Raw genomic sequence first — 57671 nt, forward strand, 5'->3', positions numbered from 1 at the left:
GAACTCGAAACCATCTGAATGAACCAGACCACTGGCGGTGCTGTAACCCGTGTTTCCGACAGCAACCAGAACGTTGGTTTGTTCGATGTGAAAACCGGTTGCAGTCAGCAGGATGCTGGTTCCCGGAACCTGATATTTTACACCGCCTTCAAGCTGCTTGCCGAGAGACGGGGCAGCCTGATGCATGGTCTTTCCGCCATCGCTGGACACGGCGCCAGATTGTGGTTGGAAAGATGTGGAATAGCTGATGTACGGCGCGAGGCCGAAATCAAAATGATAGAGGCCGGAGGCGCGCCAAGTAATTTGGCTGGGGCTCTGGCGGCTGTCTGAATTGTAGTTGGACTCAACCTGATGGGAGCGATACCAGTCGTTGCGGATGCTGCCCGTCAGGATCAGGCGGTCCCAGCGGATCTCATCCTGCCCATAAGCGCCCACCTGATGGGAGTCCGTCCGATAGTTGACCCATGGAGACATTGGATCAATGGCCATTTTGTAGTTCGGATGAAAGACGTTCAGGTCAGGTGCTGCGCCGTAAAACCCGACTTCTGTGGCGCTCTGCTGCATGTAATCAAAGCCGAACATCAGCGTGTGCTGCAGCGGGCCTGTCCGGACTTTGCCTTTGAACTGGCTGTCGAATGCCAGGTTATGGGTGCGTTCGTATGTCTCGATTGCTGAGCGGGCCAGCGTATCGTCGCTGACATAATACCCCATGTCATAGACGCTGCGGTATTGGGTCTTCACATCGTCATAACGGCCGCGAGATGTGAAGCTCCAGTCATTATTGAATGTATGATTGAAGATGTAGGTGATGGCCCCTTGGCGACGATTGTATTTTTCGAAGGATGAATCACCGTCATAGAAGTTTCTGGGCAGATAGCCGTATGGCGCCCGCTTGAGCGAGCCTACCAACGGGACGCCACCATAAGTCCCGTTCTCAGGGTCGTACTGGTAATTTCCAAGCAACGTGAGAGTTGTTGGCCCATTCCCGCCGAAGGTCACCGCAGGGCTGATGGAAAAGCGGCGGCTTCCTGTGCGGGTTAGCTGTGTGTGTTGCCCGTTAACGGTGCCGTAGAGCCGATACCGAACAAACCCATTGTCTGTTGCATACCCGCCGACATCTGCATCGACGCGATAAAGGTCGAACATGCCTCCCGTTGTATTGATCCCGCCGTAGAAGCGCTGGTCGGTTGGTAGTTTGCTGGAGAGGGCCGTCAGGCCGCCGGGGCTGGATTGGCCATACAGTGCAGAGGCGGGGCCTTTGAGAATTTCAACCCGATCCAGACGTGATGTATCGGTCTGCGCCACCGCGTACCCTGTGGGGCTGTCCTGAAGTTTCAGTCCATCCAGAAACGTTGGGACGGAGAAGCCGCGGAGAGCAAACAGATCGTAACGCGTGCCAACCGCACCGCCGCGCTGGTCCGCAGTGACGCCTGCTGTGTAGCGGACTGCCTGATTGAGGTTCAGAACGCCCCGGACGTCCATCTCATTACGTGTAATGACCGTGACAGACTGAGCCGTCTCGATCAGTGGCGTATCCGATTTCGTTGCAGACGTCGCCACGGTCGCCATTCTGCGTGCCCGTACGGAGATATGCTCCATCTTGGCAGGAGTGGACGTCGATTTCCGGTTCGTATGGTTGTCTGATGGGGTTGTCGTTGTCTGGTCAGCAGCGTGAGCGTGGCTGAAAACAAGGCACAAACCGGCAATAGCGGGGGTAATTCGGGAATTGCTGGGCACGGGACTCACGCGGTGGCTTGATGAAGGAAGCGGGACTATCATTCAAATGATAATTATTCGCAATAAGAATTTTTTGAAACTGCTGCATGGCTGAGAATTCTTTTGGTAAAGTGAGGCTGGTTTAATTTCCTAAGCGTTAAATTCACACAAGAATTAATATTTTGAATAAATTTTAAAATTAATAGTTATTTTTTTAATAAAAAGATCAGATTTTGGAAGTATATTTGAACTTTTCTAGTATGAGATTGTGAAGTTCTGCAGGTATTATGTTGCTAACAGAAGGAAAAGCGTCTGTTTCATGAGTATTATAGGAAAGAGAAATAAAAGGCGTTGACCGCATTTTCGAAGGCGTAACGTATCCCGGAATTGAAGGGCGGTGGTCGCCGAAAAATATGAGATGTGCGGGGCGCCCACAGTCACGCAATGTACGGTCCAGACTCCCCAATAAAGCGTCACCATTCCGAGCGTGGCGTTCCCAGGCCGTTAGAGCATCTGGGGCATCCAGGCGGCCTGCGTCCCAAGGGCCGTGATTTTCCATGGTTACAACATAAATCAGTTCTGGCTTTTCAGCCGACACGATGCGGTCGTGAAGATAGTCACCGATTGCCTTGTCACTGATGTAGGGACCGGCTGTTTCAGCGTCTGTAAAATCATCTGGGCCGACAAGTTTGGTGAAGCCTAACGCAGGCATCAGGCAATCTCGACCGTAGAACCTGAGATCGTGAGGATGGACGAAAAGCCGTTTTTCATAAAGGGCTGCAAGCCGATTTGGTAACCCAAACGTATGCTCATCCTGAGCTGTAAGAAAGGGGTCAAAGGCTCTAAAACCAAGCTCCTCCTCACTGCGCCCACAGAGCACAGCATATTCCGTGCGCATTGTGTATGCGCCGAAACCGCTGACGGATAGTGCCCCGTAGTAGTCGGAATTTTTCTTCAGTCGCTCAAAGTTATGGAGGGGAGCAAGTGGATGGTTGGGAACTAGATCTTTGGGATCTGCAAAGGACTCACACTGTACGATGATCAGAAAGGGTGCCGGGTCTGTATCTGGTTCCCGTGCGGGCAGTGGCTGGGCAGGGGCTGGTGACGGTGTTGCTCGCCATCTGAGCGTGTAAATGAACAATACCGGAAGTAATCCGCATCGCACGATGTCTGCTTTAAGATCAGGCCGCAACATGACATTAGAGCGCCAGTAAAATTTCCAGCCAGCACTGAGGCCCAAGAGAGAGATCAGCAGTATCAGCAACCCGGCGAAATGAGCTGCAGGTGCAGTAGAAGAAAACGCGATGACGCATCCGAAGACAAGCAATGCAGCAGGTATTAAGATAATCTTCAGAAAAGTCGGGATCGCAGCAAGATAAAAGCGTGGATAACGCAGAAATGAGGCAGCGACCGCCAGGTCAGAGAAAACTAAGGGTTCGCCCAACACTCGAAACTTGATGTTGGAAGCAATGACAAGGGCTAGAAACAATGCGTCCGTGAGAACGCAGGCAACCCAAAAGCCTCCTGTCAACGCAAGTGTTGCGCCGTAAAAAGTCAGGATAGATAGGGTATGAAGTGTGTATCCGCGCCAGCCGTTGCGATCTGGCCGAATGAATCTGTCAAATAAGATCGAAAATACGACCGTGCAGCAAAGGGAGAACAGAAAGTTCTTCACAGAAACGACGCAGAAAAAAGATAAATCATGAATTCGAAATCGGCTTTCGGATGCAGCAGGCTTTCAGTTAGAAAGCATGTCTATGAGATTTCATCCATCAAGCACAGGCTCTACGATTGACTCGGTCTTGCTCAGGCGACCGCCAAGGGCCGAGAGCAAGGATGTTGAACTGGGATGTATCTCCTCATTCTCTGGCGAAAATCTACGTCATTCTGCTGCATCGATCCTGCATGACATCCGGCGTGCAAAGATTGGGGGAGCTTTCTGGTTACCGTCAGTAGTGCTTTCCGCTGAGCGCAATACTCTCCTGTCGCTGCCAGCAGACGCGGCTCTTGCCTGGAGTTTGTGGAAGCATGTTACGGCTCAGGTAGATGCACGAAAAATCGTCGTTATTTCCCAGCACTTGCATCATGTCGATGCGATCAGAGCCGCAGGCGGCCATGTTGTGTCTCAGGTGGACCCGCACAGCGTGCTTGAACAGGTTGATGAAGTCTGGACAACGGGTCGGGACGACGTAGCGCTTCTTGGTGCAGCTTATGGTCGGTTAGTGAGAATATGGTCGCCCGAAGGAGGCGAGGGCGTATTTTCCGAAACAATGGCTCTCGAATGGCTGACACGGGCCATTTCCTGGCGTAGCCCGTTCGATGGCAGGTCAATCGATCTAACCGAAGCGGTAAGGATCGTTTCTGACGACCGTCGTGCCTGGGAACGGACGCGGGATGTGGCGGTCTGTGTTGGCATGGCATGGTGGAAACGCGAGCGTATTCGCGAGTTTTTCAATGTGAGCCGGAAGAGGATCTTTTTTCGGCATTCCATGTATGGCGCTTTAAGCGAAGCACAACGTCGCAAAGGAATAATTGCTGCCTGGTCCAGCCGTATCCCGTCTGGACTAAGGAATAAGGCAAAGGCTCAGGGTGTGGGCATTTGCCAGGTTGAAGATGGCTTTCTGCGTTCCGTCGGGCTCGGAAGTGATCTTCTTCCCCCCTGTTCTATCGTGCTCGATAGGGCGGGCATCTATTTTGATCCTTCTCGCCCCAGTGATCTTGAAAAGATCCTGATGGAGACTTCTTTCGATGACAGCCTGCGGGCTCGTGCTCGCCATTTGATTGACACACTCGTAGTGCGGAATGTCTCCAAATACGGGAGTACGGCTGACGTTGGTTCCTTGCTTTCACGTCCTGCCGGGAAGACGGTTATTCTGGTGCCGGGGCAGGTCAGTAACGATCTATCCATTCGGTTGGGCTGTGGGGACGTCAGCGACAACCTCTCCTTGCTTCGTAATGTTCGTGATCGGATGCCCGATGCGCACATTGTTTTTCGTCCTCACCCGGATGTGGATGCAGGTCATCGCCCCGGTGCAGTCAGAGATGATATCGCCCTGCAGTATGCAGACGAGATCGCACGAGGTGGCCCAATGGTCTCTTTGATTGCTCAGGTAGACGAAGTTCACACCATGACATCGCTTGCAGGCTTCGAAGCATTGTTACGGGGGCGTGCGGTGACGACTTATGGAAATCCATTCTACGCAGGATGGGGGCTGACGTGCGATCTGGCTCCGAGCACTGGCCGTAGGGGACGAAATCTGCAGCTGGAAGAGCTTGTAGCAGGGGCGCTCATTCTCTATCCGCTTTATTTGGATCCGGTCACCCGAACACCCTGTGGGGCTGAAGTTCTTGTTGAGAGACTTTCAGACCCAACAATATGGACAACATCTTTCACTGTGCGTTTACGAAGATTGCAAGGTCGTTTACGTAGGAAAATGCAATATACACGCATGAGGATCTGGCCGAAATGAAGGCACCGGGCGATAGCCACTTCGGCAAGAAACATCTCAAGCCTCTGAAAAGGCGGAATTTCCTGTTTCTACAGGGGCTAATGGGGCCGTTTTTTGAGCGCGTCGGAGAAGCCCTGCTGGCGGATGGCTACAAGGTTTCCAAAATTAATTTTAATGGCGGAGACAAGCTTTTCTGGCGCCTCCCAGGTGGTGTGGACTATCGGGGAAGCCTTGAAGACTGGCCTGATTTTCTGCGCAACTTCATTGTGCAACGCGAAATTACCGATGTCGTTATTTTCGGAGACTGTCGCCTGCATCACATGGCCGCAGCGAAGGTCTGTGAAGAGCTCCAGGTTCCGATGCATGTCTTTGAAGAAGGGTATCTCAGGCCGGACTGGGTGACGCTTGAACTTGGGGGCGTGAACGGCCACTCGCGTTTGCCGCGCGATCCCGACTATTACCGCGTGGAAGCACAATTGCTTCCTCCCCAGCTGCCTCATAGCTCTGTGCCATCCTCTTTTCAAAGGCGTGCAGCGGAAGGTATTGCCTATAATACTGCTGACCTTCTTTTGAGATGGTATTTCCCGCATTGGACAAATCATCGTCCTTGGCATCCCCTTGTTGAGGGAATGGGCTGGCTGAAGCGGTTTTCGCGTCGTAAGGCTGTTGCCGAACGTACGAAGAAAGTTCTGAGCAGGCTTGAGGCCTGTAAAGCGCCTTATATGCTCTTTCCTCTCCAGTTGGATGCGGATGCTCAGGTCCGTCTCCATTCGGGCTTTAGTGGCATGCAGGAGGCGATTGAATACGTCATTTCTTCCTTTGCGGCTCATGCACCGGCAAATATGCGGCTGATCATCAAGCAGCATCCCCTGGATAATGGTCTGCGCGATTGGCGGCATATTATTGCGTGCTCCGGGCGCCAACATGGAGTGCTCGGGCGGATAGGCTTTATCGAAGGCGGTGATATTGCCTTGCTGGTCAAGCAGGCTGAAGGCGTCATCACAATCAATAGTACAACTGGTACATTGGCGCTGGCAGAAGGTATTCCGGTTATTACGCTGGGGCAGGCCATCTACAATATTCCCGGCATTACATATGAGGGAACACTCGACGCGTTCTGGAAGACCCCGGAAAAGCCGGATATGGAGCTTTTCGCTGCATTCAGGCGCGTTCTGGTCGAATACTGTCTTGTCGCCGGTGGCTTTTTCTCAGACGAAGCGATGTCCAAGCTGGTGCGGGGTGTCGTGGCAAAACTTGAAAGACATTCGCCTCAACTGTTTCAGACACGGGCGACTGAAGAAGGGCATGAATTCTGGCATGGAATGAGCCGTCCGCTTTTGCGCCTTTCAGAAAAGGTTGCGGACGCCGTAGGGGCTCCTGAGTGAAGGAAAGTCAGGCAATACCTCCGTTTCTTCTGGATATTTCGCGCCTTCTCTCCCGTTCGGGAGCAAGTGTGCCAACCGGCATTGATCGGGTCGAACTGGCCTATGCGCGATACCTATTGGCTCATGCATCAGAGCAAACGCGCTTTTGTGCCATGCACCCAATTGGTGTGATGGGAATGATTGACCAGGCCACGGCGCGGCGGTTCATACAGGCCCTGGAACTTCAGTGGGGACAATCTGGTTCTGGCCGGCCGGCAGCGCGTCTATGCGGTAGGATTAATCGTGGCCTATTCTGGCATCGGCCTGCTGCAATGGCCCCCAACACAATATACCTTAATGTGTCACATCATCATCTGACACGCCCTAAAGTGGTAGGTGCCTTTCTTAGGCAGACAGGTGCTCGGTGCGTGGTGATGATTCATGACCTTATTCCGATAGACTACCCGGAATATTCTCGCCCGAGAGAGCCCGCGCGGCATGAAATCCGTCTCAAGACAGTCGCACGTTATGCTGATTCCATTATTGTACCGTCGCACTACGTGAAGGAAACGGTCTGTCGACATCTGACGGAACTCTCAGTCGATATTCCAGTCCATGCAGTTCTTCACGGGGTCGATGCTCCTCACCTTCATACACGCACGATGGAACTGGATGTATCACTTCGAGATCAGCTCAAAGGACGACCCTATTTTGTATGTCTGGGGACCATTGAGCCACGTAAGAACCATCTGCTCTTGCTTAATGTTTGGCGTCGTCTTGTTGAACAGGCACCATCCTCGGCGCCTGTACTGGTAATCGTAGGAAAGCGTGGATGGGAGAACGAGAATATTCTTGACCTTCTAGATCGCGCACCGGCCCTCAAGGGGCACGTCATTGAGTGCCAGTCATTGCCTGACACGATGGTTCAGACCCTTCTAAGGGGTAGCTCCGGGCTTCTTTTCCCATCCTTTGTCGAAGGTTTCGGGCTTCCGCTTGCGGAAGCTTTGTCGCTGGGCGTGCCTGCGCTTTGTTCCGATATTCCAGTTTTACGAGAGGTTGGAGGGTGTGCAGCGAGCTATCTCGATCCTCTAGACGGGCCGGCGTGGTTGGACGCGATTATGCGTTACGCTACTTCGGGGTGTGACAGGACAGACCATACGTTACAGACAGGAAACTTCTGCACTCTCTCTTGGGATGAGAGCGTAGCGCAAGCACTTTCACTGATACAGTAATCTGAAAGTATTTATCGAAATTCCATTCAAAAATAACTGCTGGATGATTGGTTTTCTATCGCGGACGATCAACCATCCAGCAGGGTTTGGTAGAATTTCTTCATGCGTCGTGCATAGGGTTCAATAGCAAAGCCCTGTGCGCGTTTCCGGCCTGAAGATGAAAGCGCCGCCCATAAAGCATCGTCTTGATCGAGCGTTTTAATGCCTTCAGCCAATGCTTCTACGTTTGTGCTGTCTACAAGAAGCGCTGAAGTTCCTGAAATTTCCTCTGTTGCATGCCCCAGGCTGGTCAAAACGGGGGTGCCTAGAAGCATGGCTTCCAGAATAGGCAGACCAAAGCCTTCAGCCAGAGACGGAAAAGCGACGCATCGTGCTTCTCTGATTGCGCGAACTAAGGCCGGGCGGCTGCACCAGGGCAGGATCCGCACGCGCTCAGGAACTGGATGATGCTTGAGGGCATGAAGCTCTTCTGCTCCCCCAAATCTTAAAGCGCCGATCAGGGTCAAAGGGCGAGTTGTTCCAGAACGACCATGGGCTTCGATCAGTCGTCCAACATTTTTGCGACGTTCAATCGTGCCGAAGTAGAGAAAACCGTCTTTTGGACAAGGAGCCTCGACAGTCAGCGCTTCAGCCATGAGGTCTGTTGGAAACGAAACAGATTGAGACAGCATGCTGATTTTCTCCGGAGGTAGCCCGAAGAAACGGATCAGGTCCTGCCGGACCGCCTCTGAAACCGTGACAATGGCATCGGCATTGTCACACCAGAATTTCAGACGTCTATGAAGGCGCTTGACCGGAGTGTCGCTGAACTCAGGGTGGAGCAGTGGAATAATGTCGTGGATCGTCACGACATTGGGAATGCCTGGCCACTGCAGGGGAACCGGATAGGTCCAATGCATCAGATCCGGTGGCACGTCAGCTTTTATGGAAATCGGCCTATGAAGCGTCCGGTCCCTTATTTCGGCTGTTCGATAAAGGTCGTGACCAATATAGCCGTCACCTGTCTGCTGGACGCGACTATTGGGCCAAGTGCTACGAACGAGGCGTTTGATTTTCTGGGGAAAGTTATGAACGTTTGCGTGCGTGGCCATGTCATCATGTAGCCACGCCGGGCGAATGCCTGCCTCGTTGTAGGCTTCTCCCAAAGTCGCCGCGTATGTTGCAACACCCGTGCCACCAGCACGGCCCGTATTGCGGGTATCAAGTCCAATCCGCATTGGTATCAGGGAGAGCGCCCGGTCTTGGTGTGGAAAATCCGATCCCAGACATCGTTGCTTACCGCGAAATTTTTCTCTGGCGCAGCGTAATGATGAATGAGGTGGTGACGACGCAGTTTGCGAAGAATGCCCCGCTTTGGTCGATACTGATGACAGGCGTAGTGAACAAGATCGTAGACAATATAGCCCGCGAGAAAGCCGAGGAAAAATGTGGTGCCGCTATGGCCCCCTAAAAAATGCGCCAAAGCCCAGAGCAAGCCTGCAAGGGGAAGGCTGACGGACAGGGGCATCATGTTGCGGAGCTTCTCTCCCGGCTCATCATGATGATTGCCGTGGATCAGGAAGATAAATCGTTTGCCAATCTCGTGTGAGAGATCGAGGTGGAAAAGGAAACGATGACCCAGGTATTCAAAAAAAGACCAGAAGATGAGGCCCATAAGGAACAGGGCTACAAATGGAGCCACCGCCATCGGCACACAGTCCAGACAGACAAGGGAAAATATGACGACCCAAACCGGGATGAAAACTGACAACGGCATATATGTAAGCCGTTCCAGCCAGTCATTTCTGAAAAGCCTCAATGACACTCGGCAGAATTCCCCTGAAACCTTTGTTGTCTGTGCTGAATTCCCTTTTTTTTCGGAAAACAGAACGCGTTAATCCATGCGATCATATCGATGTTCTCAAGACACGCATAGTAATGTTTGAGCTTCAAACTGAAGGATGTGTCCTTCCTGCACCAGCTCAGCAGGTTAACGAAGGCTTTCAAACTAGTCAGACCACTCAACTTGGTTCCAAACATTTCTGAAGAAGTGGTTTGTTTGAACGAACACATCTTCAGATTTCGTAAAACGTCAGAAATTTACGAAGGTTTTTTTCAAATTTCAGGTCGCAAGACGTAGTTTCTCGATACATCCCGCATGTGATCATTGCTCTGACGCTGCCATTGGAGCGAGTTCACCTGGAGCGTCAAATCTGTTCATCATTCTGAGGTTACGATGAGCATGGGGCTGCTTGTCGTATGGAAATATGGCTTTTTTAGCGATCTATAATCTTGGCCAGATGAAGTTCCTGCGGCCGAAGCGCGCAGGACATCCATCAACGGCAAACATTGTCGCTGAAGTAATCGGTTACCCTTTTGAAGATTACAAGATCGTCGGGACAATGCCGCCTTCGCACCTGATCGCAGCCCCATTGGTCACGGCGCCGAATGGGCTGGAAAGCAACGCGACCTGAGCTGCAATTTCCTCCGGATGGATGAGGCGCTGGAGAAGGGAAAGGGGGCGCATTGTTTTGAAGAATTCTGCTTCCCGCTCTTCTTCTGACGCGTCCTTGTTCTTAACGGCTGCCTTGATGAAGGCCGTACTGCCTTCGGATTTTGTTGGGCCCGGAAGGACGCAATTGACGGTAACGCCGGTTCCCTTGGTTTCTTCAGCCAGACCACGTGACACAGCAAGCTGCGCTGTCTTGGTCATGGCATAGTGGATAGTGTCTCCCGGTGTGACGACGCCGCATTCGCTGGAGACAAAGATGATGCGTCCCCAGTTCTGCGCAATCATGTTTGGGAAATAGTGCCGGGAAAGGCGGACGCCACTCATGATATTGACTTCGAAGATATGGTTCCATTCTTCGTCCGCGATATCGGCAAAAGCTTTAGGTTCAAAAATCCCAAGGTTGTTGATCAGGATATCAACGGAGGGGACGGCTTTAACCAAAGCTGCAACTCCGGCCTGTGTCCCGGCATCAGCCTGCACGGCACGGACCTGCGTTGGTGCATTCAATTCTGTCGTGGCTGCATCAAGCTTTGACTCGCTTCGACCGCAAATGACGACATTGACGCCCTCCGCCACGAAACGCTTGGCAATGGCCAGTCCGATCCCGGACGTTGAGCCAGTAATCAGAGCGGTTTTACCTTTAAGGTTCAGATCCATGGTGACCTCGCATCTATTGTTTTGTTTAATTTGAGAGAGTGCCGAAAAATCCGCTGGCTTAATCTGTGGAACCGCGGACCTCCCTAAGACCGCTGCATTTCAAAGCTGCAAGCGCGATGAAATACACTGCCAGACCGCCTGCCGAGAGCAGTGCGCTTCCGATGCCCAGTGAGCCATAACCAAGCTGCCGCCCCAGAAGCACACTTCCGAGAGAGGCACCCAGAGCGTTGGCAATATTGAAAGCCGAATGGTTAAGGGATGCTGCAAGTGTTTGCGCGTCTTCCGCAAAGTCCATAAGGCGCGTTTGCAGGGCTGGACCAAGAGCATTCACAAAGGCTGGGATAAAGAAAACATCTGCCATCAGGCCAAGTGGATTGTGCATGACGTAAGGGAACAGAAGCATCACGAAAATGCTGCCTGACAGGGCCAGGATAACGGCAAGATTGATGTTTCGATCAACAATCCATGCGCCAACGTTGGTTCCGGCCAGCATGCCGCATCCCCAGATGACCATGTAAAGCATGACCTCCCATTCGGGCACATGCGTGACGTTTTGCACGACGCTCGTCAGATACGTGTAGATTGCAAACATTCCCCCAAAGCCGATCGCCGCGGTCAGAAGCGTTAGCAGAACCTGCGTATTTCCGAGGGCTTTTACTTCTCGCAGAGGGGAGTTTTTCCGGTTCGGTACGTCGGCTGGAATATAGCGCAAAACACCTAGGAATGTGACGAAGCCCAGACTTCCAATAATGAGGTAGGCAATACGCCAGCCGAAATGATTGGCGGCAAATGTGGAAAATGGTGCGCCAATCAGGGTTGATATCGCAATGCCGGACAGCACACGTCCAACAGCCCAGCCTCGATGTGAGCGCTCGACCATAGAGGCCGCGACGAGCGCGGATATGCCGAATAATGCGCCATGGGGGAGCCCAGTGATGAAGCGCGCCACTTCAATCAGGCCGGGGGTGGGCATGGTGATGCTCAGGGCGTTTCCAAAACAGAACAGCAATAGCAGGACGAGCATCAGCTCCCGGCGAGAGAGGCGTGCTCCAAGGATAGTGATGAGCGGGGCGCCAACGACGACACCGAGCGCATAGGCCGTAATTGCATGGCCAGCATCTGCGGGTGTGAGGCCGAGAGATGCTGCGAACTCGGGCAGCATGCCCATAATGGCGAATTCGCCTGTCCCGACTACGAACGTCCCGAAAGTCAGGAGGAGGAGTGCGGCAGTTCTACCATGAGGAGGCGCAACCAGAGGCGCGCTTCCTTCAGGATGCAGTGTCTCTGAGGGCATGGGGTGATCCAGTATTGATGGTCTTTAGGATGTCAGGGCGTTTGCCGCAACACGAGCAATAGCAATATCGTCTTCAGAGCTGGCACCAGATACGCCGATGCCTCCAATCACCGTACCGTCAGCAGACTTCAGGACGATCCCGCCGCCAAAGCTTGTCAGGCCGCCATTCGTATTTTCAAGCGAATATGCCTGTCCGTCTGGATGTGCGATTTTGGCGAAGTCGGCGCTGTCCATCTGGAACAGGACGGCAGTTTTTGCCTTTTTCTGACTGACATCAATCGAGCCAAGTGGCGTCCCGTCCATGCGTAAGAAAGCCATGGGCCACGCTGCCATATCCACGATGGAGATGCAGACTTTTAGGTTGAGCCTTTCGGCTTCCTGGACTGCAGCCTGAAGCATGGTCTGTGCAAAGGACATTTTCATGGGGAGAGAACCTGTCTTTCTGAAGAAAAAGTTACTGCGTCAGTCCCCGATGAATAAGGGAACGCTGTCTTTCTTCAAACGGCACGAGTTCAGCATTATTGGATATTTGCGCGTTCCACATGCTTCATCATGATCCATGCCAAGCGGATTAAGCGATGGCGTGGGAAGTTCTGCGCCGGGCCGGCAACAGCTATACTGGCTCGGACTTCGCCGCTTTCTCTCAAGGGAATGGCAACTGCGTTTATGCCTGGATGATAGGCTTCCAGATCAAGCGCATACCCTTTGATCCGGACATTCTCGATCTCTGCCAGTGTCGCATCATTGAGAGCATTGGATCGCGTGGTCAGGACGCGTTGCCCTAGACCTGGAACAAATGCGAGGAACACGAGACCCACAGCTGATCCTTCGAGTTTTTCCCTGCTCATCAGGCGAGAGGCAGCGATATTTGGCTCTTCCAAGTCCAGAATGTCGAGATAAGCCGTTTCATCGCCACTTGGGACACCGAGGTAAACAGTTGCATCGCTTTCCTGCGCAATGATCTCAAGCACGGGACGTACTCTATCTCGCAGAAGGTGATCATCTCCCACAATCCGGGCCAAATTCAGAATTCGGCCACCTAAATGATAACGCATGTCTCCCGGACGGCGGTGGACATAGCCCAGATATTCAAGGGTTTGCAGAATATTGTGGGCGGTCGTTTTCCCAAGCCCAGAAATTGTCGCGAGGTCCTTTAGCCTTGCGCCTCCGCCCTGTTGCGCAATGATTTCGAGCAGGGCGGCAGACCGCTCGATGGACTGAATAAGCTTTGGTGACTTTCCCATCAAACGGTTTCACCATTTCTGAAAGGTGAATGTAAAGGAGCATGAGAAAAAGACATTCTTCATTAATGAACGATTAGTATTACGGATTCAGGGTCGGTTGATTTGGAAAAGAATGGAGTTAAGAGATTTATACTGGATAACAGACAACAGCGGGAATTTTTTATAAATTTCAGAAATATTCTGGAAGAAAAAAAAGATTATCCCTGTGCTATAGGGTACGTTGACAAAAAACGTATTGGTTTGGGGCAAGATCTGATTCATTTTCTGGCTGTGGGATAATGGGCAAAGAGAACAGGCATGGCACGAGGCGATCTGACGGATCAGGAATGGTCGATGATTGGACCTCTTCTCCCTTCAGAACGCGGACGTTGGGTTCGATCAGCCAGAGATAGCCTGTTTCTCAACGGCATGTTGTATGTTCTGCGTGTTGGTTGTCCGTGGCGGGGCGCAGAAGCGCTATGGCAAATGGAACTTGGTTTATCTCCAGTTTCGCCGTTGGGCTGAACAGGGCGTATGGGATGCCCTGCTGCAACCCTGGTAGACCTTGGACCGACCAATAACTGGCCGCATATGGTCGATAGCACCGTGGTTCGTGCCCATTCACAGGCCGCTGGAGCAGAAATAAAGCTCATTCGGAGGCTTTTGGTCGATCACGTGGTGACTTTACGAGCAAAATCCATGCTCGATATGGCACTCAGGGATGCCCTCTGGGCTTTGTCCCTACTGGAGGACAGGTCTCGGACTACGAAGCCACAGATACCCTAATGAAGCCACTTTTTCCCGAGCCCCAAAACCATGCTGGCCGACGGGGCTATGACAGTGACTGTTTCCGTCAGGATCTGCTGATCCATGGAATCCTGCCGGTCATTCCGCCACGCAAGAGCCGTAGTGCTCCACAGAAAATAGACTGGCAGCGTCACAGGGACCGCAACCGCATTGAATTGATGTTCAACCGGCTCAAGCAGGTGCGCCATATCACGACCCGCTACGACAAGACTGCCCTGTCCTTCATCAGTTTCCTCGACCTCGCCCCTGCAAGGTTCTGAGACAGGCCTTTTGTCAACATGCTAAAGCATATCGGGCAAGAAGCACGCTATTCGACATCGAATACCCAGTTCTTTTATTTCTGACGATTACGATTTAAAAATTGGAATCAAAAAGACGCTTTCAAGACAAGGAGATTTTTACAAACTCGAATTTATTGGAATTCACCATTGACGAGTTTATTATTATTATATAAAGTGAATTACATTTATTAATAATTTGGCAAGATATTTATAATGGATCAAAAATTGAATGTAATAGAATTAAAGACACATTTTGGAGACTTTATTAGGGTCGATATAAAAAGCAGAAAACTCGTTCGTTCGAGTCCAGGTGACTCAGAAAGTATTAAATTATTTGGGGTGTATAAGGAAATTCACCCTAACTACATATTTTTGTTTTCAGAAGACGGTAAAGTTATATATGTAGATGATGATCCAGAATGTGGGCTGATTTTATCTTATAGAATTTTAAGTACCGGAAATAAAATTATATCACTTCGTCACCCTATGGCAGATTTATATTTGTCATCTGAAAGTGTATATAAATCTAATATTAGATGTAATAGAAGATTTTATAGTAATTGGGAAAAATTTTCGGAAGTAAATTCCTCATGCCTTCCAGATAGATTAATGATTTTTCAATTTATATTTAAATATTTAGATGATTTACCAACGTTTTATTCTTTTGAACAATTTATTAATAATATAAATAAAGAATATTTTCTTGATTCATTTCTTCCTATAGCTAGGCTTATGCCTAAAGAAGAAATAAAGGACTTGTCGAGAGTATTATTATCTAGAAGTGATATTTTATTGCAAGTTCGGGAGGGTATGGAAGGTGATCTATGGATTAACTCTGCCCTGCCTGATTTAGTAGAGTGGGCTGAAAATAGGGAAGGTCTATCTCGGCGTAAACTTAATGAAGCAACTGATTTTTTGGGAAAAATTGACTTTGGGGAGGAGGCGGCCCCACCGTTTGGCTTTGTTTTAAATGGTTTTGCGAGGAGTTTTATCAAACCTCGCTATGGATCTGCAGTCTTAACCTGTATCCGTGACGAAGGGTGTTACATACTGGAGTGGGTAGCATGGTATCGTATGCTTGGATTTGATCATATTTTTATATGCTCAAATAACAATTCTGATGGATCAGATGACTTATTAGGTGCTTTGGCTGATGCGGGTATAATTACATGGATAGACATAAATCCGCAAGCTATGATGAATCAACAGCGCAAAGCTTATGCCTATGCCTTATCAATGTTGCCGCAAACGCTTGACTATAGGTGGTTAGCAGTCGTCGACTTTGACGAATTTATTACAATAGATAAAAATAAATTCTCAAATATAAACTCATATTTGTATCTGCAAGAATCTCGTGGTGCTGATGCTATAGCTCTGTCATGGATAATGGTTACTTCAGACTCGCAGATTTCTTACAGTGAAACGCCCTTAACTGAGCGCTGCGCACGACGAGAGCCCAAAAAAAATAACGCAGTCAAAACTATTTTTAGAACAAACATGTGTTCGTTTGCGCATGCCCATGACCCTCATTGGAATTATGAACATATCGGCATAACACTTAACGCATCGGGAAAAATTTTTAAACCAACAGGTCATGAAACTGGTAGAGGCTTTATAAGATCTTACTCGGGTCCAATACTGGAAAACGACGCATGGGTCTCTCACTATTTTTATAAATCTTTTGAGGAATTTGTATGGAAAAGCTCTCGTCCGCGGGGCGGAATAGGGGATCCGCGCAGAGAAAAATATTTTGAGCCTCGCTTTCTGGCGGATTTTCTCAAATTTTTTGATGACCAGGAAACCGAAAAATATGAAGGCAGCCACCAATGGAGTATAAACTTAAAAGAAGAGATTCTAAATTTGGAAAAAATCCAAAATGTAAAAAAAATTAATGACAGCATACATAAAAATTTTTCCGAAAAAGTAGCTATTTTAGTAAGAAGTTCTTTAGATGTAATTTTATTGTCTGACGTATCTCAAGATAAAAAAAATAAGTGGAGGAAATTATATAACATTTGGAGCGAGGGGTTAGATCGGGGAAATTAAATTTTGTATTTGTGGTCCTGATTCTTGCGGAGCTGTTAGGTCTTACTTTAGCTTTGGGTGTGTCACGATTTAGTTCTGGGCCATGGGCTGCCTGCTAAGCGGCGTTACGCTCATGATTCAGCGGGCTTTTTCATTGAGGCGCGGAATGCTGCGGCCTCTGCAGTTGAAGGGATCGACGAAACGTTGATTGGCGCCTCTTTCTTTTGATTCCGCGATTTTAACGTGTTGATTGCTGGTTTCTAAAATTGATTTTCGAACTGCGTCTATTGCATAGCGGAATGCATTGGCTCTGCCCTGCTACGCTGCGGAGCTTACTCTCTTGAGGAATAGAAAGTGGGGCATGTTGTAGCCGGATATTGGCCAGCCCGATCCTCATGGTGGTTTGAGCGATGCCTGCCGCTTGGACAAAGAGCGATGTCTGTGATTTCTGACCAGCAAAGACATGCTCAACATGAGACCAGATAACGGATTTCCCGAAGTTGGATCTTGGGATATGTCGTGGCATGGCTTTGGGGTCGGGCTTTTTCCTGTGGACTCTCAACACAACGCCCTACGTTCCTATAAGGGCTTCATTGGCTTTTAAGCGGTAGGCTGTTTCGGCCCACATCGTTGTTTTTATTCAGTAAGTCCTCTCTTAATCGTGCGCCATCACCGGCGGCGAAATTGGTTGTTTTTCATTTCCGGACCAGCGGAAGCTTTCGGTCGATGGCGAAATGGGATTTGTAGCCAAAGAATGGAATGGCGCGATCAGTGGATGGCATGGTCCCATCTTTATGTCGCTTTGCTTTCGTGAACTTCAGCGCCCATCGCGAATGCCTGTTCTTGTGGAATCGCTTTGACGGCTTGTCTTGCCAGTTTTGTGGAGCCCGCCACTAATGTAGCGTCTAGGAGCAAACCTTACATTGGTAGATGACCGGCGCTGCGCAGAGTGGCATCAAACCGGTCAAACAGCCTTTTAGTCGCACCCACCTGAGGTAGATGTTTGCGCAAATAGCGCTCGACCACTTCACGGACAGTCTGGTGGATGTAGTATCCAGTCAGCGGCGATTTGCTTGCGAGCTCAATACTGGCTCTCACCGCGATACTTGACGCCTGCTAGAAGCGGACGTTCTGTGGCATTGTTAATTTTGGCAATTGCGACTTTGTCTTTGATGGTGAGCCTCAGTTGGGCCCAAAAACGATCAATCATTTCGCTATATGACTGCTAAGTCATTGGAAAAATTGGTGTCCCATAGGGGATTCGAACCCCTGTTGCCGCCGTGAGAGGGCAGTGTCCTAGGCCTCTAGACGAATGGGACCAGAGCGAGGGCGTTAATAGAAGAGGCCCTCTGGGTTTGCAAGTACTATTTTACAGTTTTTGCGAAAGCAAAGGGCCTAGTGCCGCGCCGCCAAAAAGGTGGACGTGGAAGTGAGGAACTTCTTGGCCTGAATTGGCGCCGGAGTTGCTGATAAGGCGAAAACCGTCTTTCGTCAGACCCTCCGCTTCAGCCACTTTTGCGACCGCTCTCCAGAAGCCAGTAATTTCATCGGCGGACGCTGTCGCACTGAAGTCCGCAATGGAGACATATGGCCCTTTGGGGATGACCAGCACATGGATAGGTGCCTGCGGGGCGATGTCGTGAAAGGCCAGCGCGTAGTCGTCTTCGTAAACCGTGCGGGACGGGATCTCCTTACGGAGGATGCGGGCAAAGATATTACTGTGGTCGTACGTCATGGCTTTGTCCCTTAACCAAGCTTTTCCTTGGGGCGCGACGCTTTTTCGGCAATCCCACTTGTGCCTTCGCGACGCTTCAGCTCTGTCCAGACATCGTCGGGAGAGACGCCTGCGTCCACCCACATGACGATGAGATGATAAAGAACGTCAGCGCTCTCCCCGACGAGTTCCTTGCGATTGCCATTAACGGCTTCGATCAGACACTCAACAGCTTCTTCGCCAAATTTCTGGGCGATCTTGTTGCGACCACGGGCCATCAGACGCGCTGAATGGCTCAGCGTCGGGTCTGTGCCGCGACGGGACTGAACGGTCTCGAACAGGCGCTCCAGCACGTGCTCTCTGGCCGGTGTCGTTTTGCGCTCTTCCGGCTTTGCTGCTTTTGCCATTGCCTTATTCTCCAAGTCTGACCGGAAGGCCGGCCTCATTCAGTGCCTGTTTGACGTCCCCAACGCGGAACTGTCCGAAATGGAAGACGCTGGCGGCTAACAGGCCGCTTGCGCCAACCTGCGCGCCTTCAACAAAATGATGCAATTCGCCAACGCCGCCGGATGCAACCACAGGGATGGTCACTGTACCACAGACCGCTCTGAGCAGATCCAGATCGAAACCAGACTTCGTGCCATCACGGTCCATGCTGGTGAGCAGGATTTCTCCTGCGCCCAGATCCTGCATCTTTTTGGCCCATTCCACAGCATCCAGCCCAGTGGGTTCGCGGCCGCCCTTGGCATAGACTTCCCACCCACCGCGACCATTCGATCGCGCATCAATCGCCACGACCACGCACTGGCTGCCAAAGCGCTGCGAGGCTTCGCGGATCAGTTCCGGACGCGTGATCGCCGCTGAATTCACGGCGCATTTGTCGGCGCCAGCCAGAAGCAGGCGTCGCATGTCCTCACAGGTCCTAACGCCACCACCTACCGTCAGGGGGAGGCAGATGGCTTCTGCCGTGCGGCGGACGACATCCAGAATGGTATCGCGATTTTCGACGCTGGCCGTGATGTCCAAAAATGTCAGCTCATCAGCACCGGCAGCATCGTAAAGCTTGGCCTGCTCCACCGGATCACCTGCATCACGCAGGGAGACGAAATTCACACCTTTGACGACGCGACCGTCCTTGACGTCAAGGCAGGGAATGACGCGGAGTTTTAGCATGAACCGAGTACGTCCAGGGCGTCCTTGAGGGAAATACGCCCATCATACAGCGCCCGGCCGACGATGGCGCCGGAAATGCCCGGTACGTCGCGGGCAATAGCGCGCAGGTCCCGAAGATGATCAAGGGTGCCGACGCCACCGCTTGCAATGACGGGAATGGAGAGGCGGCGCGCCATGTCTGCTGTCTGTTCGAGATCAAGCCCGGCCAGCATCCCGTCGCGGGTGATTTCGGTGAAGATGATAGCGGCAACGCCTGCATCTTCCATACGGAGTGCCAGATCGTTGGCTTCAAGTTCCGAAACTTCTGCCCAGCCTTCTGTTGCAACGCGGCCCTGGCGGGCGTCGATCCCAGCAACAATCTGGCCCGGGAAGGCGCGTGCGGCCTGTCGAACCAGTTCCGGGTCTTTTACCGCCACGGAACCGAGGATGATGCGAGAAACGCCTGCTTCCAGCCAGCGCTCAATGGCGGCCATATCGCGGATGCCGCCACCAAGCTGCACCGGCAGGCCAGTAGCTTTCACGATGGATTCAATGGCTGGCACATTCGTTGATTTTCCAGCGAAAGCACCATTGAGGTCAACGACGTGCAGATGGCGGCAGCCTGCTTCTTCAAACAGCTTGGCCTGTGCCGCAGGGTCGTCGGAATAGTGAGTGGCATCTTCCATCTCGCCGCGGCGAAGCCGGACGCAGGCGCCGTCTTTCAGGTCGATGGCGGGGTAGAGCATCAGGCCCTGCTGGCTTTTGGTGGTCTCGGAGGAAACAGGCGCGCCGCCGGCATCCGGTGCAGCAATGCTGGACTGCCAGCGGACCGCTTCATGTTCACCGGCGAGTAGTTTGGAGAAGAAAAGTCCGCGCACCGTCTGGCCTCCGATCCGTGCATAATAGGGATGGGTGCCCCAGTGCTCAAAACCGAGCGACCGGAACAGCCCGATGGCAGCAGCATGCGTTTCACGCACGTCGCAGTTGATAACTTTGCTACCCATGGCTTTTGCGCCCTGGATCATGGCCTGAATCAAAGCGCGCCCCAGTCCTCGCCCTCGGGCGTAGGGTGCAACAAAGAAGCCTGTCAGATTGACTGTGGCGGCATGGGCTTCATAGCTGGAAGGCGGACGCACAAGCTGTCCTGCACCGCAAATGATGCCGTCTTCGCGCAACACATACAGGCTGCGCTCCTGCACCAGAAGCAGGCCTTCGAAATAACGCTCCAGAGCCTGATTTCCGGGCGGCTGAAGCCAGCCGAAACCGCCGCCATCCAGAATGCCCGCCGTTACCGCTTCGCAGAGCGCTTCCATGTCATCGGGCGAGAGGGATGAAACGACCCGTTCGCAAACAACGGTCATGACGTCCACCTCAGAAAGTTGCCCATGATGGTCAGGCCAACAGTCTGGCTTTTTTCAACGTGAAACTGTGTTCCGCACCGGTTACCGCGCGCAACGATGGCGGGGACCGAATTTCCGTACTGTGCGGTCGCCACCAGTTCGTCCTCATGCCCGTCATGCAAGGCATAGGAATGAACAAAATAGCCGTGCATTCCGGGCTCCAGGCCCTGCGTCAGCAAATGTGCGCCCGGTTTGAAATCAAGCGTGTTCCAGCCCATGTGGGGCAGGCGCAGACCTGCATTGGCGGCTTCATCCATGCGACGGATATTGCCTGAAATCCAGCCCAGTCCCTCGGTACGGCCATGCTCCAGGCCATATTCGCTCATGAGCTGCATGCCCACACAGATGCCAAGGAAAGGCGTGCCTTTAGCCGTTGCAGTCTCAAGAGTATTGCGAAGATCCGGCCCGAGGCCTGCGGCACAATCGGCAAATGCGCCCTGACCCGGCAGGATCAGGCGATCGGCATTCAGGATGGCTTCCGCATCGCGCGTAATGGTGACGTCTGCGTCAAGGCCACGCAATGCCGCAGCCTTTTTGGCGGCCTGAGCGGCCGATGCAAGATTGCCACCATTATAGTCAATTACGACGACGCGCATGGGAACTCCGGGGGGCTAACAGGTGATGTGTGCCGGTCCGCCCAGCGGATCAGCGCAATGTCCTTGCTTGGGGCAGGAATTGGCAGGCCCATCTGGCGGCCATTGAGGCGCATTTCCCACAGACGGATTTCTGCCGTGAACGTGGCAAGGACAGCGTGAATACCTACGATAATCGCAATGTCCCACCGTGAAGCAATAAAGATATGCAGCAGGATGGATACGGCTGCGGCAATAAGTCCGGAGATCCAGGCGCCATAAGTGAGAAGGCCCAGCCATCCAAAAAACATGACACGCCAGGAAAAACCGTTCTGCACCATGACAGGCAAACCCAGCGGCCGCGATGAGGCGGGGTCCGTACAGGGCGTGAAAAGCTTCACAGGACGCCTTTGGTGGAGGGAATGGCGCCCGCCGCACGGGGATCCATCGAGACGGCAACGCGTAGGGCCCGGGCCACCGCTTTGAAGCCGCTTTCTGCAATATGGTGGGCGTTTGTTCCTGCCTTGCAGGTCAGGTGCAGCGCGATGTGCGCCGACATTGCAAAAGCACGGAAGAATTCTTCAAAAAGTTCGGTATCCATCGTGCCGATCTTCTCGCGTGGGAAAACCACGTTCCATGCCAGATAGGGGCGGCCGGAAATATCCACCACGGCTTCGCACAGGGCTTCGTCCAGCGGCACCAGTGCATGACCGAAGCGCTCGATGCCGCGCTTGTCCCCGATCGCCTGACGAAAGGCCTGCCCAAACACGATGCCGACGTCTTCGACCGTGTGGTGCCCGTCAATGTGCAGATCACCCTTGGCGAGCAATTCCAGATCGAAGCCGCCATGTTTGGCGAGTGCCGTCAGCATATGGTCGAAAAAGCCGATGCCGCTGTCCACGGTTGACCGTCCCTGCCCATCAAGAGACAGGGCAAGGGTGATATCGGTTTCGCTTGTCGCGCGGTGCAGACGGGCGTGACGGGGTTCGGTCATGGTGGTTCTGCTACACCAGCGGGAGGGTTATTTCCACGCTGTCCCTGAGATAAAGGATGAAAAAGAAGGGTCCTAGAGTGCCGCAGAACGGGAAGACTGTCACCTGTCTTCAAGAGTTTGGGCGAGACTCTGTCGCCCCCTTGGCGGATGAGGCTGATCGCGCCATATCTGAACCATGGCACATCATCACTCCTCCCTCGACTTCCTTCTCTCCCGCGCCTCGACCGATAACCTCGTTGAGCCGACCCCCAAGGGCGAGCAGCTTCGCAATATCCTGTCTGCAGGTTTGCGAGCGCCGGATCATGGCCGGATGCGACCGTGGCGCTACACGGTCATCAAAGGAAAGCATCGGGAGGCCTTTGCCCAGGTGGTGCTAGAAGCCATGGAACGGCAGGAGCCTGATGCTCCATCTGCCAAGAAGGAAAAGCGACGGGATCGTTTCTCCAACATGCCCATGATTATCGCTCTGGGGATGCATATTGTTCCTGATGGCAAGATCCCGGTCATCGAGCAGGAAATGTCCGTGGCTGCCGGTGCGATGAATGTTCTTAACGCGTTGCACGCCGAAGGCTTTGGTGGGGTTTGGGTCACGGGACCTTTCTGCGAAGACCGGGCGCTTCTCGAATCGCTGGGATTAAAAGATCCGCATCGTCTTGCAGGTTTCCTGTTCGTCGGAACGCCGGAAAAGCCGGTCGAGGGTCGTAAGCGCCCGGACATCGAAAATTATATGGCAGTCTGGAAAGGCGAGCCCATTACATTCGATGCAGACGCAGGCTGAACAGAATGCGGTATGATGTGATTGTTGCGGGTGGCGGCCCGGTTGGTCTGGCTTGTGGCATTTCTCTTGCCCGGGATGGCCGCAGGGTCTGTGTCATTGAGCGCTCGCCAGTATCTGTGCTGGCTGATCCGCCTTTTGACGGGCGAGAAATTGCTCTGACGCATCACGCCGCGAACTGGCTGAAAGATGCAGGAGCCTGGGCTGAGATTCCAGCAACGTCCATCTGCCCCATGCACACGGCCCGCATTGAAACCGGCACGGCTGGCAGTCCGCCGCTTTTGTTCGATGCGCCAGCTGATGGCCCTGATGCACTGGGATATCTTGTTGCCAATCATCTGATTCGCCGGGCTCTGTATCGTGTGGCAGAGCGGACACCGGGCCTCGAAATCCGCGCCGGGGAAGGGATTGAGACGGCACGACATAACGCGCAGTCCGCCGCTGTAACACTGACAGATGGTACGGAACTGATTGCTGATCTTCTGGTCGGAGCAGATGGACGCTTCTCGCGATTGCGCGACAATGCGGGCATCGGTGCAATCGTTCATGATTTTGGCCGGAGCATTCTGGTCTGTCGGATGCATCATCCAGAAAGTCACGCTCATACTGCGCTTCAGTGGTTTGACGAGGGACAGACAATTGCCCTTTTGCCAATCGCTCCTGACGGGCGTGAAGGGGCTTCGTCCTCGCTCGTTCTAACCTTGGAAAACGATGAAATTGCGCGTCTGAAGACGCTCGACGCCGACGCATTCAACGCCGAGATCACGGAGCGAACGCAGGGACGTATGGGTCCCATGGAGCTGGAGAGTCCGCGGTGCTCCTATCCCTTGAAAGCGGTCTATGCTCATCGCTTTCATGCGCCGCGTTTTGCCTTGATTGGGGATGCTGCCGTGGGGATGCATCCTATTACAGCGCATGGCTTCAATCTGGGTCTTAAAGGACAGGAAACGCTCGCGCGTGCCATCGCTGATGGTCCTGGAGATGCGGGGGCACCCATTGTGCTCTCAAAGTTCGCCCGTACGCATCGTATGGCGACGGCGCCACTGTTTGCTGCAACCAACGCAATCGCGACAGTCTATACGCGTGACGAGACGCCATTTCTGGCTGCCAGAAAGTTGGGCCTGGCCGTTGCCAACCGTCTTCTTCCCTTCAAGTCAGCTGTGACAAGCATGCTGATGGATCGTAATTCCTGAGTACCCTGCGGAGCCCGTGATGAAAGCCTTCGGACACACCCGTGCGACCCGCATCGAAGAAACAGATGCGCTCGTGGAATTGAATATCCCGACCCCTGAGCCGGGCCCGCGGGATGTTGTTGTCGAAGTTTCGGCTGTTTCCGTGAACCCGGTTGATACAAAGCTCCGGTCTGTCGCTCCTCCAGAAGGAGAGGCGCGCGTTCTGGGTTACGATGCCGTAGGCCGGGTTGTGGCAACGGGTGGCCAGGTTCGTGGGTTTCGTGCGGGCGACCGTGTCTTCTATGCTGGCAGTAATCTTCGTCAGGGCAGTAATGCCCACTTTCAGGCAGTGGATGAGCGACTTGTTGCATGTGCTCCGCAAAGCCTGACGGATGTTGAAGCTGCGGCTCTGCCTCTGACTGCTTTAACGGCCTGGGAGCTGCTATTTGACCGTCTGGGTCTCACGGCCGGGCAAATGGAAAGCCCGGATGCGCTTTTGATTGTCGGCGGGGCGGGAGGCGTCGGGTCCATTCTCACGCAGATCGCGCGTCGCCTGACTGGCCTGAAGGTCATTGCAACTGCATCCCGGCCTGAGACCGTGGAATGGTGCAAATCCATGGGCGCACATCATGTCATCGATCACCGTCGACCGCTCGATCAGGAGCTCGTCCGTATTGGTCTTCCGCATGTGCAATATGTGGCCGGTTTGACGGCAACCGGGCAGCACAAAGACGCGATTGTGCGTGCGCTGGCCCCGCAGGGTGCGCTGGCGATGATCGATGATCCGGGCGAATTTGATATTATGCCCTTCAAGCGGAAATCACTGTCCGTCCATTGGGAATACATGTTTGCGCGCCCAGCTTTCAATACGCCGGACATGGCTGTGCAAGGGCGTATTCTTGGGCAGATTGCATCGCTGGTGGATGCTGGTCTGCTCCGGACAACTCTGCATCAGACCCTGGGCCCTATCACGCTGGAAAATCTACGCCTTGCGCATGAAATTCTGGAGAGTGGCACAGGAATTGGGAAAGTCGTGCTGTCAGGCTTCCCGGACTAAAATTTGCTGTCACGCTGGAAGTTTGGCTTCCAGCATCTCGCGCTCTGCATCCTCTAGAAAGTCCATCAGGAGGGGGAGAACGGAAACGGTCAGGCGCAAATCTTTCTTGGCCAGTGCGCTGATGGTTGCGAGAGAGACAGGCTGAGACAATGCGGCGCGTGCGAAGCTCAGCGTCGGTCCGTTCAAAATGTCGTCTGATACAGCTGTATTTTCAAACGGCCGCAACTGAAAGATCTCGGCGTCTTTGAAAGTCTGACTGTCTGACGGAACGCTCCCGTCTAGACTTTCAGAAGTTACGCTCAGGAAAAAATTGTTGCCTGTCTGGCGTAACGCCACAGACCGATGCTCGTTTGTGGAAACCGTATCGTAAGATAAAAAGTCGAGCAAATGTGGATTACCATCAGGGTTGATTGATATCGGGTTGCCATCTGCTCCGATAGTAGTGAGAAAAACTCTGGAAGTAGCTTCGCCGATCCTGATTGCAAGAAGCGAACGGACTATTGGCGATTTGTCCGCCACTTCCAGTTTCGTGTCTCTGACGCAGATACAATTTCCTTCATGGGACCAGACTGAAAATACATGCAGTGTCGGTACCGATGGCGGAAGAGGTGTCAGTTGGTCTGAACTGGGCAGAGCATCAAGAACACGCGCATATCCTTGTCGTATGACGCGGCGTACCCAATCTTGCATCGCGTTAGTTTTATCTCGGGTGCTCGGACCGTATATGTCACCGCGATTGGCTTCTGCGATGCCATGTGAATCAGGCCGAACGTTATTGTCGCTCTGTAAACGATTTTTCGTAATGTCTGGCGTATCGGAGGACACTGTATCCTGAGTTAAGGCATCAACGTAACGATATGGTGCAACATCAAAATAATCCACATTGGACCATTGTCCGCTCCAGCACCTGGGGCGGACAAAAGACTTAGCGGGACCGTTTATGTTGCTTTCAGCTTTATGGTATGGGCCAGTGTGGAAGGCGGCCACGTGGGGCTTCGTAACATGGCCTGAGTAACCGTAATCGCGCCAATTGACTCCGATTGCGCCAACATCGCCACCTATTTCATTCAAGAATTGATGGAGCGTGTTGTGGGTTGGGAGCAACGCGTATTCGCCAACATCCAGAAAGCCAATCCAGTCGAATTCGTCTCTAAGATGTTCAAGAGCTTCTGCATGGATTTTCCGGTGTCTTTCCGTATGAGATCCGCCAGCACTCTCGATGCGATAAAGCCGGATATCGTGCACACACGCCGCATCGGTAACAATACGATCCGTGCCGTCCTTTGAGCCATCATCAAAGACGATGATGGTATCTACGCCAAGACTGACATACCAGCCGAGCCACCAGAGGATATCAGAGACCTCATCGCGGACGATGGCAACAACGGCAACTTTCATACGGGGCTAATTTCGACTCAGTTGAAGTGGGTACGCAGGAGCGGTGTGGGTGAAATACACAGAAGGATAAAGCCAAAAATGGCCATGACCTTCAGGATGAAGAACACCATATGCTGGCATACTTCCCCATTCGTGGCCATCATCATGAAGGGGTCCGGTGGGGGAAGAGTAGCTTTTGGATCTGTCTGCAAGCGCTCAAGGCTGGAATTACGCTGATTGGCGTATTCTGCTCTGCGGCGAGCCATCTCAGTGCTGGAAATATCAGCTTTGCCGTAGAGGTGAACGAGATAGTTCTCGAGGTCTTCCCGTCGGTACGCGGGCTTCCCATTCGGCATATGACCGCGCTCTGGGCCTGTTCCGAGCATGGAAAGTAGTCTCAAACGGCGCAGTGACAATCCCAGATAAGTAGCAGCTTCGTTGACGGCGAGCATACGTGCCCGAATGGGCAGATGGAAAAGCTGCCCAGAGCTGTTCTGTTCGGAAATATGTGATGGCGGCATGGTCTGTGTCCCTGCGGTTCAGACACTCATCACCTTAAAAGACGCTCCGTGGAAAAGCGAGGTTTTCCACGGGGCGTTCAGAAATATCAGGCAGTTGTGAGTGTGACATTTTCCGCATTGAAGCGGCGGAAAACATCGAAAAGGATTGCATCCTGTATGGCGGATGCATCTCGGGCAGACAGGATCCGAACGGTCAGGCTCATGGTAAGGCTAAAGCTTGCAAGCGCACTGATCCGCACCACAGGAGCGGGATTGGACAGAATTTCAGAGCGCTGGGCCGCCACCTCAATGAGCAGGGATTTGGCTTTTTCCAGATCGGTCGTGGTTGGCACCTTGAAGTTCAGTGTCAGAGCGCTTGTTGAGCCGGACAGGGTACAGTTCTTGACGCTGGACGTGATAAACTGCGAGTTCGGAACAATCAGCGTTGAGCCATCGCCAAGGCCAATGTCCGTAGCCCGGATGCTGATGCGCTTAACGTCACCCTTGGCGCCCGCAATTTCCACCATATCCCCGACCCGAACTGGTCGTTCTGCCATCAGGATCATGCCGGAGACGAAGTTCTGTACAATGGACTGAAGGCCGAAACCGATACCTACCGACAGCGCACTCACCACCCAGGTGAGGTTCTGAACAGACAGGCCAGCAATGGACAGAATGCCAAGGCCAACCAGGATCCACGAGCAGTATGTGAAAATGCTCAGGATGGATGTCCGTGCACCGATATCAAGTTGCGTGGTGGGCAGGAAACGATCTCTGATCCAGTGTTTTGTCTGGCGAATGATGTAGTAAGCGACGCTTACCAGAACGACGCAGAGAACGACCGTATCAAGCGAGATCTTTACGCCATGGATGGTATTGCCGACGAACAGCAGGCGCAGGCGGCTGCCAATATCGCCCATGCTGAAGCTTCCGTCGGTCTGGGCGATCGAGAAGAGCAGCAGCAGCAGCAGGATGTTCCCGATGCCGGAAAGCAGAACACCGATCTGCGTGAGGCGGCGCGAGGACAGACCGAGCGGGTGCAGACGTGCACTAAAGCGGCCCTCTGGATCAAAAAGATGATCCAGAATGCTACGCCAGCACAGACCCAGAAGCACAACGACGGCCAGACCCGTTCCCAATGACAGGAGCCAGCCGTTCAGGGAGAATGCAAAGGAGACATATCCCAGCAGCACAGCGATGAGCGAGATGCCAAAAATCAGGGAAGACAGTCCCAGCGCGGTGGGTGCGAACTGGCGTGTATCGTCCTGCTTGCCCAACCGGCGGAAGGTGTCGATTGCACAGATGCCAATCGCCAGAGAGAACGCCATTTCCAGGACGGTCTGAAGCGTGGGGCCGAAGACATCCTGAGCGCGGAAAGAGCGAAGAAGGTTCAGGACAAGAATGCTGAGTGCCAGCATCCAGTCTACACCACGGAGGGCACGGCGTTCGTTAGGGTTGCCCTCCAGAACACCTTTTCGTCCAAAAACCGGAAGCCCGGCCCCGATGATAAAGCCACAGATTGGAAGGCTCTCGCCCAGAACGGCGGCGATGGGGCCGCCATCTGCGTCGAGTACGGCAGCGCTCCAGATCAGCCAGGTAATTCCTCCCAGAAGGGCACACAGAATACCATTAAGCGTGATGGCGATGATGCTGCTTGCGAGTGCATCCTTCACGCCGGTTTCTGCAGATGAGCGGAATTTCGCCCCCGCACGCTTTAACAGGCGCAGAATAACAGGAGACGCAATCCCGATCAGGAACAATGTTCCCGCCGTGCCGATCAGGAGCATCATCCATGCTGACAGTACGCCGTCTTCATGGAGCGACGACTTGTTTTCCGGGCGTTCTGTCAGGAGGGCATGCCAGAATTTGGGCGCCAGCGGAGATACTGTCCGTTCAGACAGAGCAGCATTTTGCAGACGTGTCCGACGCGTGGCGATGGCGGAATTGAGCTGCTTGGCCTGAAGATTGTAAAGCTTGGATCGCATCAGGGCGGACTTCACACCCTGAGAGTTCTGCTGCAGTCGCGCACGCTGTTCCGTGACAGACGGGTCTTCGTTCTCTGCGGCCTTGGGCCCAAGAATTTGAAGATAGGAGTCCGTGATGTCGTCGTAGTTCTGGATCTGTGTCAGTGCATCCTGCGTATTCTGCTGAACACGCTGAGCACGCGCAGACAGATTGTCCAACTCGGTACTGCCAAGATTGGCGTCTGTCCGGTTAAGAACATTGAGGATCTGTTTCAGCGTTGCTGAACTGTCTTCAAGCTGTCGGTTAATCGTATCCGATACGGCCGTCCAGCCCAGACCGCCGTTCTTGTCCACAACGGCTTTCTGAGTTGTTGTCGGTGCTGCTGCCTGTGGGGCCGCAGCTGGGGCGGCATGGCCTGTGATCGGTACGCCACACAAGAGCGTCAGGGCAAGGAAAGCGCTTCTGCACGTAAAGCGGGTTCGCCGGCGGGTTTCCGGCCCTGTGAGGTGGGGCTCTTGCATGTGGGGCTTTCACTCCTGGTTTTGATGTTGGGTTTTAACGATCTGAAGAGCCACAAGGTTCAGGAAAGCCTTGCAGAGGCGACGATCGGTGTCTTTTTCGGCTGGCGAGCAAAAAGAAAGCGCCTCTGCCAGACTGGGCAAAGGCGCTGGTATTGATAACGTTTTTTGAAACGAGACGCAGGCTTCAGACGGAAAGAGCGGCCCCGTGTGCGTCTGCAATGGTTTCGAACCCGTCCCGACGCATGGCATCCAGAAGTTCTGTCTTAAGGCGGCTGAGAAGAGCGGGCCCCTGGAGCACGAAAGACGTGTAGATCTGGACCATGTCCGCCCCCATGCGGATACGGTCGAGCACGTCTTCTCCTGTTTCGATACCACCGCAGGAAATGAGCGCGATGCGGCCCTGGTTCACGTTTGAGACAACCTTGAGAACTTCACGCGACCGGGACGCCAGAGGTCTGCCCGACAGGCCACCGGTTTCGGCTGCCAAGGTGCTCGTTAAACTTGCTGGGCGGGCAATTGTCGTGTTGGTCAGGATTAGTCCCTGTGCTCCGCCCGCAATGGCAGCCTCAAGAATGGGCTCGTAGGAGCTGTCGTCCATGTCCGGGGCCAGCTTGACCAGCAGAGGCAGGCGATCCGGGTTGCGCGTGTTGATGGCACTCAGCAGGTCCGTCAGCATCTGGGCGGACTGAAGGTCTCGCAGGCCGGGCGTGTTGGGTGAGGACAGGTTCATCGTCACGTAGTCCACATAGGGACTGACACGGGAGACGAGTTCCGGATAATCCCGCAGAGGCTCTGCGCCGATCTTGTTAATGCCGATGTTCGCGCCCAGAGGCACTGTCGCACCGCGTGTGCGGCCATTAGGCATCGGGCGATGCAGGCGTGCGAGATTGCGGCAGAACCGGTCAATTCCGCAGCCATTGAACCCCATGCGATTGATGATCGCGCCGTCTTCCGGCAGGCGGAACAGGCGCGGTTGGGGATTCCCGGATTGCGGTCGTGGTGTCACGGTGCCCGCTTCCACATGGCCGAATCCGAGTTTGGCCAAGGGGCGAACGGCGCGCGCATTTTTGTCGAAACCAGCAGCCAGACCAATTGGGTTCGGAAAGCGGAGTCCGAAAGCGCGGGTGGCAAGTGCTGGTACGTCTTTCGGAGCAGACCCTCCCAGCCCAAGGGCCATGGAGTTTATGGCAAGCTCGTGCGCCGTCTCCGGATCGAAGCGATGCAGGAGGGGCGTGGCCAGTTTTCCAAGATCAATCATGAGTCTTTCCCTTATCGCAAACCTGAGCAGCGTGCACGTGGTGGGGCAGAACGTGAGGGGAGAGGGGTTGGCGGGAGCATGGGGACGCGATAGACGCGAAACAATGTGGGAAGAACCCTATCTAGAAACATGTTGCCGCTCGACCCTGCACCGACTTCTGCTTTGCGGCGATGCAGGGCGGCCGACAGGTCTACGCGATCAGCCCTGCCTCGAGCGCCTTGAGCGCATGGGGTTCGTTCGCCTGCGCGAAGACGGTCGTTTTGTGATCACGGATGCTGGCATGACCCGGCATCGGCTGGAAATTGGTCCGACTGGCTGATGTCAGGCCTTGTTCCAGGCATTTTCCAGTCCCTTGCGTGACTGACTGATAAGAGCCTCGAGATCTCCGTCATAAAGACTGTCCGGAACATCTGACGAGAAAATTTCGACGGTGCAGGCTCCACGAAAGCCCGCCTCCCAGGTGGCGTGAAGCATGTCGTGCAGGGGGATGATGCCATCGCCGGGAATGAGCCGATCCGTGGCAGAATATGGCGTCCGCCAGTCGCTCACCTGAAGAACGTTAATTTTCTTGCCAGCTTTCCGAATGGCGCCACAGACGTCGTCTTGCTGCCAGATGTTCCAGTAATCCAGACAAAGGCCCATCGCTGGGTGACCAACACCATCAATGATCTCCAGGGCCTGCTCTATCGTCCATATTGCGCTCTCAACATTGACCGATGTGGGATTTAGCGGTTCCAGCGACAGGGAAACGCCCAGATCAGCCGCCAGCGGGCACAAATCTCGCAGATAACGTGCAGTCTCATCCATGACGCGATGCATGTTCCCATTGGGTGGAGCACCTGTGTTGGTGACGAAAACGGTGCCCGGCGCATAGGGCGCAAGAGTCTCAAGGCTTTTCCTGAGGCGTGCTGCGCGCCGGGCCGGATCGGCTGGTTCGGGGGCCATCTTGCTGTCGAAGAAGGTACGGACAGAAGGCTGAATGGCGCTGATGGTCATGCCGCTGTTTGCAGCAAGAGTCATCTGTTCATGGATGCGTGCGGGGTCCAGCTTCGCTTCGCAGATCTCGATGGCCTGTACGCCTGCTTCTTTGTAGTGTGCGACGTCTTCTTCGAAGGACCAGGGCTGAGTGGTAAATTCGTTCATGCCGAACAGAAAGGGCAGGGACATCGGAATCAGCCTTTCAGGAACTCGATAACGGTCCGATTGAATTTTTCGGTTTCGTCAATGAAGACCATATGCGCGCTATCCTTGAAGAAAACGGCTTCACAGTTCGGCATATGATCGGCCACCCAGGCTGGCCCCCCTGCGGGCAGGATTTTGTCCTTCTCCGCGACCATCATAAGGGATCGCAGGTTGAGGTGCGGCAAAACGTCCCGCCAGTCCTGTGTGGTGTGATCGGCCATCATGGCGGCGCGGGCATAGTCCGGGCTGGCGGCCATTTCCCGAAGCAGGAAAGTTTTCTCGTCTTCTGGAATGTCCTGGCTCAGGCAGTCTGCCAGATTGCCACGGTCAAAGTTTTCAGCATCCAGAAAAACCTGCTGCTGAAGGTAAGCCAGACCGGCCTGATCGTAACAGGTTGCGTGACCCAGCTTCCAGTCCGGAGAGTAATACTGTTTCGGCGTCTGTTGAACGAAAATGGCGCTTCTGAGCCGATCCTGCCCGAACAGTTCCAGATAGGACCAGATCACGGGGCACCCGATGGACCAGCCCAGAACGGTCGCATCCTTGAGGTTCAATGCACCAATCAGGTCTCGCAGGTCTGCGGCTAGTCTTGCGATGCGGTAACCGTGTTTTGGTTTGTCCGAGCGTCCGTGTCCGCGCAGATCCATGGTGATGACACGTGCATGCTCGGACAGGGCTTCGACGTTGCGGTGGAAAAACCGCCCCGAAAACGTCCATCCATGGATCAGGACGAGGGGGCGTCCATGCCCCTGCTCTTCGTAATGAATGCGTGTTCCGTCGCTCGCGGTGATGTGGGGCATGAAAACCTCCTGCGTCGCTGTGCAGAGTATGGAAGGGATGCAAGGCGATAGCGTTTCAGGGGCGTTAACGGTTTCGTGGCAAAGGAGCGTTTGCGCTTGAGAGAGTGCATCGGTAAATTAACAGTGTCATGACAGCTTCCTCCTCTTCCGCTCCCCCGAACCGCGTTCTCGCGCCCATTGATCTTGGCCAGGGCGTAGTGATCGAAGATCCGGTGATCCTTGCTCCGCTTTCAGGGGTTACGGATCTGCCGTTCCGCCAGCTTGCGCGCGACCTTGGCGCGGGGCTGGTCGTGTCTGAAATGATCGCATCCTGGGCAATGATCCGGGAGAACGAGAACACCATGCGCATGGCGCGTTCGGCCGGGAATGGCCCGAATGCGGTTCAACTCGCGGGGTGTGATCCGGATGCGATGGCGCAGGCTGCGAAAATTGCGGTTGATGGCGGTGCAAACCTCGTCGACATCAATTTCGGCTGTCCTGTGAAGAAGGTCGCGATCGGCCAAATGGCGGGTTCCGCCCTGATGCGGGACGAAGTGCAGGCTGGAAAGATTCTTGAGGCTACGGCACGGGCCGTCAATGTTCCCGTGACGCTCAAGATGCGGATGGGCTGGGATCACGACTCCCTCAATGCACCACGGCTTGCGAAAATTGCGGAAGAGAGCGGAATCCGGCTCGTAACGGTTCATGGTCGCACCCGTCAGATGTTCTATAACGGAACCGCAGACTGGCGTTTCGTCAGGACCGTAAAAGACGCCGTGGGTCTGCCGGTGATCGTGAATGGCGATATCAATACGATCCGTGATGCCCGCGAGGCGCTCCATCAGTCTGGCGCGGATGGCGTGATGATCGGCCGAGGCTGTTATGGCCGTCCATGGTTCACGGCACAGGTGGCTCAGTCCCTGAAAACCGGGCAGGACGTTCCGGACCCGGATCTGGCAACGGAAAAGTCCATTGCCCTGCGTCACTACAGGATGATGCTGGATCATTTCGGGGAGCGCCCCGGTCTGCGTCTGGCGCGCAAGCATGTGTCCTGGTACTCCGGCGGTCTGCCCGGCTCTGCAACATTCCGTTCCGCCATTAATCGTGTGGATAACGCGCCGGAAGCAATCTCCATGCTGGAAGAGTTCTATGACCGGAACATCGAAGCAGGCGTTGTCCGGGACCGTGAGAACGGACCAGCCGGCAGCATGCCGCGTGATGGATGCAGTGAAGCAGCCTGACCGGCCAAGGTTTAGTCAGGGATGGTGATGCAGGCTGAGCCCTTGCTGGCGGATGAAGCATGCCGTCCGATGTTTCTGTATGGGGCATCCCGGCTTGATCGTCAGGACGTGGCGCGTCGCCTGCACACGCATAGTGCGCGGGCGCAGCAGCCTTTTGTGGTCGCTGCTCTAACGGCTACCCCCTGTGCACTGCGCGAAGACGCTCTGTTCGGTGGGCGTGAAAGCGGCTGGTTCGAGCAAGCACAGGGCGGGACTCTGCTTGTCGATGAGATCGACTGCCTGTGCCCTGCGTTACAGGTCCGGTTTGTCTCGGAGATTGAACGTCCCGAGACAGATCTGCGTGTGATTGCCGCCAGCAGGCACGACCTGACCCTTCTGCTGCGGCAGGGCAATTTTCAGAGCGGTCTGCATCGCTGGTTGGCAGCATTCGAGCCGTCGCAGCGCCTCGGACCTGAGCGCATCAGTGCGGTGTGCCGCCTGCCGGGGACAGGAAACGAGCGTCCACGGGGGCTGGCGCGAGCGCTTGAGCGGCCGTTAACTGAGTATTTCGAGACCGGGCTGGAAAACGACGCGGGTGATTTGCACGCCAGTGTGGTGGGCGAAGTCGAGCGGCCGCTTATCACCATGGTCCTGCGGAGAACAGGCGGTAACCAGCTTCGCGCGGCCGCCATGCTTGGCCTGAACCGCAACACGTTGCGCAAGAAAATCAGGGAACTGGATATTACGGTTCCAAAGGGAAGTGACGAGTGAGTTCTTTTTCTCCGGGGCGTGTGCTGAGACGACTGACAAGCGCCAACGGGGTGGTTCTTCTAACCGTCATGGCATTGATTCTGGCGTTCGCGACTTTTGTTGTTCTCGCGGGCGGCATGTCACTGGCGCATCGTCCGCAGGTGCAGGCCATCATCTTCCTGCTCGACTTCATTATGCTCATGCTGATTACGGCAGCAGGGGTGGTGCAGATCGGGCGCATGATGGCAGAACGGCGGCTTGGGCTAGCCGGTGCAAGGCTTCATGCGCGCCTCATTACCCTGTTTGGAATTGTCGCTGTTGCACCGACCATCGTCGTGGGAGCTGTTGCAGCGCTATTCTTCCATTACGGCGTGGAGATCTGGTTTTCCAATCGAGTCAGTAATGCCCTGACGGAGGCCCGCTCCGTAGCCGCGGGGTATCTGCGGGAGCATAACGACAATATCCGTACAGAAGCATTTGCGCTCGCAAATACGCTGATCCTTATTCAGAACGATGAGCTGTTCACGCACGGGACAGACCTGTTCCACAATCCATCCCGTCTGCAGGAACTGCTGGACGATGAGGTTTACGAGCGTGGTTTGACCGATGCGGAGGTCTTCGATCCGCTCACGGACAAAGTTCTGGGTGTTGGTGGCCTTCTTGGCAAGACGGACATGAATACCCTGCCGCCTTTACCGCCCAAGTCTGTGGTGGAGATGGCACGCGGGGGAGACGTCGCCATTCTCAACCGCCCTGATCAGCGCATGGTGCGGGCCATTGTCTCACTGGGCGGAAATTCGGGGCTCATGCTGGTCATTACTCGACCTGTCGATCCTGATGTCCTCGAGCATATGCGGCGTACCAATGAGCTCGTGCAGGATTACCAGCACATGATTGCCAATCGGGGCAAAACGCAGGTCACTGTTGTGGTGATCTTCGGCCTGATGGGGCTGCTGGTTTTGGCTGTTGGCATGTTGACGGGGCTTGCGCTGGCCAACCGTATTGCGAACCCGCTAGGCCTCCTCATTCTTGCAGCGACGCGCATTTCCCAAGGTGATCTGGGTGTGCGTGTTCCGGTGCCAGCAAAGACGAGCCGTGAAAAGGACGATGAGGTTGTGGGGCTCTCCCGCGCCTTCAACCGTATGACCGACCAGCTTGAAAGTCAGCGGTCAGAACTGATGCAGGCTTACGATCAGATCAATGAGCGCCGGCGATTTACGGAAACTGTTCTGGCGGGCGTGTCGGCTGGTGTCATAGGTCTGGACCGGGGACAGGTGATCGAACTGCCGAATAGGGCGGCTTCCGTCGTGCTCCAGCGGGATTTGCAACCTGCAATCGGTATGAGGCTCTCTGTCAGTGTGCCGGAATTTTCAGCTTTGCTGGACAAGGCAAGGCAGGCGCCTGAACGTGTCCACACTGATGAAATTCAAGTGGATACGGATGGCGCACAGCGCCCGGGAGGACCTGGTGACGGTGGCGGTGCGGGTGCCGGACGAACACTTCTAGTGCGGATCGTGGCCGAACTCCGTGGCACGGATGTTGCCGGCTATGTCGTAACCTTCGATGACATCACGGCGCTTCAGTCAGCGCAGCGTAAAGCGGCCTGGGCCGACGTGGCCCGACGCGTGGCGCATGAAATCAAGAACCCCCTGACGCCAATCCAGCTTGCAGCAGAGCGGCTGAAAAGGCGCTTCCTGAAAGAAATTCAGAGCGATCCAGACACATATACGCAGCTTGTAGATACAATTGTCCGGCAGGTTGGGGATATCGGCCGGATGGTGGATGAGTTCTCTGCTTTTGCACGGATGCCACAACCCGTGATGCAGAACGAGGACTTTTCTCGGATCTGCCGGGAAGCGCTGGTGCTGCAAAGAAACGCTCATCCCGACATTGTGTTCGAAACGCGGGATCTGCCGCCCTCAGGGCCTATCGTTCGGTGTGACCGGCGACTCATAGGACAGGCACTGACAAACCTTCTGCAGAATGCGGCAGATGCCATAACGATGACAGACCGCGGAAAATTGCGGGAAAAAGCGTCTGATGCCCTGATGCAGCCAATTGGACACATTGTGGTGGGCTTGCACATTCGGGACGGGCATGTCCTGCTAGGGATAGAAGATGACGGGATTGGTCTGCCGACTGGGGAACGCCACCGGTTGACCGAGCCTTATGTGACACACAAGGCGAAGGGCACAGGTCTTGGCCTTGCGATTGTCAAAAAGATCATGGAGGACCATGCCGGGATGCTTCAGCTCACCGATCGGGACCCCGATCCGTCATCCGGACGGCGCGGGACACTCGTCACACTGTCTCTGCCTCTGGCGGAGCTGGGTGGTGCAGGAGAGAAGGAAGACCGGATCATGAGGGTGACAGATGGAACATGAGATTCTGATCGTCGATGACGAGCCGGATATCCGGTTCCTGATCGAAGGTATCCTGAACGACGAAGGATATGCGACCCGCACGGCCGCGAACTCCGATCAGGCTTTGGAGCTTTTCAGGGCACACAGGCCGTCCCTGGCCATTTTGGACATCTGGTTGCAGGGTTCCAAGCTGGATGGGATTGAACTGCTCAAGGTCATGCAGGCTGAAGAGCCAGGTCTGCCTACGCTGATGATTTCGGGTCACGGCACCATTGAGACGGCTGTCGCCAGTCTTAAGCATGGCGCCTACGACTTCATTGAGAAGCCGTTCCAGTCAGACCGTTTGCTTCTGGTGGTTCAGCGTGCCTTGGAAGCTGCCCGCTTGCAGCGCGAAAATGCGGAGCTGCGACTGCGGGCCGGGCCTGAGACGACGCTATCGGGGGAAGGGGCTGCCGTTTCGGCTGTTCGGGCCCAGATCGAACGCGTGGCCCCGACCAATTCCCGGGTGCTGATTACCGGCCCGGCCGGTTCAGGCAAGGAAGTGGCCGCGCGGATGATTCATGCGCGCTCCCGTCGTGCGGAAGGTCCGTTCATCGCGCTGAACTGTGCCACGCTCGCGCCGAACCGTTTTGAAGAAGAGCTGTTTGGTCTGGATGGTACGGACGGCCAGCCCGCACGCCGTGGCGTTCTGGAGCGTGCCCATCGCGGAACGTTGCTGCTCGATGAGGTGGCAGATATGCCGCTGGAGACGCAGGGCAAGATCGTTCGTGCCTTGCAGGACCAGACTTTTGAGCGGATTGGAGGCAACACACGCCTCAAGGTCGATGTACGGGTTATTGCCACGACAAACCGTGATCTTCAGTCTGAAATCATGGCGCATCGCTTCCGGGAAGATTTGTATTACCGGTTGGCCGTGGTCCCTCTGCGCATCCCTTCACTCCGGGAGCGCCGTGAAGATATTCCGGGATTGGCCAAGCACTTTCTGGAGCGTTGCGCACAGTCTTCAGGGTTGCCGATCCGCGAACTCTCCGTGGATGCACTTGCGGCGTTGCAGGCTTATGAGTGGCCCGGCAATGTGCGTGAACTGCGCAACCTGATGGAGCGTCTGCTCATCATGATGCCGGGCTCAGGGAGTGACCCGATCCGGGCCGACATGCTGCCGTCCAGTATCAGCCAGGGTGCGCCGTCCATGACGCGCCTGAACTCCGGGGCGGACGTTATGAGTCTGCCACTTCGAGAGGCCAGAGACCTGTTTGAAACGCAGTATCTACAGGTTCAGCTCATGCGGTTTGGCGGCAATATCAGCCGGACGGCCAATTTCGTCTGCATGGAACGCAGTGCATTGCATCGCAAGCTGAAGCAGCTTGGTGTTACCACACAGGAAGAACGCTCGACGTCACCGGCAGTCGGGGGATAAACGGGCAGTGATCCCAATTCCTTTTTTCCTCAGGGCCGGCGAGTCAAAATTATCGTGACGTCAGAAACTTCATCCACTTCCGCCGGAAGAGACGCTGTGCAGGAAGTTTTCCTCCAGCATCTCCATCAGATCGAGGCACCGGTCACGGTGTTTCTCGTCAATGGCGTGAAGCTTCAGGGGGTCGTAGCTCAGTTTGACAGCCACACGCTGCTGCTGCGCCGGGATGGGCATGTTCAACTCATTTACAAGCATGCCATCAGTACAATCATGCCCGTGGGAGCCCTCCCGCGGTTTGCGGACAATGAACTTTGAGCGGATTTGATACCAAGAAGCCTGCTACGCGTGCTGCTGTCATTCTCCCGTGGGAGAAATCGGGACAGCAGGAAGATATCCGGGCTGCAGATGCCCGCCTGGAAGAAGCGGTGGGTCTTGCTGCCTCTATCGGACTGGTGATCGTTCGGCAGGCGGCAATTCTGCTTCGGGCGCGTCGCCCGGCAACGCTGCTGGGTAGCGGGCAGGTTGAGCAGCTTGCCGAAGCCGTGAAGCTGGATCAGGTTGATGTCGTCATTATCGATGCCCGCCTGTCTCCGGGACAACAGCGCAATCTGGAAAAGGCGCTGGGGTGCAAGGTTATGGACCGGACGGGTCTGATCCTTGATATTTTCGGCGCCCGTGCCGCCACCCGAGAGGGTGTGTTGCAGGTCGAACTGGCCCATCTCGAATATCAGCGCTCTCGTCTTGTACGTCTGTGGACCCATCTTGAACGTCAGCGCGGTGGCTTTGGCTTCCTTGGTGGACCGGGCGAAACGCAGATCGAAGCAGATAAGCGGATGCTCGCGGACCGGATCGGCCGGATCAAAAAAGAGCTGGAGCAGGTTCGGCGCACACGTGGCTTGCATCGGGATGCGCGCAAGCGGGTTCCATTCCCGATTGTTGCCCTTGTGGGATACACCAATGCGGGTAAGTCCACGCTCTTCAACGCGCTGACAGGCGCGGCAGTCCATGCTGAAAACCAGCTCTTCGCGACGCTGGATCCCACGATGCGCGCGCTGCGTTTGCCGTCAGGACGGAACGTTATCCTGTCTGATACAGTGGGGTTCATCAGCGATCTGCCGACAGAACTGATTGCTGCCTTCCGGGCGACTTTGGAAGAAGTTTCGCAGGCAGATGTCATTTTGCATGTTCGTGATGTGGCTCATCCGGATAGTGCCGCTCAGCGTGCTGATGTGCTGAATGTTCTGGATGGTATGGTGCGGGACGGCATGCTGGATGCCCAATGGCCGGAACGAACAATCGAGGTTCTCAACAAAGCAGATCTGATCGGTGGTGTTGAAGCCGTTCCGAAGCGTGACAACGCTGTGGTGATTTCGGCCATCACAGGCGATGGTATTCCTGATCTGTTCGAGACGCTGGACCAGTACCTGACGCAGTCCATGCAGGATGTGAAAGTCAGTCTGTCACTGCAGGACGGTGCAGCACTGGCCTGGCTTTACCAGCATGGCGAAGTGGTCGAGCGGTTTGATCATGAGGGCGGGATGGATGTGCAGGTCCGTCTCTTCCCCATGGACTGTGAGCGCTTTGAAATCAGCTATCCCGGACGTGCTGCTACGGCTTGAGGGGCCATGCGTGCACGGGCCGCTTTCGCCTTCTGGCGGGAGCGGTCTAGCGGGATTGCCAGTGCGAAGGTGAGAATAAGTCCCAGGACATTAATAATGATCTGAAGGCCCAGGCCTGTTCCAAAGCTTCCAAGGATCAGGCGTCCCAGCAAATCCAGCACTGTGCCGAACGAAAACACTTCCAGCGAATTTCTGCCAAGCAAGGCCAGAATCTGGCCCAGACGATCGGCTGAAAAACGACGTAGAACACGTGAAGATTGTACGAGATAAAAGATCGACATGATGTCGAACAATCGCCAGACGGCGAGAGTCGATTTCCCATTGTTGGGTGGGGCCGGAAACAGGCGCAGCCCGCTCAGGTGCCAGTATTCATACGGAAAGCAGAGGATAAAGGCGCCAATCAGGTAGCTTCCACACAGCACCTTGGCCCATGTTCGGGCTGGCAGGTCGCCATTATGCTTTGATGCCCAAACGGCCCCGAGCACACCCAGAATATATAGAAACTGCCAACCGAACGGATTCATATACCAGCCATTCGGGTCCAGCCAGTTTGGAACCGTGATGCGCGGATCGATATTGGCAATCGCCCAGATGGCCGCACTGACGCCAAGCAGCAGCCAGACGCTTTTTTTCAGGGCAGCGTAGATCAGCGGGAAAAGAGCCAGAAGAACGATATAAAGCGGTAGAATGTTCAGGTAGCTCGGGAGCGCATCGAACGTCAGGATGCGCCATAGCCAGCCGTATCCGTGAGCCAGCTGAGGCTCAAGAATATATTCAGGTACGGGCTCGTAATGGCGCCAGTGCCGGACGGTCCAGACGAATACCAGTGTCATGGCTGTCTGATAAATATACAGCTTGGCGCAACGTGACAGGATGCGGCGGATACCGCTGGTCCAGCCGTCGCGGTCGATCAACCGACCATATGCCAGATAGGACGCATATCCTGCCAGCATGACGAAGATTTCAGCTGCGTCGGCAAAGCCGAAATTGCGAATGGTAATTCTGTTGATGAGATTATCAGGCACATGGTCAGCCAGCATCATCAGCAGAGCTGCGCCTCGCAGTGCATCGACACGATGATCGCGGGTATGCTTGCGCGGTAAAGGCTGTGCATCGGACGAAGAGGCTGGCAGCTGCATAGGGCCTTAATACAGTTTTCATCAAACCGGAGTATGAAGACTCGATTACCGCAACATTAAAGATTGTATGGAAAACAGAACCGCAGGGTGAAAGCAGACTGTTTCTTCTGCTTCACAAGAACGGTGATGTAATTCTTTTAATATTGATAAAATTTCAGAGATATTAAATTTCCTGAAGGAAATCGCTCCTGAAATGAAATCCGCTAGCGAGGAGGCGTCTGAACGTAGTCGTCTGCGGAGAAAGGCGGAGCCGAAATCGCGTAAAAACTCAGAGATGAGTGGGGGGTAGCCGCGATTTTATGCTTCAGGTGTGGACTGATGCGAATGACGTCCCCGGCTTTGACGGGATTAGCCTGATCTCCGAGCCAGACCGTGCCCTCTCCCTCATGAATCAGGAAGATTTCTTCCGAGTGTCGATTGTAGCTCTCAGGGTAGGCCGTTCCGGCAGTCAGGGTGAAGAGTGCGATGCTCTGGTGATGGGAGGGAAGTGCAGCGCCGATACCGATGAATTCCTGTAGCGTGCTTCCCGGTGCGGGATAAATGGCTGGAACATGGTCGGGGTGAACAACCTGTGCGGCAGCCAAGCCAGGTGCAAACAGAAGCGACAGAATACCAAGGCTGATCTTCATTGGACCTTGTCTTTCACACGGGTGAGGGCAGAGATCTGCTTGCGGAAGGCAGGGTAACGCTCGCTAAGGGCGTTGCGTTCACCTAACTGAAAATCTTCTGGAATAAAGCCTGGCGCCATGGTCGTGCCGACAAATGACCAGCCTGATGGCCCAGCGGGGGCTGAACCCTGCCAAACACCTTCCGGCACGACATAAGCGGGATGGTCTTTATCCAGCGTAATGCTCTCGCCCTGTCCATTAGGGTGAAGCAGTAGAAGATGAACGGGGTCTCCAGCATAGAAATGCCAGATCTCGGCTGTCTTCAGGCTGTGAAGTGCGGAGAAGTCACGCCGTGTTTCTACAAAGAGGATTGCTGTGGACAAAGGGTGCGTGACGCCATCATAACGGGCAGGCAAAGCCGAGCCAGCAATAGTCTCTGTGGTGCGCTGAAGCTGGGAAAACCAGCCGCCTTCTACAGGAACTGGCTGCATCTTGTAGCGATTGATCAGAGCTTGTGCCGCGGCAGGGATCTGGGCCACAGCGTCGCTGTCCTGAGACGCGGGCTGCGCGGAAGCTGAAGCCCCAGATGCTACGATGGAGCATATGAGGCTGGCAATAATAAATCTGCGCATCCGGGCAGCTTTCCTTCTCACGATCATGAGGAGGCCTTTGTATCCTGCTTCCTGCCCGGACGCGATATTTCCTTAGAGGCGTCTCACATCGCCAGAAGCGTATTGTCTGACTGGGATGCAATTATGCCATGCTGCTCATGCTTCAGGCCTGTGACTTCAACTGTACGTCCATGACTTCGAAGCTTGTCCAGAACCTTTTCCAGTGCCTGCACGGACGTGACATCCCAGAACCGTGCATGCGTTAAATCGAGTACGACGAGGTCAGCGGTCGTCAGATAGTCAATTTCAGCCGAAAGGCCGTCTGCGGATGCAAAAAAGACCTGTCCGGAAATGGTGTAGGTCTCTGTTGATCCCTCGCGGTGGCTGGTTACGGTCAGGAGGCTGGCAGAGCGCCAGGCAAAAAACACACCTGACAGCAGCACCCCGGCCAGAACGCCGGCAGCCAGATCATGCGTCAGCACGACCACAATAACGGTCACAAGCATTGTCAGGCTTGAAAGCTTGGGCTGACGTGTGACGTCTCGCAGGCTGCCCCAGGAAAAGGTGCTGATCGAAACCATGATCATGATGGCGACCAAGGCGGCCATCGGAACCTGTCCGACCCAGCGATGAAGAAGGACCATCAGGGCGAGCAGAAAAGCGCCTGCCGTGAAGGTGGAGAGACGTCCGCGGCCGCCGTAACGCAGATTTCCGACTGTCTGGCCGATCATGCCACACCCGGCAATGCCGCCGAATGCTCCAACGAGGATGTTGGAGATGCCAAGGCCTGTGCACTCCATACGTTGATTGCCGTGCGTGTCCGTCAGGTCATCGACGACTGATGCTGTCATCATGGATTCCAGCAAACCCACGGCAGCCATGGCGACGGCATAGGGAATAACAGCTGACAGGGTCGCCCAATCCAGGTTGATGTGGGGAATAGTGAGGTGAGGGAGACCTGTTGGGAGTTCCCCCAGATCTGACACCGTGTGAACAGGCATTGGATGGACCATTGTGATGGCCGTCAGCAGGACAATGCAGATCAATGGGGATGGGATTGCGTCAGAAATCTTGGGAAGCAGGTAGATGATGACGAGACCCAGAGCGATCAGGGCGTAAGTTTCCCAGCCAACGCCCAGCAACTGTGGCACCTGTGCTGAAAAGATCATGATGGCCAGCGCATTGACGAAGCCTGTGCGAACTTCCGCAGAAACAAACCGCATAACGGCCTGAAGGCGCAGAAGGCCGAAGACGATCTGTAGAGCACCTGCGATCAGGGTTGCGAGCAGCATGGCCTGCACGCCGTGGGCATGTACGAGTGGCGCCGCAACAAGAGCAACAGATCCTGCAGCTCCTGAGATCATTCCGGGTCGGCCGCCAAAAATTGCGATTGAGACCGAAATGACAAAAGACGCGAATAGCGAGACCGCAGGTGAAACACCGGCGATGTAAGAGAAGGCAATGACTTCGGGAATGAGGGCAAACGTGCCGACCATGCCAGCCAGAACCTCACGCAGCGGGTTTTGTCCCCACTGGCGGCGGTAGAGAGCGGGTGTCATGACAATCCTTGAGAGTGAAGAGCTACAGGGTGCGACGTATTCGGGCCCGGCGCGGCAATGATGCGGTCAGTGTAACGTGCCTTGAAGCGGGATTGAAGATGTTCACGTCGAAAGATGATTGAACATTCACTGCATTAACGGCGTTGGCATGGCGACAACTTAAGGAGTTCGACATGAGCCGATATCCGAAGCCCCCGTTTGACACGCCATTGCAGACGCATATTCCTGGCCAGACATCGGAAATGACACCCAAGCCTGATCATGGTGAGCAGACCTATGTGGGGAATGGACGCCTGAGGGGGAAAACGGCAATCATTACCGGAGGGGATTCCGGGATCGGCCGTGCTGTCGCCATTGCCTTTGCGCGGGAAGGCGCAGACGTGGCGTTGTCGTTTCTGCCCGAAGAAATGGACGATGCACGCGAGACTGCTGCGTGGGTCGAGAAGACTGGCAGAAAAGCGCTGCTCTTGCCGGGAGACATTAAAGAGCGCTTCGTTTGTAAGGAAATCGTCGACAAGACGGTGGCCGAGTTCGGTAAGGTGGATGTGCTCGTCAATAATGCTGCCTTTCAGATCGAACGTGAATCTCTGGCAGATGTCAGCGAAGACGAATGGGACCTGACGTTCGATACGAATTCAGGCGCAGTGTTCCGTCTATCGCGGCTGGTTGTTCCTCATATGCCTCAAGGCGGTTCCCTGATTCACACCGTCTCTGTCAATGCGGATCGGCCAAAGCCAAAGCTGTTGGCCTATTCTGCAACCAAAAGCGCCATATTGAACTTCAGCGGTGGTCTGGCAGAGTTGCTGGCGGAACAGGGAATACGTTCAAATACGGTTGCTCCCGGACCAATCTGGACACCGCTGATTCCCGCAACCATGGGCGGGGAACACGTTCGAAATTTCGGAGCAGATGGTCCGATGAAAAGACCGGGGCAACCTGCGGAGCTTGCCGGGGCCTATGTCTTTCTGGCCAGTGATGAGGCAAGTTACGTTTCGGGTGCCAATATCGCTGTAACTGGTGGTGTCCCTGTTATCTAAGCAGAAAATTGAAGAAAACTTTGAGAAAGGGCTAGACGCCAGCTGAACCTTTCTCTAAAGAACGCATCGCTGTGTGGCGGATGTAGCTCAGTCGGTAGAGCGCCGGTTTGTGGTACCGGTTGTCGCGGGTTCGATCCCCGTCATTCGCCCCAGCAATCTCTCTTAAAAATATTGCCTGACTAAAGCCCATTATGGGTCTGGGTGTGTTCTTTCGGATGTGTGACTGCGCATCCGTATCTGATGCCGATCAGAAGCTGAAAGCCTGATCTGTGGTTATCAAAGCTGCAAAAAACTCCTGTCAGTATGAACTGACAGGAGTTTTTTGTCGTCAGACGATGCGATGCACCCAGCCATGGGCGTCATTAGTGCGGCCACCCTGAAGATCGGTCAAAATTTTCTTCAGTTTGGTTGCTATTGGACCCGGCGTTTCGCCGTCACCAAATACGGCTTCTCCGGAAGGACGAACCAGCTTGCCAACGGGTGAAAGCACCGCAGCAGTGCCGCAGGCGAAGGCTTCGGTGTATTTCCCGGATGCGGCTCCCGTGAAGATCTCGTCGATTTCAACGGGTTCTTCAATGACTTCGATGCCATTGTCGGCAGCCAGTCTGATCAGGCTGTCACGGGTGATGCCGCGTAGAATGGTGCCTCCGAGGGGAGGTGTGACGATCTTGCCGTCATTGCGCACGAACATCACGTTCATGCCGCCCATTTCTTCAACATAGCGGCGTTCACGGGCATCGAGGAACAGAACCTGATCGCAGCCTTTCTCCTTGGCTTCGGCCTGAGCGACAAGGCTGCCGGCATAGTTGCCGCCGCACTTCGCTTCGCCCGTGCCACCAATCGCCGCTCGGGTGTAAAACTCGGAAACCCAGACAGAGACGCAGCCTGCGCTGAAATAGGCGCCTACCGGGCAGGCGATGACAATGAACAGGTATTCGCTTGCAGGCTTTACGCCGAGGAACACCTCATTGGAGATCATGAAGGGGCGAAGATAGAGGCTTTGTCCTTCCCCAGCCGGAACCCAGTCCTGGTCGATCCGTACAAGTTCATCAACGGCCTGAATGAAGAGGTCTTCGGGCAGTTCAGCCATGCCCATCCGGCGGGCTGAGGCTGCGAAACGGGCTGCGTTGGCTTGCGGACGGAACGTCGCGATATGACCATCGGCTTCCCGATAAGCTTTCATGCCCTCGAAAATTTCCTGTCCGTAGTGCAGGACTGTGGACGCCGGATCGATGCTCAGGGGGCGGCGCGCTGTAACTTTGGCGTCGTGCCAGCCTTTTTCGCTCGTATAGCGAATGGTCGCCATATGATCAGTGAAAACACGACCGAAAGCCGGGCTGACAAGAAGCTGCGCGCGATGAGCCGGGTCCATCGGGGTTTCGGTTTTTTCAATAGTGAAGGTCGTCATGAAAAGAACTTCCGCAAGCTACTCTGATAAACGTGCGGGGCACTCTGCCACAGGAGTTGGGGAGAGGCGATAGGGAAATATTATTTCTAAATTCACTTTCTGATGGAAATTAAAGTTTGCGCGTCAGGCATGAAAAAACCCCGGCCACAGAGTGACCGGGGTTTCTCCAAAGCTTCGAAAAGCTGACGGATCAGCGCTTCGAGAACTGGAAGGAACGACGTGCCTTCGCACGGCCGTACTTCTTACGCTCGACAATACGGCTGTCACGCGTCAGGAAGCCAGCAGCCTTCAGGATGCCACGCAGGCTCGGCTCGTAGTGCGTCAGTGCACGGGAGATACCGTGACGAACTGCACCAGCCTGACCGGACAGACCACCACCAGCGACTGTGCAATACACGTCGAACTGGTTGTAACGGTCAGCGATCAGGAACGGCTGCGTCAGAAGCATGCGCAGAACCGGACGGGCAAAATACGTCGTGACCGGACGGCCATTGACGATGATGTCACCCTTGCCAGGCTTGATCCACACACGGGCTACGGCGTCCTTACGACGGCCGGTAGCATAGGAACGGCCCTGGGCGTCACGCTTTACTTCGTGAACCGGGGCGGCATTAGTGGCTACTGCAGGAGCAACGCTCGCAAGGTCCTGCAGCGTGCCGGTGCGCTCTTGGGTCTCGGACATGGTCAGGCCTTACGACTCGTGTGAGATTGTGTTCTTGCGGTTCAGGGCAGCCACGTCCAGCTTGACAGGCTTCTGGCCGTCATGCGGGTGCTCGGAACCAGCGTAAACATAAAGGTGTTTCATCTGAGCACGCTGCAGCGGACCGCGTGTGATCATGCGCTCAACAGCCTTCTCGACAACGTGACCCGGGTTCTTGCCCGTGAGACGCTGCGTGATGGTGCGCTCCTTGATGCCACCCGGATGACCCGTGTGGTAATGGAAGAGCTTCTGGCCGAACTTGTTACCCGTCAGAGCGATCTTTTCTGCGTTGATGACAACAATGTTGTCACCGCAGTCGACGTGCGGGGTGAACTGCGGCTTGTGCTTGCCGCGGAGACGAGTAGCGATGATGGTGGCGAGACGGCCGAGAACGAGCCCTTCGGCGTCGATCAGCACCCAGTTCTTCGTCACCTCCGCCGGCTTCAGCGAACGTGTGGTCTTCATTAGTGACATTCCAGCTTGGGGCGCGACAGGGCCGCGCCGTGGATGGCGCTCTCATAAACAGAGACACCCTCAGAAGAGGATGACGCTGTCTGGAAAGCGGATCAGGTGCGGCCTTATTGCGGGCTCGCGCCTTTCCGTCAAGTCATCTTTTGGAATCAGGATGGCTGATTCGGCCCGGTTTCCAGCCATTTTGAGCTATGAGGTATTATGATACCGCAATTTTTTGGGTCTGATTTGCCCCAAGCGCCCGGAATGGTATCCTGCCTTCAATTCAGGGACCGCATCTTCCTGTCCCCAGTGTCGATGAAAAACAGGAAAAACAACGTGAAACGCCCTTGGCTCACAACGAGCCTGCTCGCAGTCATCGCTGGAATGAGCGCGATTGGTATCCATCACGCAGCCTCTGTTGCGCTTGATCGGGGGATTTCCCGGTTCCGTGCCTCCCTTCCTGTGGGAGCAACCCTGAACTATTCCGCCGCGCGCCCGGCCATCCTCGCCCGTGGAGCGTTGCTGACGGATGTCATTCTTCAGAATGGCAACATGACGTTCCGGGCACATACTTTACGTCTGGGTCATCCAATCCCGACACCTGATGGTGGCCTGACGCTGTCTCACATGGATATGGTGGATCCGTCCCTCCAGACGCCTACTGCGGTCATCCGGGCTCATTCCGTTACTCTAAATCATCTGGTGACACCGCCGCCTCCCGCAGGGAAAAGCGGTCTGGAGTCGCTTGATCTGGGGCATCTGAATCTGGAGCGTGGATATATCGATCATCTGTCGGTGCAGAATCTTTCGCAGGTTCTTCAGCCGAACAGCATGCATTTCAACAGTCTGACGTCAGATTCGATCCAGATTGACGGTTACGGCCCGGGACGCACGACAACGATCGCGATCCAGAACGGCCTTGCCATTGCGTCCCGTACGACGCTGCAGCCTGACGGAACGCCTCGCGCGATGTCAGTGCAGATGTCTTTGAAAAACTTCCAGCTTCGCCAGCCTGAACTTGCCACCCGGATTGCCTCCGAAGAGGCCGGGAACGAAGCCGCTGCCTATGCTCTGCCACCTCTTGAAAGCATGAAGCTGAGCGGCACGCAGATCATTTCGGCAGACAGAACGTTCAGCATGGATACGCTGATTGGTACCGGAACGCGTAAAAGCGGCAAAGACACGACGGTTTTCGAGGGAGAGGGTTTTCATACACACTCTTCAAGCGGCAAGGTGCCGGTTCATATTGATGGGCATTCTTCAACCTTGAAATATACGCAAGAGCGGATTGCGCAGACGGGCGAACTGCATGTGCAGGGTGTCTTGAACATTCCAAACTTCACCGAAGCTCATTTCGGCATGAATTTGCTCGGTCCTTCGGATCAGCAGCTCAAGGTTGGAACAGCCAAAAATCCGCATGATGCCATTCAGCTGGCGCAGGTGACTCTCACGTTGCATGGCGATCGTTTGGTCCAGTCTCTTCCGTCCCTGAATGCAGGACACCCTCTGGATGGTGCCGCTCAGGACCAGGCAAGAACGGTTCTCGCGCAGGGAATGGAAATGGGGCTGTCGCCATATCCTGCCCTGGCGGCTTTGCCGGATTACTTCGCGAACCCCAATGACCGCACGTTATCGATTACTCTGACACCAAAGCCGCCTTTGACGCTCACGGCATTAGCGGCAATAGCGTCGTCGCCTACGGCAGCCATGACGTTGATGTCGCCGGACAATCTCAAGGTGACCGTCCAGTGAGCCAAAGCGCCAGCACGTCTACGATCTGCATTATTGGCGCCAGTGGTCGTTCAGGCTCGGCGCTCTCTCGTCAGCTGATTAACCAAGGGCACAATGTCATCGCTATTGTGCGGAGCCGAGGAAAACTGGCTCCTGATCTTGCAGAGATGTGCACAGCCGTAAGACAGGCCGATCTGACAGATCCGGTTGCTCTTTCAATTGCGTTGGAGCAGGCGGATGTTGTCGTGAATACAGCTCATGCCCGTCATCTTCCAGCCATTCTGCGTGCAACCAGTGCGCCTGTTGTTGCTCTTGGCAGCACTCGCAAGTTTACGCGGTGGCTGGATGATCATGGTCGTGGAGTGCTGGCAGGCGCAGCTGCCCTCAAGGCAGATGGCCGCCCTTCCATTCTTCTGCACCCGACGATGATTTATGGTGCTCAGGGAGAGGACAACGTGCAGCGGCTTGCGCGCCTTCTGGAGCGTCTGCCGATTGTTCCACTTCCTGGCGGTGGGCGCTCGCTGGTTCAGCCCATTCATCAGCAGGACGTCACACGCTGCGTTGTTGCGGCCATTGATCTTATTCTGGGTGGGAAAGTCAGCGGGCCAGAGGTTTTTGTCATCGCTGGCCCCAATGCTGTTCCCTACCGAACGTTTGTTCGGATGATTCTCTACTTTTCAGGGCTCGGTGGTCGGCCGATCATCTCGCTTCCTGCGTGGTTTCTGATCGCTGCTGCTCACATCATGCGGCACGTTCCTAAGCTGCCCACAATTGCGCCGGAAGAAATCCGACGCCTTTTGGAAGACAAGAACTTCGATATTGCTCCGATGAGAGGGCGCCTGGGCGTGAACCCGATGCCGTTGGAGATAGGGCTGCAGAATCTTTTGGCAGTGCCGCCCGCTCATCAGGATCATACAGTTTAGTTTTAATGTTTTGTCACATTGACTGCGCGGCAGATGAGGTCTCCATAGTCTCCGGGCCATTATGACGGTCCGGAATGCGTGGAGACTCATCGGGTGAATCTGAAGTTCCTCTCATCAGGCATGATGTTGTCTTTCGCGGCTTTTGCCCTTTTTTCCATTAGCGATGCCTGTTCCAAAGGCCTTGCTGGGCAGCTGGATCCGTTTGAAGTTGCTTTTTCAGGCGGTATTTTCGGTTTTCTGATTCTGCCGTTCATCCGAAAGCCACAGGAATCCTATTCCGATATTTTCGCGACGGATCGCCCGTCCATGTGGCTGTTGCGTGCGTTTGCGACATTTGTGTCCACGGCTTCCAGTGTCATGGCTTTTATGCTGCTGCCGATGCCAGAAGCATTGTCACTCATGTTCCTGATGCCATTTTTCGTGACCCTGATTTCCGTCGGAATTCTGAAAGAAAAGGTTTCTGGGTGGACCTGGCTTTCAGTCGGTGTTGGATTTCTCGGGGTCTTGATCGTTCTACGACCGGGCGTGCGGGCGTTTCATCTGGGGCACCTCTGTGCGGTGATCGCAGCCATGGCGAATGCTGCCAGTGTGATTGCCTACAGACTGGCAGGAAACCAGAGCGCTCGTCTTTCCTTGTTTGGCTCAAGCCTGTTTGGCCCGCTGATCGGTGATGGTCTTTTGATGCTGGCACACGCCACGTGGCCACATGGTGCTGTGAACTGGGCGCTTTTGTTCGGATACGGTTTTCTGGCCGCTCTTGGTCAGCTCTTCATGATGATGGCAACGGCTCTGGCGCCAGCTAACCGGGTTGCACTGCCACAATATAGCCAGATGCTCTGGGCAGTCGCATTCAGTTATCTGCTTTTTCATCAGCCGTTGGATAACTGGACGTTCGTTGGCATCGTTATTGTAACACTCTCCGGCATGCTGCACTGGGTGCGCCAGAAGCTTCATTACGAACGGCTGGCCCTGGAAGGGCACTGGCAAAAACATCATCCGTCTTCTCGACCGCCTGCCGAAGTGGCTTGAGTGGCGGGTAGCGGGAAGTGCCTTTATGAGGGGCTGGCTGAGTATTTTCTGAGACATTCAGAAGCGTTGAGTAATGAGACGTTTCTGCAGAAACGTATGTTTCTCTTATAAAAGATTAGTGATCGTCAGAATAAGATGCAGTTTCGTTTTTGCGGTAGTCTTGTGATTAGCTGCAATTGTCTCAATTTTTGACCTGAGCATCTCATTTTTGTCGCGATGTGTCCGTATGTACTTTTGGGCGTCTCCAAGGTTCTTTATGCGTGACGCGATTGGCAATGCTCGTTAGCCCCTGTAAAATCGTTCGCAACTATGGCTGCGGACGTGCGTGGCTACTTTATTAACTGGTGGAAGAATATCTGCTCCATGGTTCAGAACGTCGTCCCAGTCATCCTCTCTGGTGGGTCCGGAAGCCGCCTGTGGCCGGTTTCACGCAAAAGCTATCCAAAGCAGTTCTGGCCCCTTCTGAGTGATAAGACGCTCATCCAGGAAACTGCTCTTCGAGGGCGAGCTGCGGGCTTTGCCGATCCGGTTGTCATCTGCAATTCAGAGCATCGCTTCATCGTTGCTGAGCAACTGCGCGACGCGGGGATTCACAAGGCCAAAATCGTTCTTGAGCCGGTTGGCCGAAACTCTGCTCCTGCTATTGCTGCTGCGGCTTTCATGGTCGCAGAGCAGGATCCAGACGCCATCCTCTGGATTATGGCAGCCGATGCAGCCATTACCGATGAGACTGCTCTTCAGCACTCCCTGAAAGATGCTCTGAAGGCTGCAGAGGCTGGCCGGATCGTTACGTTTGGAATGAAGCCGACGCGACCGGAAACGGGTTACGGATACATTGAAGCCGGTTCTGAACTGGCTGGTGTACAGGGCGTCTATGAAGTGTCCCGCTTCATTGAAAAGCCGCAGGCAGCCAAAGCCGAAGAACTTTTCCAGTCCGAGAAGTGTCTCTGGAATTCGGGAATGTTCTTTGCCAAGGCTGGCGTATTCCTCAAAGAGACGGAACAGTTCGAACCCCGGATTTATGAAACCGTTGGGCAGTCGGTGCGCAATCGCCATACTGATATGGATTTCGAGCGGCTGGAAGAAGAAAGCTTTTCCGCGGCGCCAGATATCTCCGTTGATTACGCTATTGCCGAGCGCACCAAGCTTGCAGCCGTTGTGCCGGGTAATTTCGGGTGGTCGGATATTGGCAGCTGGGATGCTCTGTGGGATCTGACGCCCAAGGATGCAGAGGGGAATGCGACCTTCGGCGACGTTTTCCTCGATGATGCGCGGAACTGTTACGTCCGTTCAGACGGTATCATCGCCACAGTTGCTGGTGTGGATGATCTGATCGTGGTGGTGACACCGGATGCGGTGATGGTCTCGCATCGTGATCGTGCTCAGGATGTGAAGCACATGGTAAACCGGCTGGCGCAGGCAGGTCGTAAGGAAGCTGTCGCGCACAACCGGTGCTATCGTCCGTGGGGTTTTTACGAAAGCCTCATCCAGGCCGATCGTTTCCAGGTTAAGCGTATCGTGGTCGAGCCAGGGGCGAAGCTCTCCTTGCAGAAGCATTTCCATCGTGCGGAGCACTGGGTCGTTGTTGGTGGAACCGCCATGGTGACACGTGACGAAGACCTGGTGATGGTTCGTGAAAACGAAAGCATCTATCTGCCGTTGGGCTGTGTTCACCGGTTGGAAAATCCGGGCAAGATCCCCTTGACCCTGATTGAAGTTCAGTCCGGTCCTTATCTCGGGGAAGATGATATCGTTCGTATCGAAGACGTATACGCGCGAAGCTGATCTGAGACGTCAGGCAGGCGGATCAATCCACCCTGCCTTGACGGCTTCGGCCATTTGATCAGGAGTATCGAGGTCTTCGAGCAATTCGGGGGCCTCGATTTTTTTTGGTGGCAGGTCTGCCCACAGGTCTCGAAACCCCTTGTCCCCACTGAGTTCGGGGGCCTTGGCTAATGTGGCGGCAGAGACGCGAACCGGAATCCCCATCGCGCCTTTTTTGTACTGTGTGACGACATTTGCATTGGCAGGGAGGGTGTCTCGCAACCGGAGCAGGTGTGGGAGAGATAGCCTCGGCTGATCTGTTCCCGCGATGAGAATTGACCTGTCCCGTCCCCTCAAAGCTCGTGCTGCGCATTGAATGGAACTTGCCAGGCCGGTGTTCCAGAGCGGGTTGTAGCATATGTCCACAGGGAGCCCTTGAAGGGCTAAGGCGACGGCTTCGGCGGAGCCTCCGGTGATGATGACCAATCGGTCCGGAGATGTGCTCAGGAGAAGTTCTGCAACGTACCGAACAAGCGGTGTGCCCTGACGGGTGAGCAACTGCTTGGGACGCTTCAGTCTCGTGCTGCCGCCTGCGGCAAGAAGAACTGCGTCATGGGGCATTACGCTGGGCGGTTCGCTGTGATCTGGGATAAAATCGACAGAGCAATCTGCATCGGATTACGTGCGTTGATGTCCATCCCTGCGGGCAGGTGAAGTTTCTCCAGATCTTCTGCGGTGATGCCGGCAGCATGTAACGCAGCAAGCCGATTGGAGATTTTGCGCCGGCTGCCCAGAATTCCAACGCAGAAGGCGTCGGATTTCAGAGCTTTCGAGGCGATGGCCAGATCCGTGTGAGCATCGTGCGTCAGAGCGTAAACTGCGCTCCAGGCATCCAGGCGCAAATCATGCAGAGCCTCGTCCAGATAGCGACGATCGTAGCAATCTGGCGCCAATTCTTCTGGCGGAAGCGCAGGACCCAGTGGGCGCAGCAAAAAAGGCTCAACCCCGAACTGGGGGGCCAGCTTCAGAAGAGCCAGTGTCACCGGATCTCCCCCCGCGACAATCAGTCGAATCGGTGGCGTATGTCGTCGTACAAACAAATTACCCCGCGTTTGCACAACTGACGGCGAAACATGCATTTCGCCGGTTTCGAGATCAGTTTGGACGATGATGGCGTGACGGGCTTCTCTCGCCTGACGAAGCGCAGCGACATAAGCGGCAAGGTTTGCGATGGGCCGAACGAAAATGCCAATCCTGCCACCACAGGTTAATTGAATATCCAGAACCGGACTGCCTGCGCCATAATCCAGAGATCTGGGCTGGCGGTCTTTCAGGCATTGCAGGGCTTCTGCTGCAACTGCTGCTTCCACGCATCCGCCAGACACATAGCCCTGTATGTCTCCCGCGCTGGAAATGGCCATTTCACTGCCAAGGGGGCGGGGAGACGATCCGGTGATTGACACCAGCGTAGCAAGGGCTACCTCTTTCCCCTGTGCCAGCCAGATCTCCAGGTACGGGAGGAGATCATCTGTCAGGCCATAGTCTGGCCACTGGGGAAGAGGAAGAAGCCCGTCCGGCCCAATCATGAAATATCCTTTCCTTTATGGGGCCATGAGACTAATCCCAAATGCGTTTGTGACATAGCCTGTCATGCCGGGGAGTTGATCGGGGTGGCATCAGGTCTATATCGGCAAAGATGAACTCCGGACACGGATCATCAGTGGAGCGGAAATTGGTTGAACTCCTGAGCGTCGCGCAGGCCGTGGACCTTGTCCTCGGATATGCAGGTCATTTTGGAACGGAACATGTTCCACTGGCCGAGGCTTCTGGCCGCATCCTGCAACAGAGTGTCCATGCCGAACGTGATCAGCCTCCTTATGACCGGGTCATGATGGATGGCGTGGCTTACCGTTACGGCGCAGGCGCAGTTCTGGGCTGCCATGGTGTCCAGCGCGCAGGGATACCCGCGCGGCCTCTTCCAGATGGAGCGACCTGCCTTGATGTCATGACGGGAGCTGTTTTGCCGGAAGGGGCTGACACCGTTGTTCCCGTTGAGCGATTGATCCGTGATGGCAAGCATGTGCATTTTGAAGCCGGATATGAGCCGAAAAAAGGTCAGTTCGTTCATCTGAAGGGATCAGACTGCGAGGCGGGGCATGAACTCCTGAAGCCCGGTCTGCGTCTGAATGGGCCTGCATTGGCGGTGCTGGCTGGTAACGGATATCCCACTGTTGAAGTCTCTAAAGTCCCTTCAATCGGCATTGTGGCCACGGGTGATGAACTGGTCGATGTTGGGACGACTGTTCAGAGTTGGGAAATCCGGCGTTCAAATGAATACGCCCTGACGGGAGCTTTGGCTTCGAGAGGCTTTACCCGCCTTGAACGTTCGGTGGTCCCCGATGATCTGGCCGAGACCATGCTGGCACTGGAAAAGCAGCTTGCCCGGCATGAAGTGCTGATCCTGAGCGGCGGCGTCTCAATGGGGCAGTTCGATCACGTCCCCAAGGCGCTGACGAAACTTGGTGTGGAGCGGGTTTTTCACAAGGTTGCGCAACGTCCCGGCAAGCCGCTCTGGTTTGGGGTTGGTCCTGAAGGGCAGCGCGTTTTTGGTCTGCCGGGAAATCCCGTGTCGGCCACCTGCTGTGCCACGCGTTACGTTATTCCCATGCTTCTGGCGGGGCAGGGCGTCAATCGGCCAGAAACCTACTCTGTTAAGCTCGATGCTGATGCTGCACGTGTGTCGACATTGACCCGCTATCTGCCCGTTCGTGTCCGGCACGATGCTTCGGGGCAGGCATGGGCAAGCCCTTATCCGATGCCCACATCTGGCGATTTCAGCTTTCTGGCGGCAACGGATGGGTTCGTGGAGTTGGCGCCTGGCGATGTCGCTGCCTCTGCCGGGTCCCATGCTGTGTTTCATGGCTGGTAGCACGCCTCACGACCCTGTTCGGGACCGCTTTAATCGCTCGCTGCATGATTTGCGGATTTCGGTGATGGACCGGTGCAACTTCCGATGCCCCTACTGCATGCCGGAAGCGACGTATCATGAACATTTTCGCTTTCTGGAGCCCAAGGAACGTCTGAGCTTTGACGAAATTGTCCGGGTCGCACGGGCGGCGGTATCGCTGGGCGTCACCAAATTGCGTCTCACAGGGGGTGAACCTCTTCTGAGGCCTGATCTCGTCTCTTTGGTGCGCAGGCTGGTCGCAATTCCAGGCGTTGAAGATGTGGCACTGACGACCAATGGTGTTCTGCTAGGCCGACATGCGCAGTCTTTGAAGGATGCTGGTCTAGGGCGCATTACGGTAAGTTTGGACAGTCTCGATCCCGCTGTTTTTGCACGAATGAGCGGGGGGCGGGCGCAACTCGAACCAGTTCTGGAGGCTATCGAGCACGCGCAGGCATTGTCGTTTCCCGGTGGGGTTAAGCTGAACACCGTTGTGCAGCGCGGGGTTAATGATGACGGGGTCGAAGCTTTGGCTGACCGCTTCCGTCATACGGGTGTTATCGTCCGTTTTATTGAATACATGGACGTTGGCACGCGGAACCACTGGGAACTGGGTGAAGTTGTTCCATCCCGTGAACTGGTCGAGCGGTTGAACGTCCACTGGCCGCTTGAGCCACTGGGCGCGCAGTATCAGGGTGAGGTTGCGCGTCGGTATCGGTATCAGGATGGTGCGGGTGAGATTGGGTTTATTTCTTCCGTGACAGCGCCGTTTTGTGGAGATTGTTCACGGGCGCGATTGTCGTCGGAAGGACAGATTTATACGTGCCTTTTTGCTTCGGAAGGGACAGACCTGCGGTCACTTCTTCGCAGTGGGGCAGATGACGAGGCTTTACGCGAGCGTCTGGTTTCGGTGTGGCGGATGCGTACCGACAGGTACAGCGAAGAACGCACTGCCGGGGAGGCACCTTCGACGAAACGTCGGATAGAAATGAATTATATCGGTGGTTAGATCGGGAGATCAGGACGGATGAAAACGCTCACTCATGTTGATGAACGTGGTGAAGATCCGCGCATGGTGGATGTCAGCGGCAAGACCGTGACAGACCGCACGGCTCATGCTCAGGCCCGTGTTCTCTTTCCTCGAGACGTTGCGCAGACGCTAAGTGATGCCGGGTTCATGACCAAGAAGGGTGCGGTACTGACTGTCGCGCAGATTGCGGGTGTCATGGGTGTGAAAGCGACGTCCCAGCTGATCCCGCTGTGTCATCCTCTATCCCTGAACGGATGTCGTGTGGAAATCACCATGGAGGGTGATGAAGCCGTCATTGACTGCCGCGTGTCCTGCCAGGGCAAGACAGGCGTGGAAATGGAAGCCCTCACCGGTGCCTCAGTCGCTGCCCTGACGATCTATGACATGTGTAAGGCCCTGTCTCATGACA

Annotated in this window: 54 protein-coding genes, 2 tRNA genes and 1 pseudogene (2 of these 57 running past the window's edge); 25 read left to right on the forward strand and 32 right to left on the reverse strand. The window is 54.8% G+C overall.

Translation table 11 applies throughout. The features are described from left to right. On the reverse strand, positions 1–1737 hold the 5' portion of the coding sequence (locus M2305_RS09305) for a TonB-dependent siderophore receptor (protein WP_264649197.1). 444 nt of this gene lie to the left of the window's left edge; only the first 1737 of its 2181 coding nucleotides appear in the window; the start codon lies at positions 1735–1737; its stop codon lies beyond the left edge, outside the window. Positions 1738–1942: 205 nt separating this feature from the next. After that, on the reverse strand, positions 1943–3391 hold the full coding sequence (locus M2305_RS09310) for an LTA synthase family protein (protein WP_264649198.1): 1449 nt from the start codon (positions 3389–3391) through the stop codon (positions 1943–1945). A gap of 76 nt (positions 3392–3467) precedes the next feature. Between M2305_RS09310 and M2305_RS09315 the strand changes: the two genes are divergently transcribed. From M2305_RS09315 to M2305_RS09325, 3 genes are read left to right on the forward strand one after another with little or no spacing between them, the layout of a single operon-like run. Beyond that, entirely contained in the window at positions 3468–5186 is a 1719-nt protein-coding gene (locus M2305_RS09315) for a capsular polysaccharide export protein, LipB/KpsS family (protein WP_264649199.1), read from the forward strand. Beyond that, complete coding sequence (locus tag M2305_RS09320) at positions 5183–6550, forward strand: capsule biosynthesis protein (protein WP_264649200.1); 1368 nt, start codon at positions 5183–5185, stop codon at positions 6548–6550. Before M2305_RS09315 ends, M2305_RS09320 begins: the two co-directional genes overlap by 4 nt. Then, positions 6547–7761 carry a glycosyltransferase family 4 protein gene (locus M2305_RS09325; RefSeq protein WP_264649201.1) on the forward strand — a complete coding sequence of 405 codons (1215 nt, stop codon included), beginning with the start codon at positions 6547–6549 and terminating at the stop codon, positions 7759–7761. The genes M2305_RS09320 and M2305_RS09325 overlap by 4 nt, the downstream gene beginning before the upstream one ends. Before the next feature lie 68 nt (positions 7762–7829). Here the strand turns inward: M2305_RS09325 and M2305_RS09330 are convergent, their stop codons facing one another. The 6 genes from M2305_RS09330 to M2305_RS09355 all read right to left on the reverse strand — a co-directional run bounded on the left by M2305_RS09330 (position 7830) and on the right by M2305_RS09355 (position 13447). After that, positions 7830–8978 carry a glycosyltransferase family 4 protein gene (locus tag M2305_RS09330; protein WP_264649202.1) on the reverse strand — a complete coding sequence of 383 codons (1149 nt, stop codon included), beginning with the start codon at positions 8976–8978 and terminating at the stop codon, positions 7830–7832. A gap of 5 nt (positions 8979–8983) precedes the next feature. Then, positions 8984–9517, reverse strand: a complete 534-nt coding sequence (locus tag M2305_RS09335; RefSeq protein ID WP_264649203.1) for a sterol desaturase family protein — start codon at positions 9515–9517, stop codon at positions 8984–8986. A gap of 606 nt (positions 9518–10123) precedes the next feature. Further along, positions 10124–10909 carry an SDR family NAD(P)-dependent oxidoreductase gene (locus M2305_RS09340; protein ID WP_264649204.1) on the reverse strand — a complete coding sequence of 262 codons (786 nt, stop codon included), beginning with the start codon at positions 10907–10909 and terminating at the stop codon, positions 10124–10126. Between the two features lie 58 nt (positions 10910–10967). Continuing rightward, positions 10968–12203, reverse strand: a complete 1236-nt coding sequence (locus tag M2305_RS09345; RefSeq protein WP_264649205.1) for an MFS transporter — start codon at positions 12201–12203, stop codon at positions 10968–10970. 24 nt (positions 12204–12227) lie between these two features. Beyond that, positions 12228–12626, reverse strand: coding sequence for a GlcG/HbpS family heme-binding protein (locus M2305_RS09350; RefSeq protein ID WP_264649206.1), 399 nt, complete (start codon positions 12624–12626; stop codon positions 12228–12230). A 95-nt stretch (positions 12627–12721) separates the two neighbouring features. After that, complete coding sequence (locus tag M2305_RS09355) at positions 12722–13447, reverse strand: IclR family transcriptional regulator (RefSeq protein WP_264649207.1); 726 nt, start codon at positions 13445–13447, stop codon at positions 12722–12724. Positions 13448–13744: 297 nt separating this feature from the next. Here M2305_RS09355 and M2305_RS09360 point away from each other — a divergent pair, with 297 nt between their 5' ends. From M2305_RS09360 to M2305_RS09370, 3 genes are all read left to right on the forward strand, one after another. Beyond that, positions 13745–13951, forward strand: coding sequence for a transposase (locus tag M2305_RS09360; RefSeq protein WP_264649208.1), 207 nt, complete (start codon positions 13745–13747; stop codon positions 13949–13951). 170 nt (positions 13952–14121) lie between these two features. Continuing rightward, complete coding sequence (locus M2305_RS09365) at positions 14122–14493, forward strand: transposase (protein ID WP_264649959.1); 372 nt, start codon at positions 14122–14124, stop codon at positions 14491–14493. Positions 14494–14727: 234 nt separating this feature from the next. Further along, positions 14728–16560, forward strand: coding sequence for a glycosyltransferase family 2 protein (locus M2305_RS09370; RefSeq protein ID WP_264649209.1), 1833 nt, complete (start codon positions 14728–14730; stop codon positions 16558–16560). A gap of 297 nt (positions 16561–16857) precedes the next feature. On the opposite strand, the pseudogene M2305_RS09375 reads toward M2305_RS09370, so the two are convergent. The 9 genes and pseudogenes from M2305_RS09375 to hisB all read right to left on the reverse strand — a co-directional run. Continuing rightward, positions 16858–17547 (reverse strand): annotated as a pseudogene (locus tag M2305_RS09375) (IS5/IS1182 family transposase); the annotation flags it as partial. Positions 17548–17782: 235 nt separating this feature from the next. Beyond that, positions 17783–17858, reverse strand: a tRNA-Glu gene (locus tag M2305_RS09380). A gap of 50 nt (positions 17859–17908) precedes the next feature. Further along, a complete protein-coding gene (locus tag M2305_RS09385; protein ID WP_046901089.1) occupies positions 17909–18274 on the reverse strand; it encodes a histidine triad nucleotide-binding protein in 366 nt (121 codons plus the stop codon). Between the two features lie 11 nt (positions 18275–18285). Next, entirely contained in the window at positions 18286–18660 is a 375-nt protein-coding gene (locus tag M2305_RS09390) for a phosphoribosyl-ATP diphosphatase (protein WP_099213109.1), read from the reverse strand. A gap of 4 nt (positions 18661–18664) precedes the next feature. Beyond that, positions 18665–19426: an imidazole glycerol phosphate synthase subunit HisF gene (gene hisF / locus M2305_RS09395; protein WP_099213110.1), complete on the reverse strand. Its 762-nt coding sequence runs from the start codon at positions 19424–19426 to the stop codon at positions 18665–18667. Beyond that, positions 19420–20766, reverse strand: a complete 1347-nt coding sequence (gene hisA / locus M2305_RS09400) for a 1-(5-phosphoribosyl)-5-[(5-phosphoribosylamino)methylideneamino]imidazole-4-carboxamide isomerase (protein ID WP_264649210.1) — start codon at positions 20764–20766, stop codon at positions 19420–19422. The genes hisF and hisA overlap by 7 nt, the downstream gene beginning before the upstream one ends. Then, entirely contained in the window at positions 20763–21401 is a 639-nt protein-coding gene (hisH, locus tag M2305_RS09405) for an imidazole glycerol phosphate synthase subunit HisH (protein ID WP_211496722.1), read from the reverse strand. Before hisH ends, hisA begins: the two co-directional genes overlap by 4 nt. Then, positions 21386–21778, reverse strand: coding sequence for a hypothetical protein (locus M2305_RS09410; RefSeq protein WP_264649211.1), 393 nt, complete (start codon positions 21776–21778; stop codon positions 21386–21388). The genes hisH and M2305_RS09410 overlap by 16 nt, the downstream gene beginning before the upstream one ends. Further along, positions 21775–22371, reverse strand: a complete 597-nt coding sequence (gene hisB, locus M2305_RS09415; RefSeq protein WP_046901095.1) for an imidazoleglycerol-phosphate dehydratase HisB — start codon at positions 22369–22371, stop codon at positions 21775–21777. Before hisB ends, M2305_RS09410 begins: the two co-directional genes overlap by 4 nt. A gap of 175 nt (positions 22372–22546) precedes the next feature. On the opposite strand from hisB, the gene M2305_RS09420 reads away from it, so the two are divergent. From M2305_RS09420 to M2305_RS09430, 3 genes are read left to right on the forward strand one after another with little or no spacing between them, the layout of a single operon-like run. After that, positions 22547–23149 carry a nitroreductase family protein gene (locus M2305_RS09420; RefSeq protein WP_099213114.1) on the forward strand — a complete coding sequence of 201 codons (603 nt, stop codon included), beginning with the start codon at positions 22547–22549 and terminating at the stop codon, positions 23147–23149. Positions 23150–23154: 5 nt separating this feature from the next. Continuing rightward, on the forward strand, positions 23155–24339 hold the full coding sequence (ubiM, locus tag M2305_RS09425) for a 5-demethoxyubiquinol-8 5-hydroxylase UbiM (RefSeq protein WP_046901097.1): 1185 nt from the start codon (positions 23155–23157) through the stop codon (positions 24337–24339). Between the two features lie 19 nt (positions 24340–24358). Beyond that, positions 24359–25375 carry a zinc-binding alcohol dehydrogenase family protein gene (locus tag M2305_RS09430; RefSeq protein ID WP_264649212.1) on the forward strand — a complete coding sequence of 339 codons (1017 nt, stop codon included), beginning with the start codon at positions 24359–24361 and terminating at the stop codon, positions 25373–25375. Between the two features lie 9 nt (positions 25376–25384). On the opposite strand, the gene M2305_RS09435 is transcribed toward M2305_RS09430, so the two are convergent. From M2305_RS09435 to M2305_RS09450, 4 genes are all read right to left on the reverse strand, one after another. Continuing rightward, entirely contained in the window at positions 25385–26773 is a 1389-nt protein-coding gene (locus M2305_RS09435; RefSeq protein ID WP_264649213.1) for a glycosyltransferase family 2 protein, read from the reverse strand. Between the two features lie 17 nt (positions 26774–26790). Then, a complete protein-coding gene (locus M2305_RS09440; protein WP_211496718.1) occupies positions 26791–27273 on the reverse strand; it encodes a hypothetical protein in 483 nt (160 codons plus the stop codon). Positions 27274–27359: 86 nt separating this feature from the next. Further along, entirely contained in the window at positions 27360–29738 is a 2379-nt protein-coding gene (locus M2305_RS09445) for a DUF3772 domain-containing protein (RefSeq protein WP_086632841.1), read from the reverse strand. A gap of 184 nt (positions 29739–29922) precedes the next feature. Then, complete coding sequence (locus tag M2305_RS09450; protein ID WP_264649214.1) at positions 29923–30996, reverse strand: quinone-dependent dihydroorotate dehydrogenase; 1074 nt, start codon at positions 30994–30996, stop codon at positions 29923–29925. Positions 30997–31099: 103 nt separating this feature from the next. Between M2305_RS09450 and M2305_RS09455 the strand changes: the two genes are divergently transcribed. Next, on the forward strand, positions 31100–31315 hold the full coding sequence (locus M2305_RS09455) for a hypothetical protein (protein WP_064275151.1): 216 nt from the start codon (positions 31100–31102) through the stop codon (positions 31313–31315). A 2-nt stretch (positions 31316–31317) separates the two neighbouring features. On the opposite strand, the gene M2305_RS09460 is transcribed toward M2305_RS09455, so the two are convergent. Further along, entirely contained in the window at positions 31318–32163 is an 846-nt protein-coding gene (locus tag M2305_RS09460) for a sugar phosphate isomerase/epimerase family protein (protein ID WP_264649215.1), read from the reverse strand. Positions 32164–32168: 5 nt separating this feature from the next. After that, a complete protein-coding gene (locus tag M2305_RS09465; RefSeq protein ID WP_264649216.1) occupies positions 32169–32978 on the reverse strand; it encodes an alpha/beta fold hydrolase in 810 nt (269 codons plus the stop codon). Between the two features lie 128 nt (positions 32979–33106). Between M2305_RS09465 and dusB the strand changes: the two genes are divergently transcribed. From dusB to hflX, 6 genes are all read left to right on the forward strand, one after another. Next, positions 33107–34198, forward strand: coding sequence for a tRNA dihydrouridine synthase DusB (gene dusB / locus M2305_RS09470; protein WP_264649217.1), 1092 nt, complete (start codon positions 33107–33109; stop codon positions 34196–34198). A 21-nt stretch (positions 34199–34219) separates the two neighbouring features. Beyond that, positions 34220–34948 (forward strand): helix-turn-helix domain-containing protein, encoded by a 729-nt coding sequence (locus M2305_RS09475; protein WP_046901105.1) that lies wholly within the window; start codon positions 34220–34222, stop codon positions 34946–34948. Between the two features lie 68 nt (positions 34949–35016). Then, positions 35017–37311 carry a sensor histidine kinase NtrY-like gene (locus M2305_RS09480; RefSeq protein ID WP_264649960.1) on the forward strand — a complete coding sequence of 765 codons (2295 nt, stop codon included), beginning with the start codon at positions 35017–35019 and terminating at the stop codon, positions 37309–37311. Continuing rightward, complete coding sequence (gene ntrX, locus M2305_RS09485) at positions 37301–38707, forward strand: nitrogen assimilation response regulator NtrX (RefSeq protein WP_264649218.1); 1407 nt, start codon at positions 37301–37303, stop codon at positions 38705–38707. Before M2305_RS09480 ends, ntrX begins: the two co-directional genes overlap by 11 nt. Positions 38708–38803: 96 nt before the next feature. Next, complete coding sequence (gene hfq / locus M2305_RS09490) at positions 38804–39019, forward strand: RNA chaperone Hfq (protein WP_369826498.1); 216 nt, start codon at positions 38804–38806, stop codon at positions 39017–39019. Then, positions 39016–40323: a GTPase HflX gene (gene hflX, locus M2305_RS09495; RefSeq protein WP_046901109.1), complete on the forward strand. Its 1308-nt coding sequence runs from the start codon at positions 39016–39018 to the stop codon at positions 40321–40323. The genes hfq and hflX overlap by 4 nt, the downstream gene beginning before the upstream one ends. Here the strand turns inward: hflX and M2305_RS09500 are convergent. The 4 genes from M2305_RS09500 to M2305_RS09515 all read right to left on the reverse strand — a co-directional run bounded on the left by M2305_RS09500 (position 40296) and on the right by M2305_RS09515 (position 44240). Next, a complete protein-coding gene (locus tag M2305_RS09500) occupies positions 40296–41462 on the reverse strand; it encodes an OpgC family protein (protein ID WP_211508654.1) in 1167 nt (388 codons plus the stop codon). The genes hflX and M2305_RS09500 overlap by 28 nt on opposite strands. Positions 41463–41665: 203 nt before the next feature. Then, positions 41666–42091 (reverse strand): cupin domain-containing protein, encoded by a 426-nt coding sequence (locus M2305_RS09505; RefSeq protein ID WP_264649219.1) that lies wholly within the window; start codon positions 42089–42091, stop codon positions 41666–41668. Further along, complete coding sequence (locus M2305_RS09510) at positions 42088–42702, reverse strand: cupin domain-containing protein (protein WP_264649220.1); 615 nt, start codon at positions 42700–42702, stop codon at positions 42088–42090. The genes M2305_RS09505 and M2305_RS09510 overlap by 4 nt, the downstream gene beginning before the upstream one ends. An 83-nt stretch (positions 42703–42785) precedes the next feature. Beyond that, positions 42786–44240 (reverse strand): SulP family inorganic anion transporter, encoded by a 1455-nt coding sequence (locus M2305_RS09515; protein ID WP_264649221.1) that lies wholly within the window; start codon positions 44238–44240, stop codon positions 42786–42788. 173 nt (positions 44241–44413) lie between these two features. Here M2305_RS09515 and M2305_RS09520 point away from each other — a divergent pair, with 173 nt between their 5' ends. Beyond that, positions 44414–45277, forward strand: coding sequence for an SDR family oxidoreductase (locus M2305_RS09520; RefSeq protein WP_264649222.1), 864 nt, complete (start codon positions 44414–44416; stop codon positions 45275–45277). A 76-nt stretch (positions 45278–45353) separates the two neighbouring features. Then, positions 45354–45429 (forward strand) — tRNA-His (locus M2305_RS09525). A 176-nt stretch (positions 45430–45605) separates the two neighbouring features. Here M2305_RS09525 and M2305_RS09530 read toward each other — a convergent pair. From M2305_RS09530 to rplM, 3 genes are all read right to left on the reverse strand, one after another. Continuing rightward, positions 45606–46685, reverse strand: coding sequence for a branched-chain amino acid aminotransferase (locus tag M2305_RS09530; protein ID WP_264649223.1), 1080 nt, complete (start codon positions 46683–46685; stop codon positions 45606–45608). 190 nt (positions 46686–46875) lie between these two features. After that, on the reverse strand, positions 46876–47367 hold the full coding sequence (gene rpsI / locus M2305_RS09535) for a 30S ribosomal protein S9 (RefSeq protein WP_010502298.1): 492 nt from the start codon (positions 47365–47367) through the stop codon (positions 46876–46878). Between the two features lie 9 nt (positions 47368–47376). Then, positions 47377–47850 carry a 50S ribosomal protein L13 gene (rplM, locus tag M2305_RS09540; RefSeq protein WP_046901116.1) on the reverse strand — a complete coding sequence of 158 codons (474 nt, stop codon included), beginning with the start codon at positions 47848–47850 and terminating at the stop codon, positions 47377–47379. Positions 47851–48174: 324 nt separating this feature from the next. On the opposite strand from rplM, the gene M2305_RS09545 reads away from it, so the two are divergent. From M2305_RS09545 to M2305_RS09560, 4 genes are all read left to right on the forward strand, one after another. After that, the gene (locus tag M2305_RS09545) at positions 48175–49590 is read left to right on the forward strand and encodes a hypothetical protein (RefSeq protein WP_264649224.1); all 1416 of its coding nucleotides are present in this window, start codon (positions 48175–48177) and stop codon (positions 49588–49590) included. Next, entirely contained in the window at positions 49587–50492 is a 906-nt protein-coding gene (locus M2305_RS09550; protein WP_264649225.1) for an NAD-dependent epimerase/dehydratase family protein, read from the forward strand. The genes M2305_RS09545 and M2305_RS09550 overlap by 4 nt, the downstream gene beginning before the upstream one ends. Positions 50493–50585: 93 nt before the next feature. Next, on the forward strand, positions 50586–51521 hold the full coding sequence (locus M2305_RS09555; RefSeq protein WP_264649226.1) for a DMT family transporter: 936 nt from the start codon (positions 50586–50588) through the stop codon (positions 51519–51521). 363 nt (positions 51522–51884) lie between these two features. Next, a complete protein-coding gene (locus tag M2305_RS09560; protein WP_211503362.1) occupies positions 51885–53306 on the forward strand; it encodes a mannose-1-phosphate guanylyltransferase/mannose-6-phosphate isomerase in 1422 nt (473 codons plus the stop codon). A 9-nt stretch (positions 53307–53315) separates the two neighbouring features. On the opposite strand, the gene M2305_RS09565 is transcribed toward M2305_RS09560, so the two are convergent. Beyond that, on the reverse strand, positions 53316–53906 hold the full coding sequence (locus M2305_RS09565; protein ID WP_264649227.1) for a nucleotidyltransferase family protein: 591 nt from the start codon (positions 53904–53906) through the stop codon (positions 53316–53318). Next, positions 53906–54871 carry an XdhC family protein gene (locus tag M2305_RS09570; RefSeq protein WP_264649228.1) on the reverse strand — a complete coding sequence of 322 codons (966 nt, stop codon included), beginning with the start codon at positions 54869–54871 and terminating at the stop codon, positions 53906–53908. The genes M2305_RS09565 and M2305_RS09570 overlap by 1 nt, the downstream gene beginning before the upstream one ends. 146 nt (positions 54872–55017) lie before the next feature. Between M2305_RS09570 and M2305_RS09575 the strand changes: the two genes are divergently transcribed. The 3 genes in view from M2305_RS09575 to moaC are tightly spaced (at most 18 nt apart) and all read left to right on the forward strand, a layout consistent with a single transcriptional unit that may run on beyond the window. After that, positions 55018–56214 carry a molybdopterin molybdotransferase MoeA gene (locus M2305_RS09575; protein ID WP_264649229.1) on the forward strand — a complete coding sequence of 399 codons (1197 nt, stop codon included), beginning with the start codon at positions 55018–55020 and terminating at the stop codon, positions 56212–56214. After that, positions 56168–57241, forward strand: coding sequence for a GTP 3',8-cyclase MoaA (gene moaA, locus M2305_RS09580; RefSeq protein WP_276556460.1), 1074 nt, complete (start codon positions 56168–56170; stop codon positions 57239–57241). The genes M2305_RS09575 and moaA overlap by 47 nt, the downstream gene beginning before the upstream one ends. Positions 57242–57259: 18 nt before the next feature. Beyond that, on the forward strand, positions 57260–57671 hold the 5' portion of the coding sequence (gene moaC / locus M2305_RS09585; protein WP_211496701.1) for a cyclic pyranopterin monophosphate synthase MoaC. Its footprint extends 71 nt past the window's final position; 412 of the gene's 483 nt are visible here — the first part of the coding sequence; the start codon lies at positions 57260–57262; its stop codon lies beyond the right edge, outside the window.

Source organism: Gluconobacter cerinus, assembly GCF_025961355.1.
Classification (GTDB): domain Bacteria; phylum Pseudomonadota; class Alphaproteobacteria; order Acetobacterales; family Acetobacteraceae; genus Gluconobacter; species Gluconobacter cerinus.

Bases quoted from the DNA above. Each gene is read 5' to 3' on its own strand.
- M2305_RS09315 (WP_264649199.1), top strand. From the start codon at position 3,468: ATGTCTATGAGATTTCATCCATCAAGCACAGGCTCTACGATTGACTCG.
- M2305_RS09320 (WP_264649200.1), top strand. From the start codon at position 5,183: ATGAAGGCACCGGGCGATAGCCACTTCGGCAAGAAACATCTCAAGCCT.
- M2305_RS09330 (WP_264649202.1), bottom strand. From the start codon at position 8,978: ATGCGGATTGGACTTGATACCCGCAATACGGGCCGTGCTGGTGGCACG.
- M2305_RS09335 (WP_264649203.1), bottom strand. From the start codon at position 9,517: ATGCCGTTGTCAGTTTTCATCCCGGTTTGGGTCGTCATATTTTCCCTT.
- M2305_RS09340 (WP_264649204.1), bottom strand. From the start codon at position 10,909: ATGGATCTGAACCTTAAAGGTAAAACCGCTCTGATTACTGGCTCAACG.
- M2305_RS09345 (WP_264649205.1), bottom strand. From the start codon at position 12,203: ATGCCCTCAGAGACACTGCATCCTGAAGGAAGCGCGCCTCTGGTTGCG.
- M2305_RS09350 (WP_264649206.1), bottom strand. From the start codon at position 12,626: ATGAAAATGTCCTTTGCACAGACCATGCTTCAGGCTGCAGTCCAGGAA.
- M2305_RS09355 (WP_264649207.1), bottom strand. From the start codon at position 13,447: ATGGGAAAGTCACCAAAGCTTATTCAGTCCATCGAGCGGTCTGCCGCC.
- M2305_RS09360 (WP_264649208.1), top strand. From the start codon at position 13,745: ATGGCACGAGGCGATCTGACGGATCAGGAATGGTCGATGATTGGACCT.
- M2305_RS09370 (WP_264649209.1), top strand. From the start codon at position 14,728: ATGGATCAAAAATTGAATGTAATAGAATTAAAGACACATTTTGGAGAC.
- M2305_RS09385 (WP_046901089.1), bottom strand. From the start codon at position 18,274: ATGACGTACGACCACAGTAATATCTTTGCCCGCATCCTCCGTAAGGAG.
- M2305_RS09390 (WP_099213109.1), bottom strand. From the start codon at position 18,660: ATGGCAAAAGCAGCAAAGCCGGAAGAGCGCAAAACGACACCGGCCAGA.
- hisF (WP_099213110.1), bottom strand. From the start codon at position 19,426: ATGCTAAAACTCCGCGTCATTCCCTGCCTTGACGTCAAGGACGGTCGC.
- hisA (WP_264649210.1), bottom strand. From the start codon at position 20,766: ATGACCGTTGTTTGCGAACGGGTCGTTTCATCCCTCTCGCCCGATGAC.
- hisH (WP_211496722.1), bottom strand. From the start codon at position 21,401: ATGCGCGTCGTCGTAATTGACTATAATGGTGGCAATCTTGCATCGGCC.
- hisB (WP_046901095.1), bottom strand. From the start codon at position 22,371: ATGACCGAACCCCGTCACGCCCGTCTGCACCGCGCGACAAGCGAAACC.
- M2305_RS09420 (WP_099213114.1), top strand. From the start codon at position 22,547: ATGGCACATCATCACTCCTCCCTCGACTTCCTTCTCTCCCGCGCCTCG.
- ubiM (WP_046901097.1), top strand. From the start codon at position 23,155: ATGCGGTATGATGTGATTGTTGCGGGTGGCGGCCCGGTTGGTCTGGCT.
- M2305_RS09430 (WP_264649212.1), top strand. From the start codon at position 24,359: ATGAAAGCCTTCGGACACACCCGTGCGACCCGCATCGAAGAAACAGAT.
- M2305_RS09435 (WP_264649213.1), bottom strand. From the start codon at position 26,773: ATGAAAGTTGCCGTTGTTGCCATCGTCCGCGATGAGGTCTCTGATATC.
- M2305_RS09440 (WP_211496718.1), bottom strand. From the start codon at position 27,273: ATGCCGCCATCACATATTTCCGAACAGAACAGCTCTGGGCAGCTTTTC.
- M2305_RS09445 (WP_086632841.1), bottom strand. From the start codon at position 29,738: ATGCAAGAGCCCCACCTCACAGGGCCGGAAACCCGCCGGCGAACCCGC.
- M2305_RS09450 (WP_264649214.1), bottom strand. From the start codon at position 30,996: ATGATTGATCTTGGAAAACTGGCCACGCCCCTCCTGCATCGCTTCGAT.
- M2305_RS09455 (WP_064275151.1), top strand. From the start codon at position 31,100: ATGTGGGAAGAACCCTATCTAGAAACATGTTGCCGCTCGACCCTGCAC.
- M2305_RS09460 (WP_264649215.1), bottom strand. From the start codon at position 32,163: ATGTCCCTGCCCTTTCTGTTCGGCATGAACGAATTTACCACTCAGCCC.
- M2305_RS09465 (WP_264649216.1), bottom strand. From the start codon at position 32,978: ATGCCCCACATCACCGCGAGCGACGGAACACGCATTCATTACGAAGAG.
- dusB (WP_264649217.1), top strand. From the start codon at position 33,107: ATGACAGCTTCCTCCTCTTCCGCTCCCCCGAACCGCGTTCTCGCGCCC.
- M2305_RS09475 (WP_046901105.1), top strand. From the start codon at position 34,220: ATGGTGATGCAGGCTGAGCCCTTGCTGGCGGATGAAGCATGCCGTCCG.
- M2305_RS09480 (WP_264649960.1), top strand. From the start codon at position 35,017: ATGGCATTGATTCTGGCGTTCGCGACTTTTGTTGTTCTCGCGGGCGGC.
- ntrX (WP_264649218.1), top strand. From the start codon at position 37,301: ATGGAACATGAGATTCTGATCGTCGATGACGAGCCGGATATCCGGTTC.
- M2305_RS09500 (WP_211508654.1), bottom strand. From the start codon at position 41,462: ATGCAGCTGCCAGCCTCTTCGTCCGATGCACAGCCTTTACCGCGCAAG.
- M2305_RS09505 (WP_264649219.1), bottom strand. From the start codon at position 42,091: ATGAAGATCAGCCTTGGTATTCTGTCGCTTCTGTTTGCACCTGGCTTG.
- M2305_RS09510 (WP_264649220.1), bottom strand. From the start codon at position 42,702: ATGCGCAGATTTATTATTGCCAGCCTCATATGCTCCATCGTAGCATCT.
- M2305_RS09515 (WP_264649221.1), bottom strand. From the start codon at position 44,240: ATGACACCCGCTCTCTACCGCCGCCAGTGGGGACAAAACCCGCTGCGT.
- M2305_RS09520 (WP_264649222.1), top strand. From the start codon at position 44,414: ATGAGCCGATATCCGAAGCCCCCGTTTGACACGCCATTGCAGACGCAT.
- M2305_RS09530 (WP_264649223.1), bottom strand. From the start codon at position 46,685: ATGACGACCTTCACTATTGAAAAAACCGAAACCCCGATGGACCCGGCT.
- rpsI (WP_010502298.1), bottom strand. From the start codon at position 47,367: ATGTCCGAGACCCAAGAGCGCACCGGCACGCTGCAGGACCTTGCGAGC.
- rplM (WP_046901116.1), bottom strand. From the start codon at position 47,850: ATGAAGACCACACGTTCGCTGAAGCCGGCGGAGGTGACGAAGAACTGG.
- M2305_RS09560 (WP_211503362.1), top strand. From the start codon at position 51,885: ATGGTTCAGAACGTCGTCCCAGTCATCCTCTCTGGTGGGTCCGGAAGC.
- M2305_RS09565 (WP_264649227.1), bottom strand. From the start codon at position 53,906: ATGCCCCATGACGCAGTTCTTCTTGCCGCAGGCGGCAGCACGAGACTG.
- M2305_RS09570 (WP_264649228.1), bottom strand. From the start codon at position 54,871: ATGATTGGGCCGGACGGGCTTCTTCCTCTTCCCCAGTGGCCAGACTAT.
- moaA (WP_276556460.1), top strand. From the start codon at position 56,168: ATGTCGCTGCCTCTGCCGGGTCCCATGCTGTGTTTCATGGCTGGTAGC.